The sequence below is a fragment of the Serratia sp. 22264 genome (assembly GCF_052045345.1).
Classification (GTDB): domain Bacteria; phylum Pseudomonadota; class Gammaproteobacteria; order Enterobacterales; family Enterobacteriaceae; genus Serratia; species Serratia plymuthica.
In genome coordinates, this window is record NZ_JBQEOY010000001.1 from 219615 (window position 1) to 276399 (window position 56785).

A 56785-nucleotide genomic window follows, 5' to 3' on the forward strand; every position below is an offset into this window, starting at 1 on the left:
CGCGTGACGGGGTGCAGGATCGCATTCATGGCCTGGAACTGGGGGCCGAGGATTATTTGATCAAACCCTTTTCCTTCACTGAGCTGGTGTTGCGTATCCGCACGCTGCTGCGGCGCGGTACGGTGCGTGAAGCCGATCACTACAGCCTTGCCGATCTGCAACTCGACGTATTGCGCCGCAAGGCGGTGCGGCAGGATGTGGTGATCCCGCTGACCAATAAGGAGTTTATGCTGTTGCACCTGTTGGTGCGGCGCGAAGGAGAGGTGCTGTCGCGCACCCTGATCGCCTCGCAGGTTTGGGACATGAATTTTGACAGCGACACCAACGTGGTGGATGTGGCGATCAAACGCCTGCGCGCCAAGATTGACCGACCGTTCGCTATCAAGCTGATTCATACCGTGCGCGGCATCGGTTATGTCTGCGAGCCGCGCTCATGAACGTGCTGGTCCAACGCTGGCACACCCTGTCGCTGACGATACGCAGCGCCATGCTGTTTGCGCTGGTGGCGGCGCTGGTGGTCAGCGGTGCAGGCTGGTATCTGTATGGCGCGATGCGTCAGGAGATGACCACCCGCAGCGATTTTCAGGTTACCGGCCGGGTGGAGTATTTTCGCCATTTGCTGAGCCAGCGCTTTCCGCTCGACCGGTTGGTGGCCAACACCGGTTTGTTTGAAAACATGCTGGGCAATGAACAGGACGTTTTGATTTTTCAGCAACCGGGGCAAAAACCCTTAATCAACGTTAATCCGGCCAGGTTGACGCTGCCGCCCATAACGCCAACGCCGGTCGACGCGCCTCAGCTTCTGAGTGCGGTGAGCAGTGGGGAAACGGCGCAGGGCGTGCCGCTGCGCGTCGCATCGGCGCTGGTGAGACTGGATGACGGCAACCTGCTGCAGATCTCTGCGGCTCACGTGATGGTCAATGAACAGAAGATGCTGGCGCGCTATCTGTGGCGGATCGTCGCTGCGGTGGCTGTGGCGTTTTTACTGATCGCGCTGCTGGGCTATTGGGTGATGCGCCGTGGGTTACAGCCGCTGTGGCGCATGGCGGCGCAGGCGGCGGTGATCACGCCGAATACGCTGTCGACTCGGCTGAGTGAGCAGGGGGCACCGAAGGAGCTGCGACAACTGACCCGTTCGTTTAACGCCATGCTCGATCGGCTGAATGACGGCTATCAACGCCTGACGCAGTTCTCCGCCGATCTGGCGCATGAAATCCGCACCCCGGTGGGTGCGTTGATGGGCCATTGTCAGGTGGCGCTCTACCAACCGCGCAGCGTGGAAGAGTATGAAACCCTGTTGTCGAACAATATGGACGAACTGGAGCGCATTTCGCGCATGGTGGAAAATATTCTGTTCCTGGCGCGCGCCGGGGAAGCGCAGGCGGTGCTGAACTGTAGCCGAATGGATATAGCGCAGGAGCTTCAGCGGGTGGCGGACTATTTCGAAGGCCTGGCGGAAGAGCGGGGCATCACTTTAGTTTGCCGGGGCGAGGGGCAACTGATGGCGGATGCGATGCTGTTTCAGCGTGCGTTGAGCAATCTGGTCGCCAATGCGGTGCGTTATGCCGACGAAAACAGCCAGATACGGTTGCAGGCGCTCAGTCAGCCGAAGGGAAGGGTAGTGATCCAGGTGGTCAATCAAGGGCGGCCCATTTCACCGGCGCACCTGGACAAGCTGTTCGACCGTTTTTACCGTGCCGATGCTGCCCGCAGCGCCGGCAGCCATGCCAGCGGCCTGGGGTTATCGATCGTGCGCGCCATCATGACGCTGCACGGCGGCGAGGTTCGTGCCGAGTGCATCGCCGGTGAACCCGCGGCGCGCATCACCTTTAGCCTGATATTTCCTCAGGCCGATTAATACTGCGCTGAATGCGGCGCATTGGATCCCGGCTGCATCGATTAGCGCGGCGGAATGGCGAAGCGGAAGCAGGCCCCTTTTTGCGCTTGCTCGACCAGTTGAATGTCGCTGCCGTGCAGTTGCAAAATGCGCCGTACGATCATCAGGCCCAGCCCGCCGGCATGGCGGCGGGCGCCATTCAGGATAGACGGCCGCACAAACAGGTCGGCGCGCAGCGCCTGCGGAATGCCGGGGCCGCTGTCGTTGACCTGCACCAGTATCTTGTTTTCCTGCTGCCACAGTCGCACGCCGATTTCACCGCCCTGCGGCGTATGGCGAATGGCGTTGTCCAGCAGATTGGTCAGCACCCGCTCGATCATGCTCAGATCGGCAAACACCAGCGGCATGCCCGGGGCGATATCGGCGCGTAACCGCTGATGCCGCGCCTCGGCCGCCAGCTCGAACTTCTGGAATACGTCCTGCACCAGCTCGCCGAGCGAGAACGGCTCTTTCTGCGGCTTCACCACGCCGTACTCCAGCCGCGCCAGTTCGAACAGTTCTTGCGCCAGTTTGCCCACCTTGCGGCTTTGCGCCAGCGCGGTCTCCAGGTAGCGTCTGCGATCGTTTTCGCTCAGGCTGGCCGATTTTACCGACAGCGTTTCCAGGTAGCCGTGCAGCGAGGTGAGCGGGGTGCGCAGATCGTGCGAAATATTGGCGATAAACTCGCGCCGCTGCTGGTCCTGCTGCGACAGCGATTGCCACTGTTCGGCAACGCGCTGTGCCATGCTGCGAAACGCCAACTGCAACTGGCTGACCTCATCGCGCCCGAGGCAGGGAACCGGTTGCGCCGCATAGGCCTGAACCGCGGCGATGCCGCCGTTATCCAGCACGCTCACTTGCCGGGTCAACTGGCGGATAGGTCGCGTCACCCAGCGGAAGGCGAAGCCGCCGGCCAGCAGGCCGAACACTACCACCAGTCCCATCGACCACAGCGCCATTTTAACCGCCGAGCTGAACTGAGCGTTGCTGGCCAGCGCGGTATAATCTTCGCCGAGCAACACCACATACAGATAGCCTTCAATCTGGCCGTTGACCTTCAGCGGCGCGACGCTGAATACCTTCTTCCCGTCGGGGCTGCGCGGATCGTCGCCGTACACCGGCATCCGCGCGCCGTCGAGCAGCGCCTGCAGCGGCGACAGATCGACCTTTTGTCGTTTCAGGCGGCCGGCCGGCGCGGCATTGCCGATAATATTGCCCTGTATGTCGAGCAGATAAACCTCGACGCTGGGGTTCACCGCCATCAGCTGATCGAACAGGGTATGTACTGATTGCGGGTTCAAACCGTCCTGGCCCAGCAGCGGGTTGCTGGCGGCGATGTGTTGCGCCAGATTACCGGACAGCCGTTGAATGGTCGCCTGGCTGTACTGGGTGTTGCTACGCACCTGCAACCAGCCGGAGAAGGCACAGCAGAGCAGCAGCAGCAGGGCGAAGATCAGCGTCAGGCGTTGCGTTAAGGTAAGATTTTTCATGTTTTACTCTTGCGGCGGGGCCGCGAATTTATAGCCCATCCCCCACACCGTGAGGATGCGCAGGGGTTCCGCCGGGTTGCTTTCTATCTTGATGCGCAGCCGGTTGATATGGGTATTCACCGTGTGTTCATACCCCTCGTGCTGATAGCCCCACACCTGGTTCAACAGGCTAAGGCGGGAGAACACCTTGCCCGGATGGCGAGCGAAGAAATACAGCAGGTCAAACTCGCGCGGCGTCAGATCTATCGGTTGCCGATTCAGCTGCACTTCGCGGGCTATGGGGTCTATGGTCAAGCCGTCAAAGCTCAGCGTGCCGGCGTCCATACGCAGGTTGCGGCTCATCGCCTCCTGGCGGCGGAACAGCGCTTTGACCCGCGCCACCAGTTCCAGCATCGAGAAGGGTTTGGCCAGGTAATCGTCGGCACCCAGCTCCAGCCCCAGCACGCGGTGCACCTCGCTGGAGCGCGCGCTGATGATGATGATCGGCGTGTAGCGCGTCATGTTGCGCGCCCGGCGGCAGATCTCCAGCCCATCGACGCCCGGCAGCATCAGATCGAGGATCAGCGCGTCCCAGCCGCCCTGTTCCAGCATCGCCATGCCCTGATTGCCGTCGGCGGCGTGGCTAATGTCGTAGCCTTCATCGCGCAGGTGCAACTGCAACAGTTCGGCGATGTCGCCGTCATCCTCAACGATTAAAATTCTCTTTGGTTTTTCCATCTGTACCCACCGCTGATTGCCCGATCCTAGCTGAAAGTCTACACAACCGCCGCGCGTGGAGTTATCACATTTTATTTAACTTTGCGTGAGGTCTCGGGGAACAAATTTGGGGAATACTTCGCTCATCGCCACCTTGGCCGCCAGGAGATAAGCATGAGCATGACTCTCACACCGGAAAAACCATCGCTTGTGCATCCGCTGTGGTTGCGGTTGACCCACTGGCTGAATGCGCTGGCGATGCTGATTATGGTCACCAGCGGCTGGCGCATTTATAACGCATCGCCACTGTTCAATTTCAGCTTTATCAACGAGCTGACGCTCGGCGGTTGGCTGGGGGGCGCGCTGCAGTGGCACTTTGCCGGCATGTGGCTGTTTGGCGTTAACGGGCTGTGTTACCTGTTGATCAACCTGTGCAGCGGCCGTTTCAAACACCGCTTCTGGCCACTCAACTTCAGACAGTTTTGCGCCGATCTGACGGCGGCGCTGCACGGCCGGCTACGGCACGCCGATCCGCGCCATTACAACATGGTGCAGCGCGTGGCCTATGTGTTCGTGATGGCCGACAGCATGCTGATCGCGCTTTCCGGGCTGGTGCTGTGGAAGTCGGTGCAGTTTCCGCTGCTGCGCGAGCTGCTCGGCGGTTACGAGGCGGCGCGTTATATCCACTTTTTCGCCATGTCGGCGCTGGTGGGCTTTGTAGTGATGCACTTGGTGATGGTAGCACTGGTGCCCCGGACCTTGCTGGCCATGCTGCGCGGGCGTTAAGGAGATGACAATGAAAACGGATAAGCCCTCTATCACTGTGAGTGAAGGCCAGGCGATCGTCAAAGAGGCGCAGCGACTGTTGGCATCTTCGTCGCGCCGCCGCTTTCTGCGCAACGGTTTGACGCTGGGCGGCATCGCGATGCTCACCGGCTGTGATCTCAGCAGCAATGCCAACGTCGAGCAGGCGCTGAGCCGCATTTCGCGTTTTAACGATCGGGTGCAGGGTTGGCTGTTCAACGCTGACCATCTGGCACCGGTCTATCCCGAATCCATGATCACCCGGCCGTTTCCGTTCAACGCCTTTTACGGCGAAGAGGAGGCGCCGGACATCAACGGCGACGACTACCGGTTGGAAGTGAGCGGGCTGGTGCTGGACAAAAGCGCCTGGACATTGCCGCAATTGCACCGGATGGCGCAAATCAGCCAGGTGACGCGCCATATTTGCGTCGAAGGCTGGAGCGCCATCGGCAAGTGGGGCGGGGTGCCCTTTGCGACCTTTCTCAAGGCAATTGGCGCGGATTTGAACGCGCGCTATGTCAGCTTTAAATGCGCCGATGATTACTACACCAGCATCGATATGGCCACCGCGCTGCATCCTCAGACTATTATGGCGCTGACCTACGACGGTCAGATTCTGCCGCGCAAATACGGTTATCCGATGAAGCTGCGCATGCCGACCAAGCTCGGCTACAAGAACCCGAAACACATTCAGGTGATTGAGATCACCAATCGCTTCCCCGGCGGCTACTGGGAAGACCAAGGTTATAACTGGTTTGGCGGTAGCTGACGGCGGCCGCGAATCTCCCCGGCGCCTCAGGCGTCTTTGACATGAAAGAAGGACATAGCATGAAAAAGTTATTCGCAGTGATGATGTGCAGCGCGTTGATGTTGGGTGTGGCAGGTGCCAATGCCGCCGACAGTATGAGTAAGGATGCGATGAAGAAGGACGCCATGAGCCAGATGTCGCATGACGGCATGGCTAAAGACGGTATGAAGAAAGATTGCATGGGCAAGGATTGCATGAAGAAAGACGCCATGAAGCATGACGCGATGAAAAAGGACCACATGGCGAAAGACGGTATGAAGAAAGACGCCATGAAAAAGGATGCGATGGGGCAGTAATAAAAAAGGCGCAGTTTAAAAAACTGCGCCTTTTGGCCGTGTCGAACGGATCACATATCCGGGAAGGTCAGGGTATTGCCCGGCGCTTCGCGGTGAATGTGCAGGAAGTTCAGGTGCTTCTCGTACTGATCGAGGATGTCGCCGATCACCTGCTCCTTGCTGTAATCCATCAGATCATTGCCCTGGGTGCCTTCCATCAGGAAGGTTTCCAGCCGGTAATAGTGCGATTTGCCTGAGCGGGCGCGGTAGGTGAAGCCCGGCACCGAATAACGCTGTGGCCAAATTTGATAGATAAAGTTTTGCTCTTCACCCAAATGCACCAGCAGTTCCAGGTGGTTCAAACGCTCATCTTCCGTCGGCGGCACTTCGGTAAATTCCACTTTGGCGCCGCGCAGTTCCAGCTCGCGCGCCACTTCCTGCATTGCCGGTCTGCAACGGGTATCCAGCATTTTTTGCGTGTACTGGGTGCCAGGGTAGTTCATCACCCGCGACAGGCGTTGCTTCCAGTTCAGCACGTCATTGCTCGAAATCGGCATGGGGGCGTTGGTATTCAGGGCGCTGGCCTTGCGATAGTCCTCCACCCGCAGCGATTTATACAACCCGGCCATTACGAAGAAGATCACGAAGCTGAATGGCAGGCCCATGATCACCGTCGTTTTCTGCAACGCAGGCACGCCGTCGGTCATCAGCATGCCGATGGTCAGCAGGCCGATGGCCACCGACCAGAAAATCCGCAGCCAGTTGGGCGCATCGTTATTGATGTCGGCCAGGCGCGAGGTAAAGTTGCCCAGCACCAGTGAGCCCGAATCGGCCGAGGTCACGTAGAACAGCAGGCCGGTGATGGTGGCCACCGAGGCGCTGAAGGTGAAGCCCGGGTATTGCGCCAGCAGGCTGTAGAAGCCGCGTTCCGGGTATTGCATTACTTCCTGCGCAAAGGCGGCATTGCCGTGGATAATCTGGTACAGCGCGCTGTTACCGAAGATCGATAGCCACAGCAGGGTGAACACGAAAGGAATGATCAGCGTGCCGACCACAAACTGACGGATGGTACGCCCGCGCGAAATACGCGCCAGGAACAGGCCGACAAACGGCGACCACGCCACCCACCAGGCCCAGAAGAACAGGGTCCAGTTGTTCATCCATTCCACCGGACGATCGAAGGCGAAGCTGTTGAGCGTCATGCCCATAAAGCGATTGACGTAATCGCCGACGTTGAGCACCAGCGCATTGAGCAGGAACTCGGTATCGCCGCAGAACAGCACGAACAGGATCAGCCCCAGCGCCAGCAACACGTTGAGCTCCGACAAAATACGAATGCCCTTGTTGACGCCGGAGGTCACCGAAATGGTGGCCATAATCACAGAAAGCAGGATCAGTGCGCTTTGAACCGTCAGGTTTTCCGGTACCTGGAACAGCACCTTCAATCCGTAGTTGAGCTGCACCACGCCAATGCCGAGCGTGGTGGCGATGCCGAAAATGGTGCCCAGCACCGCTGCGATATCCACGCTGTGGCCGATCGGGCCGTTAATGCGTTTACCGAAGATCGGGTACAGCGCCGAACGGATGGTCAGCGGCAGGTTATAGCGGTAGCTGAAATAACCGAGGGCAATGCCCATCAGCGCATACATCGACCAGCCGGTCAGCCCATAGTGGAACAGCGTCCACACCATGGCTTGGCGTGCCGCTTCCAGCGTTTGGGCATCGCCTTCCGGCGGCATCATATATTGCGTCACGGGTTCGGCGACCGAGAAGAACATCAGGTCGATGCCGATGCCGGCGGCGAACAGCATCGCCGCCCAGCTCATCAGGCTGAACTCGGGTTTCGACTGTTCCGGCCCGAGCTTGATCGAACCGAAGCGCGAGGCGGCGATAAACACCACGAATACGATGTACAGGGTGGCGGCCAACAGGTAATACCAGCCGAAGGTGGTTGAAACCCAATTCAGGGTGCGGGTGATCCATCGCCCTGAGAAATCGGTAAAAAAGATTGTCATCAGCGAGAAGGCCAGAATCAGCCCTGCCGAGGTAAAGAAAACCACAGGATTAAGGCGATCCTTTTGCGGTTTTGAGGAGGTTTCGCTGGTTGTCATCGTCGTCCTCTGTTTTTTAACAACTGAATAAAATCGTGCCTACCTTTCTGCTCTGAACGACGCGCAGGCGTCGTCCGGAAAAGTGCGGATAAAAAGCGGCACTGCTTGCCGTTTAGCCTGTTAACGAAACGGAAAATCGTTTCGTGGTGGGAACCGCTTACAGACACTGATTTTGGTCAGATTCGTTAAATACCTCACAAAAATCAGCCAGTTCCACAACCGAAAAGTACATTTTTGTAACCAGGCGGCAATAAAATATATGCAATTTTTATTGAACGTTCAATCAAAAAAAAGTTTAATAGTCCGCATGAAGACCAAGTTCAGCAGGCGGAAAGTCGATGAAATTCGCCGTTGAGATGAGGCCGAAGTCGGTTTTGTGAGAGTCGAATTATGCCAAAGGTAGGAATGCAGCCAATCAGAAGGCAGCAGTTGATTGATGCCACGCTGGCCGCGGTAAACGAAGTCGGAATGCATGACGCCACCATTGCGCAGATAGCGCGCAGGGCGGGCGTTTCCAACGGCATCATCAGCCACTATTTCAAGGATAAGAACGGGTTGCTGGAAGCCACGATGCGCTATTTGATCAGCCATTTGGGGGTTGCGGTGAAGCTGCGGCTACAGGCGCTGAACGACCAGAGCCCGGCCGCAAGGCTGCAGGCGATCGTTGCCGGCAACTTCGACGACAGCCAGATCAACAGCGCAGCGATGAAAACCTGGTTGGCCTTTTGGGCCAGCAGCCTGCATCAGCCGCAGCTTAACCGGTTGCAACAGGTGAACGGCCGTCGTCTGTATTCCAACCTGTGCGCCGAGTTCAGCCGCGCATTGCCGCAGGCGCAGGCGCGTTTGGCGGCCAAAGGGCTGGCGGCGTTGATCGACGGTTTGTGGTTGCGCAGCGCACTGCGCGGCGCGGCGTTTAATCAGGCGCAGGCGATCGCGCTCACTACCGATTACATTACGTTTCAACTCCGGGGGCAAACGCCACCCTGAGGACAACCCAAGGAGAACCTATGTCCCGTTTTGGCTTGCAGAAGCTCTATATTCATGGTGCCTATGTAGACAGTACCGAGGGGAAAACCTTCAACGCAGTGAACCCGGCGAATGGCGAAGTGCTTGCCGAGATCCAGTCCGCCAGCGCTGAAGACGTCAACCGTGCGGTTGCCAGCGCAGCCAGCGGGCAGAAGGTGTGGGCGGCGATGACGGCGATGGCGCGTTCGCGCATTCTGCGCCGTGCGGTGGATATTCTGCGCGAGCGTAATGACGAACTGGCGGCACTGGAAACGCTGGATACCGGCAAGGCAATGTCGGAAACCACCGCAGTCGATATCGTCACCGGCGCCGACGTACTGGAATACTACGCAGGGCTGATCCCGGCTATCGAAGGCCAGCAGATCCCGCTGCGCGACACCTCTTTCGTTTATACCCGCCGCGAGCCGCTGGGCGTGGTGGCCGGTATCGGCGCCTGGAACTACCCGATTCAGATCGCATTATGGAAATCCGCGCCGGCCCTGGCGGCGGGCAACGCAATGATCTTCAAACCGAGCGAAGTGACCTCCCTGACTGCGCTGAAACTGGCCGAGATCTACACCGAAGCCGGCGTGCCGGACGGCGTGTTCAACGTGCTCACCGGCAGCGGCGCGGAAGTCGGCCAGTATCTGACCGATCACCCAGGCATTGCCAAGGTGTCCTTCACCGGCGGGGTAAAAACCGGCAAGAAAGTGATGGCCAACGCCTCGGGTTCAACGCTGAAAGAAGTCACTATGGAACTGGGCGGCAAGTCGCCGCTGATTATCTTTGACGACGCCGATCTGGATCGCGCTGCCGACATCGCGATGATGGCCAATTTCTACAGCTCCGGCCAGGTGTGTACCAACGGTACGCGCGTGTTTGTCCCGGCGGCGTTGCAGGCAGAGTTTGAAGCGAAAATCCTCGAACGCGTGAAGCGCATTCGTCTGGGTGATCCTGCCGATCCGCAAACCAACTTTGGGCCGCTGGTCAGCTTTGCGCATATGGAGTCCGTGCTGCGCTTTATCGAGAGCGGCAAGAACAGCGGCGCACGTTTGCTGTGTGGCGGTGAGCGCGTGACCGAAGGCGAATACGCCAAAGGGGCTTATGTGGCGCCGACGGTGTTTACCGATTGCCGTGACGACATGGAAATTGTGCGTGAAGAAATCTTCGGGCCGGTAATGAGCATCCTCACTTATCACAGCGAAGAAGAAGTGGTGCGCCGTGCCAACGACACCACTTTCGGCCTGGCCGCCGGACTGGTGACTAACGATCTGACCCGAGCTCACCGAGTGATTCACCAGCTTGAAGCCGGCATTTGCTGGATCAACACCTGGGGCGAGTCGGCGGCGGAAATGCCGGTTGGCGGCTACAAGCAATCCGGCGTCGGCCGCGAGAATGGCCTGAGCACGCTGGAGCACTACACGCAGATAAAATCGGTGCAGGTCGAGTTGGGCGATTACGCCTCGGTATTTTAACTATCCCCGTCGTCTTTCAAGCTACAGCGTTGTTGGCTGCGAGCGCAGACCCCAGTCACTTACTTGAGTAAGCTCCTGGGGCTCTGCGCCCTTGCCGCCTAGCTGTAACTCGAAATCCATAGGGGATATATCCTTTTTTGCATCCAAAGCTGCCTTGATATATTCAGCATGCGGAATTCAAGCCATTCGCATCATTCAGGCATACGAATATTTAGGAGATAATCGATGGAATACGATTATATCATTATCGGTGCCGGCTCTGCCGGTAACGTATTAGCCACCCGTTTAACCGAAGACGCCGATGTCAGCGTGTTGCTGCTGGAAGCCGGCGGCCCGGATTACCGGATGGATTTCCGTACGCAGATGCCGGCCGCGCTGGCCTTCCCGCTGCAGGGCCGCCGCTACAATTGGGCCTACGAAACCGATCCTGAGCCGCACATGAACAACCGCCGTATGGAATGCGGCCGTGGTAAAGGCCTGGGCGGTTCTTCGCTGATCAACGGCATGTGCTACATCCGCGGCAACGCGATGGATTTCGACAACTGGGCAAAAGCGCCGGGTCTGGAAAACTGGAGCTATCTGGACTGCCTGCCGTATTTCCGCAAGGCGGAAACCCGCGATATCGGCCCGAACGATTATCACGGCGGCGACGGCCCGGTCAGCGTCACTACCCCGAAAGCCGGCAACAACGAACTGTTCCACGCGATGGTGGAAGCCGGCGTGCAGGCGGGCTATCCGCGTACCGAAGATCTGAACGGCTATCAGCAGGAAGGGTTCGGCCCGATGGATCGTACCGTGACGCCGAAAGGCCGCCGCGCCAGCACCGCTCGCGGTTATCTGGATCAGGCGCGTTCACGCCCTAATCTGAAGATTGTCACCCATGCGCTGACCGATCGTATTCGCTTCGACGGCAAACGTGCGGTGGGCGTTGATTACTTGCAGGGCGACGGCAATCAGATCGCCAGCGCAAGCGCGCGGCGCGAAGTGCTGTTGTGCGCCGGGGCGATTGCCTCGCCGCAGATCCTGCAACGCAGCGGCGTCGGCCCTGCGTCGCTGCTGAAAAGTCTGGATATCAAGGTGGTGCACGATCTGCCGGGCGTCGGTGAGAACCTGCAGGATCACCTGGAAATGTATCTGCAGTACGCCTGTAAAAAACCGGTGTCGTTGTATCCGGCATTGCAATGGTTCAACCAGCCGAAGATTGGCGCAGAGTGGCTGTTCAACGGCACCGGCATTGGCGCCAGTAACCAGTTTGAAGCCGGCGGTTTTATCCGTAGCCGCGAGGAGTTCGCCTGGCCGAATATCCAATATCATTTCCTGCCGGTGGCGATTAATTACAACGGCAGCAACGCGGTCAAAGAACACGGGTTCCAGGCTCATGTCGGGTCGATGCGTTCCCCGAGCCGTGGCCGGGTGCAGGTGAAATCGAAAGATCCGCGTCAGCATCCGAGCATCCTGTTCAACTATATGGCGACGGAGCAAGACTGGCAGGAATTCCGCGACGCGATCCGCATTACGCGTGAAATCATGGCGCAACCGGCGCTGGACGAGTACCGCGGTCGCGAAATCAGCCCGGGGCCGGAGGTGCAGACCGACGAGCAACTGGACGCCTTTGTGCGTGAGCATGCTGAAACCGCCTTTCACCCTTCCTGCTCATGCAAAATGGGCGAAGACGAGATGGCCGTGGTCGACGGCCAGGGGCGGGTGCACGGTATGGAAGGGCTGCGGGTGGTGGATGCCTCCATCATGCCGCTGATCATTACCGGTAACCTGAACGCCACCACGATCATGATTGCCGAGAAGATTGCCGACAACATTCGCCAGCGTGCGCCGCTGCCGCGCAGTACCGCTGAGTATTACGTGGCCGGCGACGCCCCGGCGCGCAAGCCGTAACCTATATGCCCTCTCGCCGCTGAGGGGGAGGGCCGCCGTAGCAAGCACCCCCTCTCCAATGCTCTTCCCCGAGGCGAGGGGGCAATACTTTCCCTCTTCTGTTAAACCGGCAGCGAGATCGCCTGATCGAAACTGTTGGGTGTCGCCATGCGCCACATCCGCGCATAAAAATCACTTTGGATCTCTTTTTCCAGCAATGCGCCTGGCTCCAGGTAGTAATAGATGTCCGCGTAGACCTTGATTTCGGTTGAGGTGATGCGGCGTAGCATATGGTGAGACGTCAGTTGCTCCGGGCGGCTGACGCCGGCCGCTGCCAGCATTTCCGCCAGCGCTTTGACCGTATTTTGGTGGAAGTGGTAAACGCGTTCCGCCTTGTTAGGTACCACTAATGCCTTCTGGCGCAGCGGGTCCTGCGTGGCGACGCCGGTCGGGCAGTGGTTGGTGTGGCAGCTTTGCGACTGGATGCAGCCGACGGCAAACATAAAGCCGCGCGCCGAGTTCACCCAGTCGGCCCCCAACACCAGCACGCTGGCGATGTCGAAGGCGCTGATGATTTTGCCGCTGGCACCGACTTTGATCTTGTCGCGCAGCCCGCAGCCCACCAGAGTGTTGTGGACGAACAGCAATCCTTCGCGCAACGGCATACCCATATAGTTGGATAACTCAAGCGGTGCGGCGCCGGTGCCGCCTTCCTTACCGTCTACTACGATAAAGTCCGGCAAAATATGGGTATGCAGCATCGCCTTGGCGATAGCGACAAATTCCCACGGGTGGCCGATGCACAGCTTAAAACCCACAGGTTTACCGCCGGACAGTTCGCGCAGATGCTGGATAAAATGCATCATTTCCACCGGGGTGGTGAAGGCGCTGTGCGAAGCCGGAGAAATGCAGTCTTCCCCCTCGGGCACGCCGCGCGTGGCGGCAATTTCCGCATCCACTTTTTTTGCCGGCAAAATGCCGCCATGGCCCGGTTTGGCGCCCTGGCTGAGTTTGATTTCAATCATTTTTACCTGCGGGCTTTTTGCCTGCTCGGCAAAACGCTGCGGATCGAAATGGCCGTCGGCGGTGCGGCAGCCGAAATAGCCGCTGCCCAGTTCCCACACCAGATCGCCGCCGTGCTCGCGGTGATAGCGGCTGATGCTGCCCTCGCCGGTGTCATGATAGAAATTGCCTTTCGCTGCGCCAAGATTGAGGGCGCGGATGGCGTTGGCCGACAACGCGCCGAAGCTCATGGCGGAGATATTAAAGATTGAGGCGGAATAGGGTTGGCTACAGTCCGGGCCGCCGATCGCCACGCGAAAACTGGTGGGATCGGATGCCGTTACCGGACGCATGGAATGGCCGATGCATTCATAACCCGTTTGATAAACGTCCAGTTGGGTACCGAATGGCTTGTCGCCCATCTCATTTTTGGCGCGGCGATAGACCAGCGTGCGTTGAGTACGTGAGAACGGGATCTGGGCGTTATCTTCTTCCAGTAAATATTGGCGTATTTCCGGGCGGATAAATTCGAAGAAAAAGCGCAGGCGGCCGATGATCGGATAGTTGCGGCAGATGGCGTGGCGTTGCTGAGTCAGATCGTAAATGCCCAGAGCGCTCAGACACCCGAAAAGGAGGGTCGGCAGCCAAAACCAGGGCCGCTGCGGCAACAGCGTCAATGACGCCAACGCAAGCAAGATGCTCAAAACAAAGCAGGTATAACGGCTGAATAAGGATGATTTCATAACATCTCCTGATGTTTTTTATTTAATCCAGACGACAGGGCTCGCGGGACTTTCCCGCGGGCAAATCGTAACCAATGGACAGGAGTGTTATGTGGCTGTTGCTGCTTTATCGCTCATTGTTACATTAATTTAACCTGGCGTGACAAAAGCAGGCCGCCGGGTAGCAGCCTGAAGGGTCATTTACTGGCGACGAAGATGGTGCTCATGCTGCGCAAACGCAGCTTTTTCATCGCGCTGTATTTTTGCGAGAAGATGGTTTTGGGGTGCGTGCCGCGCTTCTGGGCAATATGCAGCAGGCTATCGCCACGCAGCAGGTTGAAGATGACATCGCTTTCCGCCGGGCTGAGTTCGCGGGTTTTCTGCATTTTTATCCCGCCTGATTCTTTGCTTTCCAACAGATTTTGTATTTTTTCCTGCAGCGAATAAAGTGGGATGCGGGTAGAGACCAATTCAACGGAAATACCCAGTATCGACAGCAGTTTCACTACGCGTTCGTCATCATAAAACACCAGGATCCGCGTTTTGGTGTTGTATTGCTGATGCATTGACACCAGGCTTTCAATGACGTTGACACTTTGCTCCAGATTTTGCGAGGTAAAGATCAGCGCGATATCGTGCTTAATTATCTTTTCCGCCTTGGATCCACCCTGCATAAAGTCCGAAAACAGTCTGATATCGTACTTGCCGTAATGTTTTTTCACTAATACCGAAAGGCCGACATAGCTGTACTTACACTCACTAATAACAAGGACATTGTTTTTAGACATAATGGCAGACACCAATAATGAGTTAAAAGTATTCAGCTGTAAGAAGCGAGTTCAAATCCTTGATGTCGGATTCCTTCCACAGCTTTCCCTGCAGTGCGTAATATGGCATTTCATCCAGCCATTTTTTATGGTCGGGAGTTTCAACTCCTTCGATAATTACCTTGTAATGGTTAAGGTAAAAAAATCGCAATAAAGCGCGCATTAAGCCGTCACCGCCAGATTTTCTCATGAAATCCCATAACAAAAATCGGTCGAGCTTAACGAAGCGGAACTGGCTGTTATACAACGCGGAGAAACCGGCGTAGCCAGAACCAAAATCATCGAGCCAAAATGAATAACTTTTCAGTAAGGGATCGCCATGAACGCGATCTTTTACCAGTCGGGTTGAGTTTTCGCTGATTTCAAAGTGAATACAACGAGTGGCGCGAATTCTTTCTGCAAAATGGTCGCTGGCCAGCGATCGTAACGAATGGTCGTCCACATTCAATGTGGCTATAACCTGATTGTCACGAAACCAGTGATTATATTTTTCTATCAGGCTGACTTGTTCTAACAGAATCTCAATCCGGGTTGCGCTATCGGCAGAACGAAAAAACTGTTCAGGGGAAAAATGAGCATGTTCGCTATTGAAAGTGAATCGGGACAAGCATTCAACGGCCAGCAATTGTCCGGATTTTCCGAACATAGGCTGGAAAACATAATTAATCCCGTTATTTTTCGCTCTAAAAGAACCGCTCATTTCTCAATCCCTTGACTGATATGTAACTTCTTGTTTTTTAACGGTAATAAAAGTAAAAAAATGCTTTTTATTGGTAATTATCTTATTTAATTTAACCAGGACGTGCCATGTCGCCTCCAGACCATTAAACGCGCAATTTGTCGTGAAGTCCAAATGATTTCAAAGGTAACAAAATGTAAAATTACAGGATAATATCCTGATAATTATCACTTAAAGCAATATGTTGCACTACCTGGCTTTTCAAAACACAGATTATTCCTATTCGGTTGAATCGTCAACATCGATCGATAGGTATTTGTTGATAGTTTTTTCCTATCAAGAGGGGTGATATGAATGTTATAAACGATTTAACAATAAGAATACGCCTGGTCTATATTTCGCCGGGCAATGGATTCATCGGGGCTTCATTCCTGACAAGGAGTAGCATCGCTGAATGTACTTAATAGTTGTATTAATTCATCGAGAGTCTAAATATGAAAATTTCTAAACTGTCTGCCGTATTGGCATTGGCTGTAAGCGCCGCTACTATTTCTTCTTTTTCTGCACAAGCGACTGACGGTACTATTACTTTCAACGGTAAAGTGACTGACCAGACTTGTACTATCAGCACCCCAGGCGGTAAAGATTTCACCGTTACTCTGCCAACTGTTTCTGCTTCAACTCTGGCAACTCAGAGCGCGACTGCCGGCCGTACTCCATTCGCAATCAACCTGACCAAATGTTCTAAAGGCCAGGTAGCCACTTATTTCGAGCCAGGCGCAACTGTTGATTTCAATACTGGCCGTCTGAACAACCAGGCACAGACTGATGCAGCGACCAACGTGCAAATTCAGCTGCTGGGCAGCAACAACCAGTTCCTGCCAATTCTGGCAGCCGGCACCAACGGCGCGCAGAATAACTCTCAGTGGGTTACCGTTGCTAACGAAGGCGATTCTGCCGACCTGAACTACTACGCTGAATATTACGCGACCAACGCTGCCGGCGCTGGTGATGTGACTTCAAGCGTTCAGTACACCATCATTTATCAATAAGTAATATTCTTATTCGGGCGGGGGAATTACCCCCGCCGTTTTTCCCTACCGTAGTGATAAAATAATGAAAAATTCATTTAAAAAATACAGTGTATTGCTGATTGCCGCGCTATTCAGCAGCAGCGTTTTTTCCAGTGTCATCATTAACGGTACGCGTATTATTTATCCGGGAAAACAACGGGAAGTTACTGTCCAATTATCAAATAATGGAACTTCACCGGCATTGATCCAATCCTGGATTGACGAAGGCGATGCGAAAACCACGCCTGAAAACAGCAAGGCGCCGTTTATCGTTTCCCCGCCAATCAGCCGTGTTGAACCGGCTACCGGCCAGGCGCTGCGTGTTTCACTGACCACGTCAGCATTGGCACAAGACAAAGAATCCCTGTTCTGGTTGAACGTACTGGAGATCCCTCCTGCGCCGACCGGGGCAAGCAGCAGTACGCCTGAAAACTTTTTACAGGTGGCTTTCCGCACCCGCGTCAAACTGCTGTATCGTCCGGCCGGCCTGACTGGCGAAGCGAACGATGCACCTGAAAAACTGCAGTGGCGCTTTAGCGGCGCCGGCGTCAGCGTGAAAAACCCAACGCCGTATTACGTGTCGTTTACCGAAATCAATGCCGTCGTCAACCAGAAGAAAGTGCCGTTGGCACCACACGGCGACATGCTGGCTCCAGGCCAGGAAAAAACGCTGTCGTTTTCCGGTGACAGCTCGCGCATCGCCGACGTTGCATTTACCACCATTAACGATTTTGGCGGACGCGTGTCCCGCACTAAGAATAAGCAAAAGTAACTCTTGGAAGAGAGACTCATACCCCAGAGCGCAAGCTGTCGGTGGGGTGAGCTTAATTTGGTAAAGGAATGCTTTTATATGAAAGAGTTGCCTATCTCTGCGGCCATTAAACTGGCGCTATTTAACTATAAATCGATTCTGTTGTTGACCGGCGGCGCGCTTTGCCTGGCGGCGCCTGGATTTGCCTTGGCGGAAATCGTTACCGACAGCAAAAAGCCCACCGCCCCGGTTGAAGCTTCCTTCAACAGCAGTTTCCTGGTTGGAGAGGCGCAAGGCGTCGATCTTTCGCGTTTCCGCGACGGCAACCCTATTCTTGCCGGCAAATACTCACTCGACGTTTATGTTAACGGCGAGTGGAAAGGCAAGAAGAGTATCGATTTCAAAAACGTGCCGGGTAAAAACAGTGCCGATACCTGTTTTTCTCTGCTGTCGTTGGATGAATTCGGTGTGGATACTGCGGCACTGAGCAGCGATCCTTCGGTGACTACCGATACCTGTAAAAGCCTGCCGCAGTGGGTGCCGGAAGCCTATTATCGCCTGGATACCAGTTCGCTGCGAATGGATATCAGTATCCCGCAGTCGTCGCTGCGCCGCAGTGCGCGCGGTTATGTCGATCCGAAATTCTGGGATCGCGGCATTACCGCCGGCAGCCTTTCGTATAACTTCAATGCCTTTAATACCCACAGTTCCGCCAACGGCAGCAACGCGGATTCAACCAACGCTTATTTGACCCTGAACGCCGGGTTAAACGTGGCCGGTTGGCAGTTGCGCCACGACTCTAACGTCAACTGGCGCTCCAACGAAAGCACCCATTGGCAAAACACCGCCACTTACGCGCAGCGCGCCATCCCGGCCGTGCGTGGCATGCTGACGTTGGGTGATACCTATACCAGCGGCGACTTCTTTGATTCTATCGGTTTTCGCGGTGTACAGGTCGCGACTGATGACCGCATGTTGCCTGACTCTCTCAACGGTTATGCGCCCGTGGTGCGTGGCGTGGCGCAAAGTAACGCGCTGGTGGAGATTCGTCAGAATAACCAGTTGATCTACCAGACCACCGTTGCTCCCGGCGAATTCGTAATTAACGATCTTTACCCAACCGGTTACGGCGGCGACTTGAACGTCACCGTCAACGAGGCCGACGGCAGCAAGCGTCAGTTCAGCGTACCTTACGCTTCGGTAGCGCAGATGTTGCGTCCGGGTATCCAGCGTTATGCCCTGACCGCCGGCCGAGTGCGCGATGATAATTTGAGCAAGGAACCCGATATGTTCCAGGCGACTTATCAGCGCGGGTTCACCAATATCATCACCGGTTACACCGGCGCTATCGCCAGTGACGGTTATAGCGCCGTGCTGTTGGGGAGCGCGGTGGCGACGCCGATCGGCGCCTTTGCTCTGGATGTGACTCAGGCCAATACCCGTCTGAAGCAGGGCGACCAATCCGGCCAGAGCTACAAGCTCAGCTACAGCAAGCTGATGACTGAAACCAATACCAACTTCACCATCGCCGCTTATCGCTATTCCACCTCCGGTTACCTTTCGTTGCGCGACGCCGTTTACTCGCGTGACAACGAACGCAAGAACCTGAGCGCCGACGCCGTTAATCGCCAGCGCAGCGAATACCAGCTGACCCTGAATCAGGGGCTGGGCGATAACTATGGCTCTTTGTATATCACCGGTTCGGTTCGCGATTACTGGAACCGGGGCGGCAGCACCAAGCAATATCAGGTGGGTTATAACAACTATTATGGTCGCGTCACCTACGGCCTGTCCGCCATGCGCACCTCGGACATGTATAACCGTGATGAAACCCGTTATTACCTGACGCTGTCGGTTCCGTTCAGCGTCGGTTCGCAGACCCTGAGCCTGAACAGTTCACTGGGCTATACCGATAACGGCTACGACAGCAGCCGCGTGGGCATTAACGGTTCTACCGGTGAAGACAACAACATCAGCTACAGCGCGGCGCTGGCTAACGATCAATCCGGCGGCACCAACAGCAGCGTAAGCGGCGAATACCGTAGCCGGTTCTCGACGCTGAACGGTTCTTACAGCTACGGCAAAGATTATCGTCAGTCGTCGATCGGGGCATCGGGCAGCGTAGTGGCTCACAGCGGTGGGGTGACCATGACGCCGCAGCGCGGCCAGACCATGGTGCTGGTAGAGGCGCCGGACGCCGCCGGAGCTATCGTGACCAACTCGCCGGGCGTGCGTATCGATGATAACGGCTATGCGGTAGTGCCTTATGTGGCGCCATACCGCATGACCAACGTAACGCTCGATCCGAGCGGCATGTCGCGCGATGTGGAGTTGGAAAGCAGCAGTCAGCAGATTGCGCCTTACGCCGGTGCCATCGCACGGCTGGAGTTCAAAACCACCAAAGGCCAGGCGTTGATCATTCATGCCCTCGGCCCGGACGGCAACGCGTTGCCATTTGGTTCTGAAGTGCTGGATACCCGCAATCAGGTGGTGGGCATCGTCGGCCAGGGCAGCCGCATCTACTTGCGTACTGAAGCGCAAAAAGGGTTGTTACAGGTGAAATGGGGCACGCAGCCTACGCAGCAGTGTTCTGTCAGCTATAGCTACAAGGCGAAAGCGCAGGGCAATACTGACTACGAAATTATTGAAGCGAGTTGCAAATGATGAAATTAACGCGTGTTCTTTCGCTGAACAAAACGGCGGTCCAACAGTTGGCGCTGTTCGGCGTGTTGATGGCCGCCGGTCAGAGCGCTTATGCCAGCTGTACGGTCACCAGCGGTTACAAGGCGCAGGTGATCAATATGAAGCTCGGGCGCGTGCTGGTCACGCCTGGCAGTCAGGTCGGTGATACCCTGGTCACCGGCCAGTTCCCGATTAATGCCGTGAATGGTATTGGTCGTTGCAACAGCAGTGGCGGTAGCGCCATCGGCCAGATATTGCAGGGGAGCCGCTCTACTCTTTCCAACGTCTGGAGCACCAATATTCCGGGGATTGGCATCCGTTTGTATCGTGAAGCAGGATCGATCAGCACCTTTTACCCGCATACCTTACGGCTGGGCGGGAACACGACCGTTAACCTGAACGGCGGTTACTTCAAGATCGATGTGGTGAAAACGGCGGCTCAGACAGGCACCGGCCAACTGACTACCGGGCTATATACCAACTATTATATGGATGGTAGCGGTCCAGGGTTGCCCTTGCTGCAATCGATTGTCGACGCCAACAGCCTGACGATTGTCACCTCGACCTGTAACGTCGACAGTGGCTCAAAGGACAAGGTGGTCAATCTGGACAGCGTCACGGCAGCCTCTTTTGGCGGCGTCGGCTCAACCCAGGGTGAAAAAGCGTTTGATATCAACATTAACTGCGTTGGCGGCGTCGGTGAAGATCTGTTGCCGGGCAATGCCGGGCAGGGGATTGTGAATGTGCGTTTCAATTACGATCAGGATACTTCCAATGCGCCAGGCGTGATCAAATCGCAGCCCGGTGCCAATACGGCCTCCGGCGTTGCCGTGCAGTTGTTGACGGGCACCACGACGCAACCTATCAAGAACGGCGACGCGGTCAATGCCGGCCGTACCGTGCCGAACCAGGCCAACACCCTGACCCTGCCGTTGAAAGCCCGTTACTACCGCACCGGTACCACGATCAAGGGCGGTAATATCAAGTCGACCGCCACCTTTACCATCGAATACAACTGAGTGTCGCGGGCATTAAAAAAGCCAATGGGGTTGCCCATTGGCTTTTTGCTTTTTAGCCGTCTCAGCGCAGGCCCATCCAATGAGTGCAGGCGCCTTCGACGCATTTCCCCGCATACCACAAGTGCGCCCCCGACGGCTCGTGCCGATGCCCGTTCTGCGGCGCGATCGGTTGCGGACGCATCTCTACCACGTCCCAGCGCGTGGTGCGGCGATACACCGCCGGCGTTTTGCCGAACTGTTTTTTAAATGCGCGTGAAAATGACGGTTGGGAATCAAAATGGAACTGCAGGGCGATGTCGAGAATAGGGCGTGGGGTCGAACGCAGCGCCTGCGCGGCCTGTGACAGGCGGCGCTCGCGGATATAGCTGCCCAGCGCATGGCCGGTGGTGCTGCGGAACATCCTTTGCAGGTGCCACTTGGAGTAGCCCGATTTCGCCGCCACGTTATCTAACAGCAGCGGTTGATCCAGATGAGTTTCAATCCAGTTCAGCAAATCGTGAATGATATTGACGCGATCCATTGTTTAAGTTCTCCCGCGGTACGGCATTCAGGTCACAGTAGGTAAGAGTAATTATCCAAGCTAGTTCTTTGATAATAGGCCGCTGAACCGGGTTACGCAAGTGTTAACTGGAGGGCTAAAGGTGGCTAAACGTGCTATTCCAATCGCGGAGAAACAAAAAAGGCCGCACGAGGCGGCCTTGAGGGAAGGGGGAACAAACGACGAATCAGTTAGTTTCCGGCTTCACTTCGATATAGTCCAACTGCAAGACGCTGCTGGTGTAGCCGCGGATCTTGTTGGTCATTTCAATATCGCCGTTCAGTTTGTGGCCATAGGATGGAATGATCTCTTTCAGCTTGCTCTGCCATTCCGGCGTCGCCACTTTATCTTTGAACACTTTTTCCATCAGATGCAGCATGATTGGCGCAGCGGTAGAGGCGCCCGGTGATGCGCCGAGCAGGGCGGCGATGCTGCCGTCCTCGGAGCTGACCACTTCGGTGCCGAACTGCAACACGCCGCCTTTCTCATCATCTTTCTTGATGATCTGCACGCGTTGGCCGGCGGTCCACAGCTTCCAGTCGGCCTGTTTGGCTTCAGGGAAGTACTCTTTCAGCGCAGCGAAACGGTCATCGTCGTTCATCATCAGCTGGCCAACCAGGTATTTCACCAGGTCGAAGTTATCCAGCCCGACGTGGGTCATCGGCATCAGGTTAGACGTGCTCAGCGAGTGCAGCAGATCGAACAGCGAACCGTTTTTCAGGAACTTGCTGGAGAAGGTGGCGAACGGCCCGAACAGTACCACGCGCTTGCCATCCAGCATGCGGGTATCCAGGTGCGGAACCGACATTGGCGGCGAACCTACGCTGGCCAGGCCGTAAACCTTGGCCAGATGCTGATTCGCCACTTCCGGATTGGTGGTGACCAGGAACTGGCCGCCGACCGGGAAACCGCCGTAGCCGTCGGCTTCAGGAATGCCGGATTTCTGCAACAGTGTCAGAGAGGCGCCGCCTGCCCCGATAAACACGAACTTGGCGTTAACGGTGGTTTCTTTACCGTCACGGTTAAGATCGGCCACGGTGACGCGCCAGGTGTTGTCGGCGTTGCGTTTGATATCGCGCACTTCATGGCTCAGGTTCAGCTTGAAGTTAGGATTTTTGGTCAGCGTATCCACCAGTTGATGGGTGATCACGCCAAAGTTGACGTCGGTACCCAGCGGCATGCGGGTCGCGGCAATTTTCTGCGCCGGATCGCGGCCGTTCATTACCAGTGGCGCCCACTGTTTAATCTGGTTGGGGTCTTCGGAGTATTCCATCCCACGGAACAGGGTGCTGTGCTGCAGCGCCGCATAGCGTTTGCGCAGGAAGTTGACGTTATCGTCACCCCAGACAAAGCTCATGTGCGGAACGCTGTTAATAAAGGATTTTGGATCTTTCAGGACGTTATTTTTTACCTGATAAGACCAGAACTGACGAGAAATTTCAAAAGACTCGTTAACCACCACGGCTTTGCTGATATCGATGGTGCCGTCTTCTTTCTCCGGGGTGTAGTTCATTTCGGCGAAAGCGGAGTGGCCGGTACCGGCATTATTCCAGCCGTTGGAGCTTTCTTCCGCAACGCCGTTCATGCGCTCATACATGTCGATGGACCAGTTCGGCTCCAGCTCATGCAGGTAAGTCCCCAGGGTGGCGCTCATGATGCCGCCGCCAATCAGTACCACATCGACGGTCTTATTCTCTTCTGCTGCAGCCTGTTGCGTGACGCCAAACAGATTCAGACAGAAGATCAGGACGAGTAATTTTCTCATTAAATCAAATCTCTTATGTGTAAATTCTACTCATTGCAGGTGAAAGAATTTATCGGGAGTTACCTTGGAAATAAGCCAAAACAGACCGCCCGGCATGAGCCGAATTGCAGTGATAATGTCTTTTTGTTAATAGTTTTCTTTAACGAAAAGTGGATTATTACAGGCTACCTGGAGACGGAGTGTTCAACTCAGGTTACTGAGGGGATATTATTGTTTGCAAGAATGTTAAAAACTACTTTTGTAACTAAAAAAAGAGAAATATAGGCAGGAATAATTCATTTATTATTGCGGGCTAAATATAACCGTTAAATTAGCAGGGTTTAATTGCCGTTGATTTAAACGATATTTCATTATCACACAATATTTAGCGATGAATTGCAAAGGCTAACCGGTAACAAAAAGAAAATGGCCGCCATAGGGCGGCCGGCATCCGATTAGCGCGGTTGCCAAATACCGCGGGTTGCCGTGTTGGCGGCATAGGTGCTGAAATCACGCGCCGGGCGCCCAAGGCTGCGTTGAACGCCGTCGGTCAGTGACGCATTGCGTCCATCCAGTACCGTACTGAATAAATATTCCAGCAAACTGACCATCTCCTCCGGCAACTGCGCTTCGCGCAGATAAGCGACATAATCGGCTATCGGCACCTGCCGATAGAGAATCTCACGTCCGCTGGCGGCGGCAATCTCGTTAATGGCTTGTTCAAACGTCATCAGGCGCGGGCCGGTTAGCTCATATACCCTATTGCTGTGGCCGGGCTGAGTGAGAGCGGCGACCGCGGCGTCGGCGATATCGTCGGCATCAATAAAGGGTTCTGGAATTTCGCCCGGCGGCAAATAAACCGTGCCGTTCAGCAGCTCATCGAGAATAAAGCTTTCGCTGAAGTTTTGCATAAACCAGCTGGCGCGCAATATCGTCCAGTCCGCGCCGCTGCGCTCTACCACTTCCTCCGCCTGCCGGGCTTCGTCTTCTCCGCGCCCGCTGAGCAACACGATCTTTTGCACGCCGCCCATTACCGCCTGTCGGCAAAAACGTTCAATGGTGTCGATGGCGCCCGGCACCGCCAGATCGGGCTGAAAGCTGAGATACACCTTTTTCACATCCTGTAAGGCCGGCTGCCAACTGCCGCTGTCCTCCCAGTCAAAAGGAATGGCGGCGCCACGGTGGCCGGGGCGTACGGCCACGCCATGTTGTTGCAAACGCGCTGCTACACGGCTGCCGGTTTTTCCGGTGGCGCCTAAAACCAGTATCGGTGCGGTCTTATCGCTGTTATCCATCGTTCATCTCCAAAATGTGAGTGTTACTCATGTTTTGTAAATATGATAAACCCTCGTATTATTGTCAAGGCAGTTTTTGGTTCAAAGGACGATGCTGATGAATGACAAGCAAAAAAATCCGCCCGCGTTGCGGCGTAAACCCAGCCAGACGCGGAGCCGCGAGAAGGTGGAGCTGATCCTCGATTGCGCCACCGCGCTGATAGCCCGGCAGGGCAGCGATGCGATGCGCATGAGCGAAGTGGCGCTCAGTGCCGGTATTTCCATTGGGGCGTTGTACCAGTACTTCCCGGATAAGACCGCTATCGTGCGCGTGTTGGCACAGCGTTATAACCAGGAAGCGCGCGAATGCATTGAGCAATGTTTAACTCGGGTGCAGGATTTTCCGCAACTGATCGAGGCTTTTAGCTGCCTGATTGACGAATATTACGCCTTGTTTATGGCCGAGCCCGTCATGCGGGATATCTGGGCGGCGACGCAGGCCAACAAAACGCTGCGCGAAGAAGAGGTGGCGGAAAGCCGATTGAACGGTGCATTGCTGGCGGCGGCGATACGGCGTTTGCGGCCACAGGCGGATCCTGTTGCGGTTGAAAATGCCGCTTTTCTGCTGATGCATCTGGGAGAGGCGACGATGCGCCTGGCGCTCAGTACCGGCCCCGATGAGGGCCGAGAACTGGTGGAGAGCTATAAGCAAATGGCGGCGAAGGTGCTGGCAGATGCCTAGAGCGCGCTACGGCAGCCTGCGCTGCCATTCTTCGTTCAACAAGGCGTAAATAAACTCGTCGCCCCATTCGCCGTTGAAACGATCGTTTTGCCGCAGGTGCGCCTCTTTGCGCATGCCCAGCCGCTCGACCACGCCGATCGAGCCCCGGTTGGCGGCGTCGAGCCGGGCAAAGATGCGGTGGCAGCCCACTTCGCTGAAGCCACGCTCCAGCACCGCGCGCACCGCTTCTGCGGCATAGCCTTTACCGGCGTAGGCCGGGTTGAAGATATAGCCGATCTCTGCTTGCAATGCCGCGCGGTTGGCCAGTTTCAGCAGCACTTCACCGATCAATTCCCCGCTGTCTTGCAGGGTGACCGCACAATAAAAGATATCCCCATCCTCACTGAAACGCGAAGCCACCGCCTGGGAAAGCTGTTCTTCCAACTGCGTGTCGTTCGGCGTGGGGGCGTACAGATAACGATAAACCGCCGGCAGACGGTGATAAGCCGCGTAGGCGTTGAGATCGGCAGGGGTAAAGCGGCGTAGCCGCAGGCGTTCGGTGGTCAATGGCAGACTAATCAACTGCAAGGGTTCATCCTTTCATCTGGGCGCTTTGGCGCGAAGTGAAGACGCAAAGGGGAATATAGCCGTTAATCGATCATTTTTAACCTGTTAAAGCCGCTTCTCCCCCTGATATTCAGGAGGAGAAGGGATAGAGCAAGCTACCCGGCAACCAACTTACTTGATCGCCATAGCGTCACGCATGGTGTAGAACAGGTCGGTCTGATCGGTCAGGCCCACGACGTTAGCCGCATGCGGGCCGTAGGCGGCAACGCGCAACTGGGTGCCGGTGTGTCCCTGAGAGCCTTCCTCCGAGTTACCGTAGCTGATGGTCATTGGCGCGCCATCTTTGGTGGTCAGCGTTTGCGTCAGGCCTGGAGCCTTGGCATCGACGGCAATAATCTGGCTGGAGTGGGCGTGGTCGGCGGTGACGATCACCAGGGTGTTGCCGTCGGCGCGGGCGAAGGCCAGCGCTTTCTGTACCGCTTCATCCAGATCGACCGTCTCGCCGAACTGGCCGCAAGGGTTGGCTTCATGGTCCTGCTTGTCGATCGATGCGCCTTCCACCTGCAAGAAGAAACCGTTCTGCTGGTTTTTCAACAGATCTATCGCTTTTTCGGTCATTGCCGCCAGCGTTGGGATATCGGCAGTACGTGCCGGGTTGTTCTCGCAGGTGACCGCCGGTTGGTCGATATTACCGTGATGCGAAGCTTTCGGGCCCTGCCAGCGCACCGGCATATTGCCGGCGGCAAACAATCCCAGCAGCGGTTTTTGCTGATTGGCTACGCTGATGGCATTCAGGCCGTCGAGGTTTTCCACCCACTGATAACCCAGCGCAGTTGCCTGGTCTTTCAATGATTTTCCCTGCCATTCGCCGCTTTTCGCCAGCTGATTAAAGGATTTCGCTCCACCGCCCAGCGAGACGTCGGCACGGGTTTTGAGCAATTGCTCGGTGATCGAGCCGCGGCCGCCATTCTCCAGCGCGTTGGTGGCGCATTTTTCGCTGGTTTCTTCCGGGCCGTAACATTTGCGCGAGGTAACATGCGAGACCTGCGCGGCCGGTGTGGCGTCCTGCAGCTCGGCGGTGGAGACGTTACCGGTGGCTTTGCCCGCCGCCTTGGCGATCTCCAGCAGCGTCGGCTGGTCCTTGCCGTTGACGTCAACCCCCAGCGCGCCGTTATAGGTTTTTACGCCGGTGGACCATGCGGTCGCCGAAGCGGCGGAATCCGTCACGTAATCCGGTTTGTGGGTTTTCTTATCCAGCGAGTAATGGGTGTACTGGCCGGTCAGCGGCAGGGCATCAATGCCTTTAAAATAGCCGCCCGCGCCTTCTGCGTAGTTGCGCGCCGAGGTGATTTCAGAATCGCCCATGCCGTCGCCGATCAATAAAATCACGTTTTTGACCGTTTTGTCAGACAGCGAGGCTTTCAGCGCGGCGGTTTGATCGCCGCTCAGACGGCGTGCGCCGCCCGGTTCCACGATGTTACCGCGTGCCGCTCGCTCGGAAAGACCCGCGGTATTGGCCGGCGTTTCATCGGCGAGGGCGGTGGAACAAAGCAGGGCGGATAACACGGCGCCGGCGATCAAAGAAACGGGCTGCAGCATGGGAAAACTCCTTGTCGTAATAATAAAACACAAATAGCATCAGTTTGTTACGCAGGGAGAGTAGTGCAGAGGTGTGACACTTTTATGACGATGCGGGGGGGCGAAAATGGGATAGCCGGCGGCTATCCCAGGCAATAAATTATTCGTTGCGGGCGGGAATATTCAGGCCGCGTTGTACTGCCGGGCGCGCCAAACCGCGCTCCAGCCATTGCCCCACCCGAGGGAAACTATCGAACTCCACCAGTTCGCGCGCCTCGTAGAAACCGATCAGGTTACGCACCCAGCCCAGCAGTGAAATATCGGCGATGGTGTAATCTTCGCCCATGATCCAGTCGCGGCCTTCGAGGCGGCTTTCCAGCACGCCGAGCAGGCGTTTGGATTCATTTTTATAACGCTCCAGCGGGCGTTTATCTTCGTATTCACGCCCGGCAAATCGGTGGAAGAAGCCGAGCTGGCCGAACATCGGGCCGACCGCAGCCATCTGGAAAAATACCCATTGGATGGTTTCGTAGCGCTGCGCGGGATCCTGTGGCAGGAATTGACCGCTTTTCTCTGCCAGATACAAAAGGATGGCACCGGATTCAAACAGCGGCAGCGGCTTACCGCCCGGGCCATCGGGATCGATAATCGAGGGGATTTTACCGTTCGGGTTCAGCGACAAAAACTCCGGCGTCCAGGTTTCATTCTTGCCGATATCGATCAGATGCGCTTCATAAGGCAGGCCGATCTCTTCGAGCATGATGGAGACTTTTACGCCGTTAGGCGTCGGCAGCGAGTAAAGCTGCAGCCGTTCCGGATGCTGCGCCGGCCACAGTTTGGTGATGGGGAATTGGGTTTGATCGAGCATGAGGAGTCCTCGGGTTGACGTTGTGCCTATTGAGTATTGCACCAAAGCTAACGCGCTGTGGGGCTAAAGCGTGAGGTCAAAATGTGCTTTCAGAGCATTCTTGCCGGTGGCGGTGAGTTGCAGCTCGCGGCTATCGAGCCGGCGCCTTATCCAGCCGCGTTCGATAAAAGCGTTAAGCATTGCTGCGCCAAGTGCGCCACCGAGGTGAGCCTTGCGTTCGCTCCAGTCCAGACAGCCGCAGGCGAAGCGCCGCCGTGAAGGCGCGGGCGTGCAGTCGACACCCAACCGCGTCAGGGCAGCCCGCCCCGCGTCGCTCAGCCGGTAGTCTTCCTCGCCCACCAGCCAGGTCAACCGATGCAAACGGTCATGCAGCTTTACCGCCACTTCACCGGCCATATGATCGTAGCAGGTGCGGGCGAATTGCAGCGAGGTGGGGGTAGTGCTTTTCACCGCCGGCCGTTCGACGCCGGCCAGCGCCATCAGCGTTTCCAGCACATCGGCCACCGGCTGCCCCGCCAGGCGGAAATAGCGATAGCGCCCCTGTTTGACGCAGGCGATCAACCGTTGTTCCTGCAAGCGCGCCAAATGCCCGCTGGCGGTAGAGGCGGCGACGTCCACGGCGGCGCTGAGCTCGGTGGCCGTATAGGCGCGGCCGTCCATCAGCAGGCACAACATGCGCGCACGGGTGCGGTCGGCGATAGCGGCAGTCAGTGCCGCCAGGCGATCTTCAATATCGATGTCATTCATACTTCGAGATTAGGCGAAGTATGGCTGTAGGTCTAGCCTTAGGATAGGGTTAATCTTCCTGACAGGAACTCTCTATGATTGCCGTTATTTTTGAATTGCAGGCCACCGACGGGCAGCGTGAAACCTACCTTAAACTGGCGGCAGAGCTAAAGCCGCTGTTGGCGGAGATTGACGGATTTATCTCCATCGAGCGCTTTCAAAGCCTGGCCGATCCGCAGCGGTTACTGTCGCTGTCCTTCTGGCGGGATGAAGAGGCGGTAAAACAGTGGCGCAATCTCGAGCAGCACCGGGCTGCGCAGGCGCGTGGCCGCCATGATGTGCTGGCGCAGTATCGCCTGCGGGTGGCGGAGGTGGTGCGCGACTATGGTTTGGATCAGCGGGATCAAGCGCCGCAGGACAGCTGCGGCTATCACGCAGGTTAATGCAAGGCTGGTTTTATCGTTGACAGCCCTCCCGGTTTTATTCTATTGATAGTGGATGAATAAAAACCGACTTGTATTCGCGCAGATTATTATCACCATTCTCAGAGTGGTGGGATAGCGCGTCTCTTTCAAGCCAAAACCCGCCAGTAAGGCGGGGCAATCTCTCCTCCTGCTGGCCATCACCCAGGAGGACGTCATGGAAAATCACCCCCAGGTTGTTTTACATCTGATGTGCGGCAAAGCCGGTTCAGGCAAGTCGACGTTGGCAAACCGCTTGTCGCAGCAGCCACAAACGCTGTTGATTGTTGAGGACAGCTGGCTGGCGACGCTGTATGAACAACAGATGGCCGGGTTGCAGGATTACGTCCGCTATTCGGCCCGGCTACGGCAGGCATTGAGCGAACATGTTGTACAGCTGCTGCGTCATGGGCTGTCGGTGGTGCTCGATTTTCCGATGAACACGCCGGATCGTCGTCTTTGGGCCAGACAACTGGCGGACGTCGCCGGCGTTAGCCATTGTCTGCATTTTCTGGACGTCAGCGATACGCAATGCAAAAGCCGGATCAAACTGAGAAATGAACGGGGCGATCATCCTTTTGTGCTCAGCGAAGAAACCTTCGATCTGCTTACCCACTACTTTGTTTCCCCTTCAGAGGAAGAGCGGCTGACTGTGGTCAGATACGGCGATCAGGCCTGAGTCAGCCCGTTTGAGGGGCGTGGTTTCAAACGCGGTATCGACAGCGACCTCGCTCTGCGGTGCAGAGCGGGTGTTATCTCTTGCGTTAACGGAAAGCTATGCCAGTACATTCCAACGCTGTATAAGCCCCAGCAGATGAACCAGACCTATGCAGAGACATATCAATGAGCTTATGACGATAAATCTGTGACTGCGGCCGGTATTGCGCAACGCAACGGGGCCGGCGATACCACGCAACAAATAGATAAACGTGATGAAGCACAGCGCGGGGCGCAGCAATGGCAGCGGCGCAATAATGCCGGCGCCGGCCAAAGCGTACAGCGCCCAGATAAACAGCACCAGGGCGATACCCGCGGTCGCGATGGCCGGAAATGTCTTGCCGGCTTCGGCGGCGCGGATAAAGCGATCGCCGGCGCCGCACAGGCGATATCCGCGCGGCCCCGCCTTGATCACCCAAACATGCACCAGGGCCGCCATGGCGCTCAGCCCTGCGCCTGTCAGTAATGCCAAATTATAAGGGGTATCCATACTTCTCTTCGCTCCTGGGACAGAACCATTGCGTCAGTTTTTGTGCCGCTCCTTGAACACTGTAGTGGCAATCAGGCTGATAGTCAGCATGCCGGTAACATACCAGGCCGGCGCCATAGGATTGCCGCTGATATCCAGCAACCAGGTGACGATGAGCTGCGCCGACCCACCAAACAGCGTAACGCCGAAGGCATAAATCATTGAGGTGCCGGTAGCGCGGACATGGCGCGGTAACGCAGAGACGATCAGCATGGTGCTCGACAGCATATTGATCCCTAAAGCGCCGATCAGCAAGATGCGAAAGAGGATTGCCAGCCACAGGTAGTGTGTGAAGCCCAGGAACCAGAACGTGGGATAAATCAGTATCAGGGCGGCAAAGATAGAGAAAAGCAGCGGCCTTTTGTAGTTTTGTATCCGATCGACATAACGGCCGGCGAAATAAACGGCGACGATTTGCACCACGGAAGCAATGCAGCTGAAGAGATAGGCGGTTGGCGCGGCAATGTGATAGGTCTGCATCATATAGGTCGGCATATACAGCAGCACAATATAAACCATTACGGTGCCGGACATAATGATCAGCATCCCCAGCAGCAGGTCTTTAAAGTGATTGCGCAGCACATCCCAGACCGGGTTAACCGGTGGGCGTTCTTGATCCGCAACCTCGCCGCTATAGGTTTCTTCCAGGTGTTTACGGATATATACGCCGACGGGAATAATCAGCAGGCCGATGATGAAAGGCACGCGCCAGCCCCAGGAATAGAGGGCTTCTTCCGGCAGAAAATAGGTCAACAGCAGCCCGAAAGAGGCGCCGAGCAAGGCGCTGATGCCTTGGCTGATCGCCTGCCAACTGACAAAGAATCCCCGCTGGTTGGCCCCGGCCGACTCCAGCAGAAGGGTGGTCGCAGACCCCACTTCACCGCCGGCGGCAAAGCCCTGAATCAATCGGCCGGCCACGATCAGCATCGGTGCGAAGATGCCAATCTGCGCATGAGTGGGGGCGAAGGCGATCAGTGCCGTGCCGACGCCCATCAGAACAATAGTCATTAACATGGCGGCTTTACGCCCGACCCGATCGGCGTAGGCCCCCAATACCATGCTGCCCAGCGGCCGCATAATAAAGCCGACGCCAAAAACGGCCACCGACATTAATAAAGAACCGTAGGCCGTATCGCTGGGGAAATACAGCTTTCCGATAATGGCGGCAAAGAAGCTGTAAACGGTGAAATCGAAGATCTCCAGCCCGTTACCGAGGCTGGCGCCAAATATGATTTTATAATTTATCGTTTTCTTGTCGATCGTCCGATTCTCGGATAACTCGCTTTCAACCCTGTTCATCATTATCTCTATCTCTCGCGATGGGTGGCATGTTTTATTGTTAATGTTTCACCAGTAATACCTAATGGTGCTGCTTTATTGCGCTCACACTATTGCAACCTCTTGTTTACATATACTTGTATGTACAACTATATGCAATACGGGTTATTTTCGGTGTGAAAATGGAAGTTGATTGGTTTAACTTGTTGTTTATTTAGTGGCTTATTCCTGTTCTGATAAGGGTGTCAACCCTGCCGGGTTGACGATTTAGTGACCTGCCACACACAAAGGATCCGATTCCTTGTGGGTTTTAAGAGGTGAATCACAATTTTAATCGTAGAGAGAAATATGCGGTGGTGTGGTTCTGCCGTAGCAATAAAAATTGCTATTCGGCCCGAAGAGGAGGGTAAAGGAAAAGCATTTACTTAATCCAAGGGGATAATGGTTTATCACCTGTAGGCTAAGGTTATTTTTTTGTTGGGGTGTTTAACGTAAACATTGGTTCTCTCTATCGCTCAGGTGATAAGTCTGATGATTTTTTTAGGCCTGCCTGGGAGTGATTAATATTCTTAGTGAATTTAATTTATTGGAATAATTGTTTTTGTGAATGCAAATGTGTTTTCTCGAACGCAGGCAGGAATACGAGTAATCCAGGATATTGAGACCTCTCGAACAAGGCACCCTATGCCCTGATGCGCCAGTAGTGCAAAATGTGGGGCTATTGAATGTCGTGGCCAAGCCCCGCTGATTTTTTCTTAAACTTCTGTTTTTTGCATTTGCAGGCAAGGTTCCTGTTGCCATCTCAGTGTCAGGAAATCGATTAACGCCCGCGCTGCCGGCCCCACCGGCCCCGGCGGGTAAACGGAATAAACCCCGGTTTCTCTCCCTGTCCATTGCGGCAGCAGTTGCACCAATTCCCCCAAACGTATCGATTCGGCCATCGTCACGGCGGAATGAAATGCGATGCCTTGGCCGTCTATACAAAATTGTTTGACCGCATCGCCATTATCCGCTCGCATTCGGCCCTTGGGCTGAAACACCGTCTCCCCCGCGGGCCCGAACAGGCGCCAGTTCTCGCCGTCGTGGCTCGCCGTCGAAACCAGGCACTGGTGCTGCCGCAGTTCCTCAAGCGTTGTCGGTGTGCCGTGCTGTTGCAGATAATGAGGCGAGGCGACCAGGATCCGCCGGTTGTTGAGCAGCTTGCGCGCCACCAGGCTTGAATCCGGTAGCCGGCCAATGCGGATAGCGACCGCCACGCGTTCCGCGACAATGTCGACATAACGATCGGTCATCAGCAGGTCTATTCGCAGTTGGGGATACTGCGCCATAAAAGCCGCCAGATGCGGCGCGACGTGCAGGCGGCCAAACGACAGCGAAGTGCTGACACGCAACGTTCCCTGCGGCTGGCTTTGCTCATCGCGCATTCGCTCATAGGCCATTCTCAATTGTTCCAGCGCGGCGCTGCAGTCTGTGAAGTAGCGCTGGCCGGCTTTGGTCAGCGACATCGCCCGGGTTGTGCGGTTGATAAGCAGCATATCAACCTGTTGCTCAAGCTTTTTGACCAGGCGACTGACGGCAGAAGGCGTCATATTCAGCGCTTGCGCCGCTCTGGCGAAGCTCTGATGTTCAGCCACGGCGACAAAGGCTTTTACCAGTTGCAGGGAAGGTTCTTCCATTCGTTCTCCCGGGGAATGAATGTCTGAAATTTACGGCTATTATCATCCAAATTGATGATGGTTAGAATGCGTTTTTTATCGGGAGAACCTTATGGACACTCACAATAATGCCGCCGTTTTTGCCAATCTGCACCGTCAGCCACACCCATTACGCCTGCCCAATGCCTGGGACGCCGGCAGCGCATTGTTGATTGAAAGCCTCGGTGCCGCCGCGATCGCCACTACCAGTGCCGGTGTCGCATGGTCGTTGGGCTATCGCGATGGCGACAGGTTACCGTTAGCCCCGCATCTGGCGAGCATTGCGGCGATCGCGCGCGTCATTAAAGTGCCGCTCAGCGTGGATATCGAAAGTGGTTACCCGGATGAAGAAGGCAGCCTGGAAAGCCGGGTGGCGCGCTTTATTGACGCCGGTGCGGTGGGCATCAATATTCAGGATGGGGCGGATTCGCCGCAGATCTTGTGCGAGAAAATCACCCAGGTGCGTAATGTCGCGGAGCGCATGGGGATTAAACTTTATATCAATGCGCGCACGGACGTTTATGCGCGCAGCCTGGTCCCTGCCGCCAGGCGAGTCAGTGAAACGCTGAGTCGAGCCAAGAGTTACCACGAGGCGGGGGCTGATGGGTTGTTTGTTTTGGGCGTGACGGACCCGGAACAGATCCGTGAAATTGCCGGCCAAACCGATCTGCTGCTTAATGTGATCGCCTGGCCTGGTCTTTTGCCGGCGGAGCAACTCGCCGCGCTTGGCGTACGCCGGGTGAGCGTCGGCTCATGGATCCCGCAAAGCCTGTGGACGCACACCGCCAGATTGGCGGCAGGTTTTCTGGCCGATGGCAGCTCCGAACCGCTGTTCGGTGATGCAGCGCCTTACTCGCACATCAACGGCCGTTTTCCCGATTAACGAGTCAGGATGCCGGATGGGGGATTACCGCATTCGGCATGTTTGGGGGGCGGGGCGGTTTCAAAAAAATGGTTGAAGAAAAGTAAGGTTATGGTTGATGCTCGTATAATAAGAGTATATGAATCAAGCTATTTTATAAGTTTTAATGATTCATTTTATTAATGTGGCTATAAGTTTTCTATTTGCAATGATTTTATTTATGTGGTTAGGTTGGCATAAGGTAAATGATTTGTGAATGGGGTGGGCTTTATGAAAAGGATTTTTATAGTTACTACTTTGTTTTTTACTTCGTTATGTTCTCTCTATGGCTACGCAAATGAAAATTATTATAAAACTATAGAAAGTAACTTATCCCAGGTTGGTTATTTTTCCTTAGGTATGAATGGCTTTGCTGGCAAGATTAGTGAAGGGGAAGTTGCTGTAATAGATATTCTTAAAAGCAAGAACGCAACTGATATTTTCCTGAGAATAGCCAATAATCCCAAGGCAACGCCAGAAAGTAAACTCTATGCAGCTTGTGGATTGAAGCAACTAGGTAAACTAAATAATAACGACGGCAAATCCATTTTTGAAAAAGAGTGGAATGATGATGTTTCGATATTGAAAGCAGATATTCTAAGAAAAGAAAAATTTAAACATTTATATTTTGGTATTTTAAATCATGGATGCATGTGAGTAAATTTACTGAATTACTCTATTTCTTGGGGAAGTGGCTCATGACAACCTTCAAGTGGTAATAGCTTCACCGGTATCCCTCCGTCAACGGGCGGGCTTGCATTACGCCGAGCCACGGGGCCGGCATGTCGGGTTAAGCGCATGATCCTCTGCCGCCGCACCTTTGCTCAAATTGTCACCGAAACTTCCCGCGATCTCTTATCCTCGTTATGGCATAATGCGCGCCAAATCACATTCCCAATGATATGAAGAGCGAGCGCTGTGTTAAGCACTAACAACATCACTATGCAGTTTGGCAGTAAGCCGTTGTTTGAAAACATCTCCGTCAAGTTTGGCGGCGGTAACCGCTACGGTTTGATCGGGGCCAACGGCTGCGGCAAATCCACCTTTATGAAAATTCTGGGTGGCGATCTGGTGCCGAGCGGCGGCAACGTGTTCCTCGATCCGAACGAACGCCTGGGCAAACTGCGTCAGGATCAGTTCGCTTTCGAACAATACAGCGTGCTGGACACCGTCATCATGGGCCATCACGAGCTGTGGGCGGTGAAGGAAGAGCGTGACCGCATTTACGGTCTGGCCGAAATGAGCGAAGAAGACGGCTATAAAGTGGCCGATCTGGAAGTGGCTTACGGCGAGATGGACGGTTACACCGCCGAAGCGCGCGCCGGCGAACTGCTGCTTGGCGTAGGCATCCCGGTTGAACAGCATTACGGCCCGATGAGCGAGATCGCGCCGGGCTTCAAACTGCGCGTATTGCTGGCGCAGGCGCTGTTCTCCGATCCGGAAATCCTGCTGCTCGACGAACCGACAAACAACCTGGACATCGATACCATTCGCTGGCTGGAGCAGGTGCTGAACGATCGTAACAGCACCATGGTCATCATTTCGCACGACCGTCACTTCCTGAACATGGTCTGTACTCACATGGCGGATCTGGACTACGGCGAGCTGCGCGTTTATCCGGGCAACTACGACGAATACATGACTGCGGCCACTCAGGCGCGCGAGCGTCTGGTTGCGGACAACGCCAAGAAGAAGGCACAGATTAACGAACTGCAATCGTTCGTGAGCCGCTTCAGCGCCAACGCCTCCAAATCCAAGCAGGCGACTTCTCGCGCCCGCCAGATCGACAAGATCCAACTGGAAGAAGTGAAGGCCTCAAGCCGTCAGAACCCGTTCATCCGTTTTGATCAGGACAAGAAACTGTTCCGTAACGCGCTGGAAGTGGAAGCGCTGACCAAAGGCTTCGATAACGGCCCGCTGTTCAGCAAGTTCAATCTGATGGTTGAAGTGGGCGAGAAAGTGGCGGTACTGGGCCCGAACGGTATCGGTAAATCCACGCTGCTGAAAACGCTGGTGGGCGACGCCCTGCCGGACAGCGGCAGCGTGAAGTGGTCCGAAAACGCCAAGATCGGCTACTACGCTCAGGATCACGAATACGAGTTCGATGACACCCTGACGGTATTCGACTGGATGAGCCAGTGGAAGCAGGAAAAAGACGACGAGCAAGCGGTGCGCAGTGTGCTGGGCCGTTTACTGTTCAGCCAGGATGACATCAAGAAGAAAGTTAAGGTGCTGTCCGGTGGTGAAAAGGGCCGTATGTTGTTCGGCAAGCTGATGATGCAGCGCCCTAATATCCTGGTTATGGATGAACCAACCAACCACCTGGATATGGAATCCATCGAATCGCTGAACATGGCGCTGGAAATGTACGAAGGTACGTTGATCTTCGTCTCCCACGACCGTGAGTTCGTCAGCTCGCTGGCGACGCGCGTGCTGGAAATGACGCCGACCAAGGTTATCGACTTTACCGGCAACTACGAAGACTATCTGCGTAGCCAGGGTATCGTTTAACTCTGCTTAGGCAGTCAAAAGGCGGGAGCATTCCCGCCTTTTTTGTCTCCGTTATAGTGCAGAGTAAAATGTTCTGTTGAAATTCTGACATACACTCCTCAAATATCGTTCACTATCTGCATTTTTCCCCGTAAGCATAAAATCTGGAATGCATGTCTTTTATTTATCGGAAAGCGAGTGTAGAAGCTTAATTTTATTATTTTAAGCTGCCCGTATATTTACCTGGTTCGTTAATGCCATTAATTAACCTTGCCATAAAATTCGTTAAAAATCGGTTATGCGAATGACTTATATATTGAAGTAGTTGCTGGTTTTAGTCTGTTTACCTTGATTTTAATAAGGATGAAAATATCTTGATATTTTCTCGCGTAAACGTTAGTAATAATCGTTATCACACATGACGAGAGGCTTTTTTCAGTATTTTAGGGGTGATTAATGCAGTCTTTTAGAACTAATGGCATATTTTTTCGGAAATGGATGCGCTGCTCTACATACCTTTTTATGATATTCACCGCTGTGAATTATATTGGTAACAGTATTCATGGTGGAGATTTATATTTCTTTTTATTGATTGTTTTTTTATGTCTTTTGGGCGGCTTTGCCTTTGTTTTTTTCAACATTATCAATGTAAAGGATGACGAAAAATGAAAGAGCTTGGTTTGCGTGAAATTGCTCAGATATCGGGTGCTTCAGTAATTGGCTGGGCAAGGTTTCAAACAGATGTTTGGGGTGGATAGTATCGATCGGGTTCAGAAGATTATTGGGTCAGGAATAATATAGGGCGATGGTTCGCCCTATATATTATTCATCAGAATGGGGGCCCTGCGGTCTGGCATGGTTACCCGTTTGGCCAATGCTTACTATTCCCCGCCGCACACTTCGCACTGCGGGTTTTTCGGCAATTTCATCTCGCGGAACTGCATCGTCATGGCGTCGAACATCAACAGCTTTCCGGTGAGGGGCTGGCCGTAATGCGTCAACAGCTTAATCGCTTCCAGAGCTTGTAGCGTGCCGATAGTGCCCACCAGCGGCGCCATAACCCCAGCCTCGACGCAGGTCAGGGCGTTTTCGCCGAATAACCGGCTCAGGCAGCGGTAGCAGGGCTCGTCCGGCTGGTAGGTGAATACGCTGAGCTGCCCCTCCATGCGGATCGCCGCGCCGGAAACCAGCGGTTTGCGTTGCGCATGGCACTGGCGGTTGAGCAGATCGCGTGTCGCTACGTTGTCGGTGCAGTCCAGCACCAGATCGCAGGCGGCAATGTGCGCCGCCATCTGTTCGTCGTTCAACTGCCCGTCCACGGCATCAATACGGATATGCGGATTGATGGCGCTCAACTCGAGGCGAGCCGATTCGACCTTCGTCATGCCAAGGCGTGCATCGCGATGCAGGATCTGGCGTTGCAGGTTGGAGAGGGCGACGGTGTCGAAATCAACCAGCGTCAAGTGGCCGACGCCCGCCGCGGCCAGGTATGGCGCAGCAGCGCAACCCAGCCCGCCCAGGCCGATAATCAGCACTCGAGCGGCCTTCAGTTTTTCCTGGCCGTCGAAGTCAAAGCCGCGCAGGATAATCTGACGGTTATAGCGCAGCGTTTCGGCGTCGGTTAATTCCGGCAGCATGTTCAGCTCCTCAACAAGGTGTTGAATGGCTCGATTTCCACCGTTTCGCCAACTGCCACGGAACCGCGTTCGCGCTCCAGCACGATGAAACAGTTACCCTGGCTGAATGAACTGAATACGTGCGAGCCCTGGTGGCCGGTGGTGCTCACTTCCAACTCGCCCTGGGCATTGCTGGCAAACACGCCGCGCTGGAAATCAAGACGACCCGGCGCCTTCTTCAGCGGCGTCAATGCGCGTGCACGCAGGCGCGGTGGCAGGTGCCACTCGCTGTGGCCGGCCAGTTTTGCCAGCAACGGCTGCACCAACTGGTAGAAGGTCAGGGCGGCGGAAACCGGGTTGCCCGGCAGGCCGCAGAACCAGGCGTGCTTCAGCTTGCCAAACGCAAAGGGTTTGCCGGGTTTGATCGCCAGTTTCCAAAAACTGACCTTGCCCAACTCATCGAGCATTTGTTTGGTGTAGTCGGCTTCACCCACCGACACGCCGCCGCTGCTGATCACTACGTCAGCCTGGCTGTCCGCCTGCTCGAAGGCGGCGCGCAGCGCGTTCTGGTCATCACGGATAATGCCCAAATCGAGCGTCTCGCAGCCCAATTGTTCGAGCATCAGACGTACCGCAAAGCGGTTGGTGTCATAGATTTGCCCGGTCTCTAGCGGCTGGCCTACCGGTTGCAACTCGTCGCCGGTGGAGAACACCGCGACCTTCAACTTGCGGATCACCAGCACCTCGGCGACGCCGAGCGAGGCCAGCAACGGCAACTGCGCAGCGCCCAGTTTGACGCCGGCAGGCAACACGCCGGCGCCCTGTCGGATATCTTCTCCCGCCAAACGGATGTTTTGTCCGGCACGCACGGCGGCATTGAAGCGAACGCCGGCATCGCTCACCTCGGCCTGCTCTTGCATGATCACCGCTTCGGCGCCGGTTGGGACCGGCGCGCCGGTCATGATGCGCACGCAGGTGCCGGCCGGCCAGTCACCGTCGAACGGCGCCCCGGCAAAGGCTTTGCCTGCGACCGGTAGCGGGGCGTTGGCATGCAGGTCCGCGATACGCACCGCATAACCGTCCATGGCCGAATTGGCGAACGGCGGCACGTCGATCGGTGAAATCACCGGCGCGGCGGTAATGCGGCCGGCGGCGGCGTTCAGGGGGATGGATTCGGTCTGCTGCAGGGGAGAGAGTTGGCTGAGCATCTTCTCCAGCGCCTGCTCAAGGGAAATGAGATCGGAAGTATGGCAATGATCCATAAAGGGAACTCCGTAATCAGGGTGCGCGAAAAATAGCGGCAAAGTGGGAGTATTATGGCAGATAACGCCGAAGGGGAGAACGGGTTACACTGAGTTTAACAAGGGAGAGACGTTATGCATAAACAGGTCATAGACTTCTGGTTCGAGGAGATCGATCCGGTGATGTGGTTCAAGAAAGACGATGATTTCGACAGCCGGTTGCAGGTACGTTTTGGCGAGTTGTGGCACGCGGCGGCGGCGGGTGAATTGGCGCACTGGCGGGAAACTATCGAAGGGCGGCTGGCGGAGGTGATCGTGCTCGATCAGTTCAGCCGTAATTTGTTTCGCGGCACGCCCCGTGCGTTTTCCAGCGACTGCATGGCGCTGGTGCTGGCGCAAGAGGCGATCCGCTCCGGGCAATGCGAACAGCTCAGCCGCGAACAGCGCGGTTTTCTCTATTTACCCTTTATGCATTCGGAATCGGCGGTGATTCATCAGCAGGCACTGGCGCTGTATACCGAACTGAATAATGGCGATCAGTTGGAATTTGAATTACGGCATAAGGCGATCATTGATCGTTTTGGCCGTTACCCGCACCGTAATGCGATATTAGGCCGGATCAGCACGCCGGAAGAAGAGGCATTTCTGCTGTTGCCAGGATCGGGTTTCTGAATATCGATTATCTGCTTTCAACCTGCGAAAAAACCGCAGGTTGAGCGCTTCACGGCTATTTATCCAGAGCTATCGGTTATTTTTTCGGAAAATGACTGTCCATCAAGTAGGGCGCTTGCCAAAAATACCAGACAGGACTTTTTGCGTGAATGCTTTGATCTAACACCCTGTTTTTATTCCACTAAGTTATTTCAAGGTGCAAAATGGTCTAAGAGGGCTACGCTAAATGCTGAACGGCGACTTTATGCTTTACTTCGATTGCCGGGCTAAATATAGTCGAAAAAAGTCTGAATAATAATTACACCCGTCGTATTTCAAGCATACCTGGCGGCTCCCGAGCTGGCCGCCTGGTTGCAACTTGAAATCCATAGGGGATAGGCGTCTTGGAAAAGGGCTGGAATTAACACAGGGTGTCAGGCAAATGAGCAAACCAGTGATTGCCATTCATGGCGGTGCGGGCGCAATTACCCGTGCGGCGCTGAGTGCAGAAAAGGAACAGGAATATATTCAGGTGCTGTCCGGCATTGTCGCCGCAGGCCAGAATATTTTGGCCCAGGGCGGTAGCGCGCTGGATGCGGTCACCGAGGCGGTGAGGTTGCTGGAAGAGTGCCCGCTGTTCAACGCGGGCTTGGGCTCGGTGTTCACTCATCAGGGCACCCACGAACTGGATGCCTGCGTGATGGACGGCCGCACCTGCGATGCCGGCGCCGTGACGGGCGTTAACCGGATACGCAATCCGGTGCTGGCCGCGCGTGCGGTGCTGGAAAACAGCCAACATGTGCTGTTCGCCGGTGAAGGCGCAGAAAAATTCGCCGCGGTCCACGGCCTGGAAATGGTCGCCCCCGATTTCTTCTTTACCCAGGAACGTTTTGATCAACTGCACCGCGCTCAGGCGGAGCAGGGCCGGGTGCTGCTCGATCACGACGGCGCGGCGCAGGCCGGCGATCCGATAGACCCCGATCGCAAATTCGGCACCGTCGGTGCGGTAGCGCTGGACGCATTAGGCAATCTGGCGGCCGCCACCTCAACCGGCGGTATGACCAATAAACAGGCCGGCCGGATAGGCGACACGCCGATCATCGGCGCCGGCTGCTATGCCAACAACGCCACGGTGGCGGTCTCCAGTACCGGCACCGGTGAAATCTTCATGCGCGGCGTCGCGGCTTACGACGTTTCTGCCTTGATCGAGTACGCCGGTCTGAGCCTGCAGCAGGCCAGCGACCGGGTGGTGATGGAAAAACTGCCGGCCATGGGCGGCAGCGGCGGGCTGATCGCCATCGACCGCCACGGCAACGTGGCCCTGCCTTTCAACAGCGAAGGGATGTACCGCGGCTTCGGTTATGTCGGCGATGCGCCGTCCATAGGGATTTATCGCTAACCGATCACCAGGAGGGTGCATGACCGATACTTCAATGCCGCCTGCGGCGGACTCCGGGTTATTTCTGCCGCCGCAGCGCGTACTGTCGGTACGCGATCTTGGCATCCGTTTTAACCAACAGGGCGACACCGTCGAGGCGGTGCGCCACCTGTCATTTGACATCGATCGCGGTGAAACGCTGGCGATCGTCGGCGAGTCCGGCTCGGGCAAATCGGTGACCTCTCTCGCGTTGATGCGGTTGGTTGAGCAGGGTGGCGGCGCTATCGTCAGCGGCGCTATGCCGTTTCGCCGGCGCAACGGCGAGGTGCTGGATCTGGCGCGAGCGCGTCAGAGCACCTTGCGAACCCTGCGCGGCGCCGATATGGCGATGATTTTTCAGGAGCCGATGACGTCGCTGAATCCGGTGTTTCCGGTAGGCGAGCAGATCGCCGAGTCTTTGCGGCTGCATCAGGCGATGGGCGGTCGCGCCGCGAAACAAGAAGCCTTGCGCATGCTCGATCTGGTGCGCATTCCCGAAGCCAAAGAGGTACTTAACCGTTATCCGCACCAGCTTTCCGGCGGCATGCGCCAGCGGGTGATGATCGCCATGGCGTTATCTTGCAAACCCGCGCTGCTGATTGCCGACGAGCCGACCACCGCGCTGGACGTCACCATTCAGGCGCAGATCCTGCAACTGATTCGCGTGTTGCAGCAGGAAATGCAGATGGGGGTGATTTTCATCACCCACGATATGGGCGTAGTGGCGGAGATTGCCGACCGGGTGCTGGTGATGCATCAGGGCGAACAAGTGGAGCAAGGGCCGGTGCGCGAGTTGTTCGCCGCGCCGCAACAGCCTTACACCCAAGCGTTGCTGGCGGCAGTGCCGAAGCTGGGTTCGATGGCGGATAAAGACTTCCCGGCCAAATTTCCTCTGCCCAACGGCGAAGACAATGGGCTGCCGCAGGATACCGTGCCGCCGGGCGCAGCGCCGATCCTGCGCGTGGAAAACCTGGTCACGCGCTTTGACCTGCGCAGCGGTCTTTTCAACCGGGTCACCCGTCGGGTACACGCGGTGGAAAACGTCAGTTTTGATCTCTATCCCGGCGAAACGCTGGGGCTGGTGGGGGAGTCCGGCTGCGGCAAATCCACTACCGGCCGTTCGCTGCTAAAGCTGGTGGACAGCCAGCACGGCACCATCACCTTTGACGGCCGTCAGATAAACCAACTGAAAGGCTCGGCGTTGCAGCACCTGCGGCGCGATATTCAGTTTATCTTCCAGGATCCTTACGCTTCGCTGGACCCGCGGCTGACCGTCGGCTTTTCGATTATGGAGCCGCTACTGGTGCATAACGTGGCGCGTGGCAAGGCGGCGGAGGCGCGTGTGGCCTGGTTGCTGGAGCGCGTGGGGCTGAAACCTGAGCATGCGCGGCGTTACCCGCATGAGTTTTCCGGTGGCCAGCGGCAGCGTATCTGTATTGCGCGTGCGCTGGCATTGAACCCGAAGGTGGTGATTGCCGACGAATCGGTGTCGGCGCTTGACGTGTCGATTCAGGCGCAAATCGTCAATCTGCTGCTCGATCTGCAGCGTGAGCTCGGCATCGCATTCTTGTTTATCTCGCACGATATGGCGGTGGTGGAACGCATTAGCCATCGCGTGGCGGTCATGTACCTCGGCCAGATCGTCGAAATTGGCCCGCGCCGGGCGGTATTCGACAACCCGCAGCACGCATACACCCGCAAACTGATGGCGGCGGTGCCGGTGGCCGATCCGGCACATGTCCATAAACGCCAACCGTTGTTGGTGGATGAAATTCCCAGCCCGATCCGCGCGTTGGGCGATGAACCCGTTACCGCACCGCTGGTACAGGTTGGGCCGGGGCACTTTGTTGCCCGCCACCCTATCGCCGGTGCTTATTAAAGACCTCAGGAGAGACAAGCGACATGAAGCACACATTCAAACGTAATGCGTTGGTGGCCGCCGTGCTGCTGGCGGCGGTGGGCGCCGGCCCGGCCTGGGCGGCGAAGGATGCGGTGATTGCCGTGGCTTCCAACTTCACCACGTTGGACCCGTACGACGCCAACGACACGCTGTCTCAGGCGGTGGCCAAGTCTTTCTATCAGGGGCTGTTCGGCTTCGATAAAGACATGAAGCTGGTTAACGTGCTGGCGGACGGCTACGAGGTGAGTAAAGACGGCCTGACTTATACCCTCAAGCTGCATCCAGGGGTGAAATTCCACGACGGCACCGAGTTCAACGCCGAGGCGGTGAAGGTGAACCTGGATCGCGCCAGCAACCCGGACAGCCATCTTAAGCGCTACAACCTGTTCAAGATGATCGACAAAACCGAAGTGGTGGACGCCAACACGGTGAAAATTGTGTTGAAGGCACCGTTCTCGGCCTTTATCAACAATCTGGCGCACCCGGCGGCGGCGATCATTTCCCCGGCGGCGCTGAAGCAGTATGGCAAAGACATTGGCTTCCATCCGGTGGGCACCGGGCCGTATCAGTTCGTGACCTGGAACCAGACCGACTTCGTCAAGGTGAAGAAGTTCGACGGTTATTGGAAGCCGGGGTTGCCGAAGCTCGACAGCATCACCTGGCGCCCGGTGGTGGACAACAACACCCGTGCGGCGATGCTGCAAACCGGCGAAGCGACCTTTGCCTTCCCGATCCCTTACGAGCAGGCCAAGGTGCTGGAAGGCAATGCCAAGCTCGACGTGGTGGCGGCTCCGTCGATCCTGCAACGTTATATCAGTCTGAACGTCACCCAGAAGCCGTTTGACAATCCGAAAGTGCGCCAGGCGTTGAACTACGCCATCAACAAGGATGCGCTGATCAAAGTGGCGTTCTCCGGCTACGCGGTACCGGCGGAAGGCCCAGTACCGCCGGCGATCGACTTCGCTACCCGCTACAAGCCGTGGCCGTACGATCCGGCCAAGGCGCGCGAACTGCTGAAAGAGGCCGGTTACCCGAACGGTTTCACCACCACGTTGTGGTCTTCGCATAATCACAGCACCGCGCAGAAAGTGCTGCAGTTTGCCCAGCAGCAGCTGGCGCAGGTTGGGGTGAAAGTGACGGTGACCGCGATGGATGCCGGCCAGCGTGCCGCGCAGGTGGAAAGCGTCGGGGTGAAAGACACCGGCGTGCGCATGTTCTATACCGGCTGGTCGGCGTCGACCGGCGAGGCGGATTGGGCGTTGTCGCCGCTGTTCTCCACCCAGGCTGCGCCACCCAAGCAGTTCAACACCGCGTTTTACAGCAACCCGCAGGTGGACAAGGATCTGACCGGCGCGCTGGCGACCACCGATCGCGCCGAGAAGCAAAAACTCTACAAGGATGCGCAGGACCGGATCTGGGCCGACGCGCCGTGGATCTTCCTGGCGACCGAGCGCCTGCTGTCGGCCAACAACAAACAGCTGAGCGGTTTCTATGTGATGCCGGATACCTCGTTCAACTTTGATAATGCCGATCTCAAATAAGGCGCCAATCCCCGCCCTCTATTCGGGGGCGGGGTGAGGGGATTAACCCGACATGCTTAATTATTTTCTGAAACGACTGCTGGGTCTGATCCCGACGCTGCTGATTGTCGCGGTGCTGGTGTTTCTGTTCGTTCACCTGCTGCCCGGCGATCCGGCGCGGCTGGCTGCGGGGCCGGATGCCGACGAAGCGGTGGTGCAACTGGTGCGCAAGGATCTGGGGCTGGATAAGCCGTTGCCTCAGCAGTTCGTCCATTTTTTTGTCAATGCGTTACAGGGCGATTTCGGCACCTCGATGGTGTCCAAGCGCTCGGTGAGCGAGGAGATCGGCTCGCGCTTTTTGCCAACGCTGTGGCTGACTCTCACCAGCATGCTGTGGGCGGTGATCTTCGGCATGGCCATTGGCATGGTGTCCGCCGTGTGGCGAAACCGCTGGCCGGATCGCCTGGGCATGACGCTGGCGGTCTCGGGCATTTCATTCCCCGCCTTTGCGCTGGGCATGTTGCTGATGCAGGTATTTTCCGTCAACCTCGGCTGGTTGCCGACGGTGGGCGCCGACAGCTGGCGGCACTATATTCTGCCCTCGATTACGTTGGGCGCGGCGGTGGCGGCGGTGATGGCGCGCTTTACCCGCGCTTCATTCGTTGAGGTGATGCAAGAAGACTATATGCGCACCGCGCGCGCCAAGGGCGTGCGAGAAACCATGGTGGTGGTGAAACACGGGCTGCGTAACGCGATGATCCCGGTGGTGACCATGATGGGATTGCAGTTCGGCTTTCTGCTTGGCGGTTCTATCGTGGTGGAGAAAGTCTTTAACTGGCCGGGGCTGGGCAGGCTGCTGGTCGATTCCGTCGAGATGCGCGATTACCCGGTGATCCAGGCCGAGGTGCTGTTGTTTTCTCTGGAGTTCATTCTGATTAACCTGTTGGTGGACATGCTGTATGCGGCAATCAACCCGGCGATACGCTACAAATGAGGGCGCTGCATGATTAAGCATTGGCGACGTAACGCTGCATTGAAGGCGATGCCGACGATCAACCCTAACGCGGTGCGTACGCCGTGGCATGAGTTTTGGCGGCGTTTCCGCCGACAGCATGTGGCGTTGGTCGCGGGACTGTTTGTGTTGCTGTTGGTGGCGGCAGCGCTGTTTGCACCGTACCTGACCCCCTTTGATGCGGAAAACTATTTTGATTATGACCGCCTGAACGAAGGCCCTTCGCTGGTGCATTGGCTGGGCGTGGATTCGCTGGGGCGGGATATTTTTAGCCGTATTCTGATGGGTACGCGCATTTCGCTGGCCGCCGGGGTGTTCTCGGTGCTGGCCGGCGGATTGATTGGCACGTTGCTGGGCCTGTTGGCGGGCTATTATGAGGGCTGGTGGGATCGGATCACCATGCGCATTTGCGACGTGTTGTTCGCGTTTCCCGGCATCCTGCTGGCGATTGGCGTGGTGGCGATCATGGGCAGCGGCATGGCCAATGTGATTATCGCGGTGGCCATTTTCAGCATTCCGGCGTTTGCCCGGTTGGTGCGGGGCAACACCCTGGTGCTGAAGCACCTGACCTATATCGAGTCGGCACGCAGCATCGGCGCTTCGGATTGGACCATCATCGTGCGGCATATTTTACCGGGCACTCTTTCGTCGATTGTGGTGTATTTCACCATGCGTATCGGCACTTCCATCATTACCGCCGCCAGCCTGTCGTTCCTTGGCCTGGGCGCGCAGCCGCCGACGCCGGAGTGGGGCGCGATGCTCAACGAGGCGCGAGCCGATATGGTGATTGCGCCGCACGTGGCGATTTTCCCCAGTTTGGCGATTTTCCTCACCGTGCTGGCGTTCAACCTGTTGGGCGACGGGCTGCGCGATGCGCTGGATCCGAAACTGAAGGGGTAACTGACCCATGAGATGGCAAGTATTCCCGTTCGTATCATGGGCGCTGAATTTTGCGATGCATCCCAATACCGAACCCAGGTGAAAGCCGCAATAGATTTTCTTTTCGACGGTATCTGATGAAATCCGGGCGGTTAAACCGCCCGGATTTTTTTATCAGCGGAACAGGTGTTCGGCGTGGAAGCGCAGGTGGTCTTCGATAAAGGTGGCGATGGTGAAGTAGCTGTGATCGTAGCCTGGCTGAATCCGCAGCGTCAGCGGCCAGTCGCGCTGGCGTGCCAGCTCGGCCAGTTTCGCCGGTTGCAGTTGATCCGCCAGGAACTGATCGCCGTCGCCCTGATCCACCAGCACCGGCATTTTTTCCGCCCCGTTAGCCAGCAGGTGGCAACTGTCGTATTGCAGCCACTGGCTTTCGTCGTTCCCCAGATAGGCGGTGAAGGCTTTTCGCCCCCAGGGCACCTGGCAAGGGTTGACGATCGGCGCGAACGCCGATACCGAACGAAAGCGCTGCGGATTGCGAAACGCCAGCATCAGCGCACCATGGCCGCCCATGGAGTGGCCAAAGATCGACTGGCGATCGCTGACGCTGAAATGCTGATTGATCAGCGCCGGCAGCTCATCGCTGAGGTAATCGTACATGCGAAAATGCTTGTCCCACGGCGCCTGCGTGGCGTTCAAATAGAACCCGGCGCCCTGGCCCAGATCGTAGCCTTCATCGTTCGGCACATCGTCGCCGCGCGGGCTGGTATCGGCCATCACCAGTACCAGACCCAGTTCGGCGGCGATGCGTTGCGCACCGGCCTTCAACGTGAAGTTTTCATCATTGCAGGTCAGCCCCGACAGCCAGTACAACACCGGCGGCGGGTTATCATCACGCGGCGGCGGCAGATAGATGCTGAAAGTCATGTTGCAATTCAGGCTCTGCGCTGCATGGCGGTAACGCTGTTGCCAGCCACCGAACATGCGGTGCTCTTCGAGAAGTTCTAATGACGAGTTCATCTCTGCCTCCTGGCTTATTTTTTGTCGAAGTGAATAACCGAGCGGATTGATTTGCCTTCGTGCATCAAATCGAACGCTTCGTTAATCTGATCGAGCCCCATGGTGTGGGTGATAAAGTCATTCAGCGCGAACTCGCCGTCCAGATAACGCTGGACGATGCCCGGCAACTGCGAACGGCCCTTGACGCCACCGAAGGCGGAACCGCGCCAGACGCGGCCGGTGACCAACTGGAACGGGCGGGTAGAGATCTCCTGGCCGGCGCCGGCTACGCCGATAATCACCGATTCGCCCCAGCCTTTATGACAACATTCCAGTGCGGAGCGCATCACGTTGACGTTGCCAATGCACTCGAAGGAGAAATCGACGCCGCCGTCGGTCAGCTCAACGATCACGTCCTGAATGGGTTTATCGTAGTCTTTCGGGTTGATCAGATCGGTAGCACCCAGTTTGCGCGCCAGATCGAACTTGCTGGTGTTGATATCGATGCCGATGATGCGGCCTGCGCCGGCCATCTGTGCGCCGATAATCGCCGACAGGCCAATGCCGCCGAGGCCGAAGATGGCCACGGTGTCGCCTTTTTGCACTTTGGCGGTGTTGATCACCGCGCCCATGCCGGTGGTGACGCCGCAACCCAGCAGGCAGACTTCTTCCAGCGGCGCTTCTTTGCTGATTTTCGCCAGAGAGATTTCCGGTACTACGGTGTATTCGGAGAAGGTCGAGGTGCCCATGTAGTGGAAGATTGGCTGGCCGTCTTTATAGAAGCGGGTCGTGCCGTCCGGCATCAGACCTTTACCCTGGGTGGCGCGGATCGCCTGACACAGGTTGGTTTTGCCGGATTTACAGAATTTGCACTCGCCGCATTCCGGGGTGTACAGCGGGATCACGTGATCGCCGACCGCCACGCTGGTGACGCCTTCGCCCACCGCCTCTACCACGCCGCCGCCTTCATGGCCGAGGATCGCCGGGAACACGCCTTCCGGATCGGCCCCTGACAGGGTGTAAGCGTCGGTGTGGCAGACGCCGGTGGCGACGATCCGCACCAGCACTTCGCCTTTTTGCGGTGGCATCAGGTCGACTTCTTCGATTTTCAGCGGCTGGTTCGGGCCCCAGGCAACGGCGGCACGGGTTTTGATCATTTCCATCATAGTCTCCAGTGGTCTATTTTTTAAATCAGGCTATGTCGATAGCGTCTGATGAAACGAGGTTGGTGTTGTCAACAGCGGCGGTTTCCGCCTGTTCAATAATCAGTTCTTTCAGCGCCCGCACGTTCGGGCTGAACGCATCGCGCCGCCACAACAACCAGGTGGCGGTTTGGGCGATATCATCCGGCAGGGCATGCACTTTCACCCGTTCATGGCCTGGCAACAGGCTGAGCACCGAATGCGGGATCATCGCCAGCCCGGCGCCGCTGGCAACGCAGGCCAACATCGCGTGATAGGACTGGATTTCCATAATCTGGCCTGGCAACACGCCTTCGCGCTTGAACCAGGACTCCAGCCGCAGGCGGTAAGAACAGCTTGCCCGAAAGGCAAACAGCGTTTCGCCTTTGGCGTCTTTAGCGTTATGAATCGGCAGGTGGTCAAGGCAGGAGATCACCACCATGTGTTCGGGGAAGGCGATACAACCGTTGAGTTCGTCATACTGAACCGGCCTATCGACCAGCGCCGCCGCCAACGTACCGGCGCGTACCCGTTCGGTGATTTCGCCCGAGGTGCCGGTGATCAACGACAGCGACACCTGCGAAAAACGCTGGTGATAGGCGGCCAGCAGAGTAGGCAGGCGGGTAGCGGCCGTGCTTTCCATCGAGCCGATAGCGAAGTTACCCGCCGGCTCACCGGCATGGGTGATGCTCATGGCCTCTTCGCTGAGCGCCAGAATGCGGTTGGCGTAGCAGAGAAAGTTGTGACCCATCGGCGAAAGACGCAGGCGCTGTTTTTCGCGGATGAAAAGATCGGTGCCCAGTTCTTGCTCAAGCTGACGCAGGCGCGTGGTCAGGTTCGACGGCACGCGGTGCAGTTGCTCGGCGGCACGGGCGACGGAGCCGGTTTCGGCGACGCTGCAGAACATGCGAAGCTGGGTCAGATCCATGGTCTTCTCTTTTCGTGATGAACTTGATGAGTATTATTCATTTTTTGTGAGTTTAATACTGCGGCATGATGCTGGCAACTCTCTTTTAACAGTCTGGATAACTCTACATGGCCTTAAGAATTGCCCTGAGCGGTTTTATTGCGTTGATCGTCGCGATGGGGATTGGGCGCTTCGCCTTTACCCCGCAGGTGCCGCTGATGATTGCCGAGCACCAGTTTACCCTGACCGGGGCCGGGCTGGTGGCGGCAATCAACTACCTTGGGTATCTGTGCGGCGCTTACGACGCCATGCGCGCCAGCCGCCACGTTGAGCGCCGGCTGTGGCTGGGCGTGTGGGGTGCGGTGGCCTTGACGCTGCTTTCCGCCGTGGTGCAGGGCGAGTGGTGGCATGGTGCGGTGCGATTTATCATCGGCTGGGCCAGCGGCTGGTCGATGGTATTGGTGGCGGCCTGGACCAACGAGCGGTTGGCGCATTATGGCCGGCCGGCGCTGAGCGCGGCGGTATTCGCCGGCCCGGGTGCCGGAATTTTTATCAGCGGCATGTTGGCGGTGGGCATTCATAGCCTGGCCCTGACGGCGTCGCAGGCCTGGATGGTGTACGGCGTATTGGCGCTGGTACTGATTGGCGCCATCAGCATCAACCTGCCGCGTGCCGGCGAGTTGCATCGCCCCAACGTGGCAGCGGAGCCGCTGCAACTGACCCCGGCGTTGAAACGCCTGGTATGGAGCTACAGTCTGGCGGGGTTTGGCTATATTCTGCCGGCGACCTTTCTGTCGCAGATGGCGGCGGCGCGTTTCCCCGACAGCGTGTTCGCTCAATTCGTTTGGCCGATCTTCGGTGGTGCGGCGGTGTTGGGGATCGTCCTCGGCATTCTGACCCGCCACCGGCTGACCACTCAGTCACGTCTGGCTATTACCCTGTGGGTGCAGGCGCTGGGGGTATTGTGTGCGGAAGTGGTACCGGGTGTGGCCGGGTTGGCGCTGGGAGCGCTGCTTACCGGCGGCGGTTTCCTCAGCGTGGTGCAGCTTTCCATCCAGCATGGCCGGGAGTTGGCGCCCAACCATGCGCGCTATATGGCGGGATTGTTGACCACCGGTTATGCGCTGGGGCAACTGGTTGGCCCTACGTTGTCGGCGCTGTCGACGGCATTGACCCACAGGCTGGAACCGGCGCTGTATGTGGCGGTTGTGGGTCTGATCGTGGCCGGTCTGCTGGTGGTGAATACGCCGGCGCGTGAATTGGCGCGAAAACCGACGCCGCCGTGATTAAATTCCGTACAAAAAACGCGGGATACCCGCAGCAGGCCTGATTGTGCTAAATGCGAATATTTCACCTGCGGTTGAAGTACAATCACTGGATAATCCCTTCACTCTCCTCTAGAGTGGAGGCAAAATCTTGACCGAGTTCACGTTATCAACTACGGAAACTTCTGCCGTCAGGAGAGTATGCAATTCACCCGTCTGCCCGGTAAAGCCGCCGGATGGGTGAGTTCAAGTCCGTTGGAGAGAATAAATGACATCATTAAGTAAAGAAGCTGCCCTGGTTCACGCAGCGCTCGAAGAGCGTGGTCTGGAAACCCCGTTGCGCGGTGAAGTGCTGGATCGTGAAACGCGCAAACGTCGTATTAAAGAGCACATGACGGAAATCATGCAGCTGCTTAATCTCGATCTGTCCGACGACAGCCTGGCGGAAACCCCGCACCGCATTGCCAAAATGTATGTCGATGAGATTTTCTCCGGTTTGGACTACGCCAACTTCCCAAAAATCACCGTCATCGAAAACAAGATGAAGGTAGATGAAATGGTGACGGTGCGCGATATCACGCTGACCAGCACCTGCGAGCATCACTTCGTGACCATCGACGGCAAAGCGACCGTGGCCTACATTCCGAAAGATGCGGTCATTGGCCTGTCGAAAATCAACCGTATCGTGCAGTTCTTCTCCCAGCGCCCTCAGGTGCAGGAGCGTTTGACTCAGCAGATCCTGGTGGCATTGCAAACCTTGCTCGGTACCAATAACGTGGCGGTATCGATCGATGCGGTCCATTATTGTGTCAAGGCACGCGGCATCCGTGACGCGACCAGCGCCACCACCACCACCTCTCTGGGCGGGCTGTTCAAGTCCAGCCAGAACACGCGCCAGGAGTTTTTGCGCGCGGTGCGTCATCACCAGGGGTGATGGCGGGCCATTTCTACCCTAGATAATTGAGTTGCATCAAGGCGGCAAGGGCGCTTATCCCGATGAGCTTACTCAGGTAAGTGATTCGGGTAAGTGCACGCAGTCAACACAGAGGCAGCTTCAAGTATAACAGGCGCCTGCGGGCGCCTTTTTAATGAGCGGCATACAGCGGTAAAATAATGAACACTAGCTCCACGGCCCCCTTGCCACGCATCGCCACGCTGGACTGCGTGCGAGGTATCGCCATTCTCGGCATTCTTCTGCTGAATATCAGCGCCTTTGGCCTGCCAAAGGCGGCCTACCTTAACCCGGCCTATCTGGGGCTGCCGACTTCTCGCGATGCCTGGACCTGGGCGCTGCTGGATATTTTCGCGCAGGCCAAGTTCCTGGCGATGTTCGCCCTGTTATTCGGCGCGGGTCTGCAAATGCTGCTGCGCCGCGGCAAAGGCTGGATACGCGCCCGGTTGTCGTGGTTGGTGCTGTTTGGTCTGGGGCATGCCATTTTTCTCTGGGACGGCGATATCCTGCTGGCCTATGGGCTGATCGGGCTGGTGTGTTGGCGGATGATCCGCGACGCGAAAGAAACGTATCAACTGCTGAAAACCGGCGTGGTGTTGTATCTGATTGGCGTTGGGGTGTTGCTGCTGCTGGGGTTCGTTTCACAGGGGGAGCCGGGCGGTTTCTGGTTGCCAGGTGTGGCTGAGTTGCAGTATGAGAAGTTCTGGAAATTGCAGGGGGGCATGGAGGCATGGCGCAGCCGTGTTGACCTGCTGTCTTCCAGCCTGCTGGCGATTGGCGCTCAATACGGCTGGGAACTGGCGGGCCTGATGTTGTTCGGCGCGGGGTTGATGCGCAGCGGTTGGCTGCGCGGTACCTATTCGCCGGGCTACTATCGCCGGCAGGCGGCCTGGCTGATACCGCTTTCATTGCTGATCCAAGTGCCGGCGGTGGCGTTGCAATGGCATCTGCACTGGGACTACCGCTGGAGCGGGTTTTTATTGCAGGTGCCGCGTGAGTTGGGCTCGCCGCTGCAGGCGATGGGCTATCTGGCGCTGTGTTACGGTTTCTGGCCTACGCTGTCGCGCTTGCGCATCGGCCATTGGCTGACGCAGGTCGGGCGTATGGCGCTGAGCAACTATCTGCTGCAAACGCTGATTTGCACCACGCTGTTCTATCGCTTTGGCCTGTATCAGCAGTTTGACCGCCTGCAACTGTTGGCGTTTGTGCCGTTGGTCTGGCTGGCTAACCTGTTGTTTTCCAACCTATGGCTGAGGCACTTCCCGCAGGGGCCGGTAGAGTGGCTGTGGCGCAAATTGACTCATCTGGCCGCCGGCCAAGCGGAACCCAAGGCGCTGAACTGAGATCTGGCGCAGGCAGGTTAAAAAAATGTATGTAAACGTTTTCTTTCCTGTGACGTAATTCACGCAGAGGAGGATGACAAACGGGGTAGGATAGCGCCACTGTCAACTACCCCGACCTCAGGATCTTTCATGGCCTCTGTTCACCCAATCACCATTCGCGACGTGGCGAAACGCGCGGGCGTGTCCGTGGCGACCGTCTCCCGCGTGCTGAACAACAGCGCCCTGACCAGCAAACAGACGCGTGAAGGGGTGCTTCAGGCGGTAGCGGAGCTGGGCTACCGGCCCAATGCCAATGCGCAGGCGTTGGCCACCCAAAGCAGCGATACCCTCGGCGTGGTGGTGATGGACGTTTCCGATCCCTTCTTTGGCGCGTTGGTGAAAGCGGTAGACACTGTGGCGCAGAAAAATCACAAATACCTGCTGATAGGCAACAGTTACCATCAGGCGGAAAAAGAGCGTCATGCCATCGAAGTATTGATTCGGCAGCGATGCAATGCCTTGATTGTTCATGCAAAGGCCTTGTGTGACGCCGAGTTGATCGCCTTTCTCGAACAGGTGCCGGGCATGGTGCTGATTAACCGAATCATCGCCGGCTACGAACACCGCTGCGTTGGCCTGGATAACGTCAGCGGCGCGGAGATGGCGATGCGCCTGCTGCTGTCGCAGGGCCATCAACGTATTGGCTATCTGGGCTCCAATCACCCGATCGAAGACGGACCGCTGCGTCAGCAGGGCTATGAACAGGCGATGAGCGTGGCGGGGCTGGCGACGCCGGACAGCTGGCGCGCTTACGGCTCGCCGGATCTGCAGGGCGGGGAGGCCGCGATGGTCGAGCTGCTTGGCCGTAATCTGCATCTGAGCGCCGTGTTCGCTTACAATGACGCGATGGCCGCCGGTGCCATGGCGGTGCTGAAAGAAAACGGTATCATTGTGCCGCAAAATTTCTCGATAGTGGGGTTCGATGATATCCCCATTGCACGCTATACCAGCCCTAAACTGACCACGGTACGCTATCCCATTGTTACCATGGCGACTCTTGCCACCGAATTGGCCCTGCGGGGCGCGGCTGGCGGGCTGGAGCTACAGGCGCGCCACCTGTTTATGCCCACTCTGGTACGTCGCCATTCCGATGCCCCCTGGCAAAGTGAGGCGGCGGTCACTCTCTGAAGATTTAATCTTGTGTAACCGTTTTCAATCTGTGAGAAAATTCACAGATTATTAACATCACCCCGTCTATGCTCTAGGCGTTTTCCGGCGCAAAGGCACTTGCCGCTGCCGTTTTTATCTCGCGCTGACACAGCACTTTTCAGGAATAACATGATTCACGGATGACAGGGAACCTGCCAGACCCGGTCGTGCACCCACCGCCGGTTACCTTTGGCTCAATACCGAGTACGACCTACATAAACCGGAGACAGACAATGAATAAGAAGGTTTTCACCCTGGCCGCGACGGCCGCAGCCATGATGTTTGGTGCTGCAGCTCATGCAGATACCCGTATTGGCGTCACCATTTATAAATACGACGACAACTTTATGTCGGTAGTGCGCAAGGCGATCGAGAAAGACGCCAAGGCCTCTCCGGATATCACTCTGCTGATGAATGACTCGCAGAACGATCAGTCCAAGCAAAACGACCAGATCGATGTGCTGATCGCCAAAGGCGTGAAAGCGCTGGCGATTAACCTGGTTGACCCTGCCGCCGCTCCGGTGGTTATCGATAAGGCACGCGCAAACGATATCCCTGTCGTGTTTTACAACAAAGAGCCTTCCCGCAAAGCGCTGGACAGCTACGACAAGGCGTTTTATGTCGGGACCGACTCCAAGGAGTCCGGCGTGATCCAGGGCCAGCTGATCGCCAAGCACTGGAAAGCCAATCCGAACTGGGATCTGAACAAAGACGGTCAGATTCAGTATGTATTGCTGAAAGGCGAACCGGGCCACCCGGATGCCGAAGCGCGTACCACCTATGTGGTGAAGACGTTGAACGAAGGCGGTCTTAAAACTCAGCAACTGCAGATGGACACCGCCATGTGGGACACCGCTCAGGCGAAAGACAAAATGGACGCCTGGTTGTCCGGCCCGAACGCCAACAAAATTGAAGTGGTTATCGCCAACAACGATGCAATGGCAATGGGCGCGGTAGAAGCGCTGAAGGCACACAACAAATCCAGCATTCCGGTATTCGGCGTGGATGCGTTGCCGGAAGCTCTGGCGATGGTCAAATCCGGCGCGATGGCGGGGACGGTGCTGAACGATGCCGACAACCAGGCTAAAGCCACCTTCGAATTGGCGAAAAACCTGGCTGCGGGCAAACCGGCCGCCGACGGCACCCAATATAAAATCGAAAATAAAGTGGTGCGCATTCCTTACGTTGGCGTAGATAAAGACAATCTGTCTCAGTTTGTTAAGTAAGTTCTGAGATAAGCCGTAATGACCCCGCCTGGGGTGCGCTCAGCGCCAACACCAGGAAAGCCGCAGGCGGGGGAATTTTTTATTAAAATGACAGCCTATACCCGACGGATTTCACGGTGCAGCGGACAACGCTGCGGTTTGAAAGACGAGGGGTACAATAATAGCCAGGTGTATTTATGGCCGACAGCCCACGCGAATTCCTCCTGGAAATGACCGATATCAGTAAGTCATTCCCCGG

At 56.4% G+C, this 56785-nt stretch carries 51 protein-coding genes and 1 pseudogene (2 of these 52 only partly in view); 31 read left to right on the forward strand and 21 right to left on the reverse strand.

Translation table 11 applies throughout. The features are described 5' to 3' along the window. Both ACTJJ1_RS01140 and ACTJJ1_RS01145 read left to right on the forward strand, forming a co-directional pair. Positions 1-437, forward strand: partial view of a heavy metal response regulator transcription factor gene (locus ACTJJ1_RS01140; protein ID WP_004942258.1) — the 3' portion only. 235 nt of this gene lie to the left of the window's left edge; the window shows 437 of its 672 coding nt (coding positions 236-672); its start codon lies beyond the left edge, outside the window; it ends in the stop codon at positions 435-437. After that, the gene (locus ACTJJ1_RS01145) at positions 434-1858 is read left to right on the forward strand and encodes a heavy metal sensor histidine kinase (protein ID WP_004942261.1); all 1425 of its coding nucleotides are present in this window, start codon (positions 434-436) and stop codon (positions 1856-1858) included. Before ACTJJ1_RS01140 ends, ACTJJ1_RS01145 begins: the two co-directional genes overlap by 4 nt. Before the next feature lie 41 nt (positions 1859-1899). On the opposite strand, the gene ACTJJ1_RS01150 is transcribed toward ACTJJ1_RS01145, so the two are convergent. Next, positions 1900-3366 (reverse strand): ATP-binding protein, encoded by a 1467-nt coding sequence (locus tag ACTJJ1_RS01150; protein WP_440832053.1) that lies wholly within the window; start codon positions 3364-3366, stop codon positions 1900-1902. A 3-nt stretch (positions 3367-3369) separates the two neighbouring features. Next, a complete protein-coding gene (locus tag ACTJJ1_RS01155; RefSeq protein WP_004942264.1) occupies positions 3370-4083 on the reverse strand; it encodes a response regulator transcription factor in 714 nt (237 codons plus the stop codon). Positions 4084-4236: 153 nt separating this feature from the next. Here ACTJJ1_RS01155 and ACTJJ1_RS01160 point away from each other — a divergent pair, with 153 nt between their 5' ends. The 3 genes from ACTJJ1_RS01160 to ACTJJ1_RS01170 are packed head-to-tail and all read left to right on the forward strand — an operon-like array spanning position 4237 to position 5970. After that, complete coding sequence (locus ACTJJ1_RS01160) at positions 4237-4848, forward strand: cytochrome b/b6 domain-containing protein (RefSeq protein ID WP_073440554.1); 612 nt, start codon at positions 4237-4239, stop codon at positions 4846-4848. A gap of 10 nt (positions 4849-4858) precedes the next feature. After that, positions 4859-5635 carry a molybdopterin-dependent oxidoreductase gene (locus tag ACTJJ1_RS01165; RefSeq protein ID WP_004942268.1) on the forward strand — a complete coding sequence of 259 codons (777 nt, stop codon included), beginning with the start codon at positions 4859-4861 and terminating at the stop codon, positions 5633-5635. A gap of 59 nt (positions 5636-5694) precedes the next feature. Next, positions 5695-5970, forward strand: a complete 276-nt coding sequence (locus ACTJJ1_RS01170) for a pentapeptide MXKDX repeat protein (protein WP_440832056.1) — start codon at positions 5695-5697, stop codon at positions 5968-5970. A gap of 50 nt (positions 5971-6020) precedes the next feature. Here ACTJJ1_RS01170 and ACTJJ1_RS01175 read toward each other — a convergent pair whose 3' ends face one another. Beyond that, entirely contained in the window at positions 6021-8060 is a 2040-nt protein-coding gene (locus ACTJJ1_RS01175) for a choline transporter (RefSeq protein ID WP_004942272.1), read from the reverse strand. 390 nt (positions 8061-8450) lie between these two features. Between ACTJJ1_RS01175 and betI the strand changes: the two genes are divergently transcribed. From betI to betA, 3 genes are all read left to right on the forward strand, one after another. Next, on the forward strand, positions 8451-9047 hold the full coding sequence (gene betI, locus ACTJJ1_RS01180) for a transcriptional regulator BetI (protein ID WP_004942274.1): 597 nt from the start codon (positions 8451-8453) through the stop codon (positions 9045-9047). A 20-nt stretch (positions 9048-9067) separates the two neighbouring features. Next, the gene (gene betB / locus ACTJJ1_RS01185) at positions 9068-10540 is read left to right on the forward strand and encodes a betaine-aldehyde dehydrogenase (RefSeq protein WP_004942277.1); all 1473 of its coding nucleotides are present in this window, start codon (positions 9068-9070) and stop codon (positions 10538-10540) included. 225 nt (positions 10541-10765) lie between these two features. After that, positions 10766-12433 (forward strand): choline dehydrogenase, encoded by a 1668-nt coding sequence (gene betA / locus ACTJJ1_RS01190; protein WP_004942278.1) that lies wholly within the window; start codon positions 10766-10768, stop codon positions 12431-12433. 101 nt (positions 12434-12534) lie between these two features. Here the strand turns inward: betA and ACTJJ1_RS01195 are convergent, their stop codons facing one another. The 3 genes from ACTJJ1_RS01195 to ACTJJ1_RS01205 form a co-directional block, all read right to left on the reverse strand. After that, the gene (locus ACTJJ1_RS01195; RefSeq protein WP_440832059.1) at positions 12535-14157 is read right to left on the reverse strand and encodes an FMN-binding glutamate synthase family protein; all 1623 of its coding nucleotides are present in this window, start codon (positions 14155-14157) and stop codon (positions 12535-12537) included. Positions 14158-14333: 176 nt separating this feature from the next. Further along, a complete protein-coding gene (locus ACTJJ1_RS01200) occupies positions 14334-14924 on the reverse strand; it encodes a hypothetical protein (protein ID WP_004942281.1) in 591 nt (196 codons plus the stop codon). A 22-nt stretch (positions 14925-14946) separates the two neighbouring features. Beyond that, entirely contained in the window at positions 14947-15663 is a 717-nt protein-coding gene (locus ACTJJ1_RS01205; RefSeq protein WP_004942283.1) for an EAL domain-containing protein, read from the reverse strand. 473 nt (positions 15664-16136) lie between these two features. Between ACTJJ1_RS01205 and ACTJJ1_RS01210 the strand changes: the two genes are divergently transcribed. From ACTJJ1_RS01210 to ACTJJ1_RS01225, 4 genes are all read left to right on the forward strand, one after another. Continuing rightward, entirely contained in the window at positions 16137-16694 is a 558-nt protein-coding gene (locus tag ACTJJ1_RS01210; protein WP_004942285.1) for a fimbrial protein, read from the forward strand. Between the two features lie 64 nt (positions 16695-16758). Next, on the forward strand, positions 16759-17487 hold the full coding sequence (locus tag ACTJJ1_RS01215; RefSeq protein ID WP_004942286.1) for a fimbrial biogenesis chaperone: 729 nt from the start codon (positions 16759-16761) through the stop codon (positions 17485-17487). A 78-nt stretch (positions 17488-17565) separates the two neighbouring features. Further along, positions 17566-20130 (forward strand): fimbria/pilus outer membrane usher protein, encoded by a 2565-nt coding sequence (locus ACTJJ1_RS01220; protein WP_440832062.1) that lies wholly within the window; start codon positions 17566-17568, stop codon positions 20128-20130. Continuing rightward, entirely contained in the window at positions 20127-21167 is a 1041-nt protein-coding gene (locus tag ACTJJ1_RS01225; RefSeq protein WP_440832064.1) for a fimbrial protein, read from the forward strand. The genes ACTJJ1_RS01220 and ACTJJ1_RS01225 overlap by 4 nt, the downstream gene beginning before the upstream one ends. Positions 21168-21228: 61 nt before the next feature. Here ACTJJ1_RS01225 and ACTJJ1_RS01230 read toward each other — a convergent pair whose 3' ends face one another. The 3 genes from ACTJJ1_RS01230 to ACTJJ1_RS01240 form a co-directional block, all read right to left on the reverse strand. Further along, positions 21229-21687: a helix-turn-helix domain-containing protein gene (locus ACTJJ1_RS01230; RefSeq protein ID WP_440832066.1), complete on the reverse strand. Its 459-nt coding sequence runs from the start codon at positions 21685-21687 to the stop codon at positions 21229-21231. A gap of 205 nt (positions 21688-21892) precedes the next feature. Beyond that, positions 21893-23470 carry a malate:quinone oxidoreductase gene (locus tag ACTJJ1_RS01235; protein ID WP_004942294.1) on the reverse strand — a complete coding sequence of 526 codons (1578 nt, stop codon included), beginning with the start codon at positions 23468-23470 and terminating at the stop codon, positions 21893-21895. Between the two features lie 434 nt (positions 23471-23904). Continuing rightward, positions 23905-24744, reverse strand: a complete 840-nt coding sequence (locus ACTJJ1_RS01240) for an NmrA family NAD(P)-binding protein (RefSeq protein ID WP_440832068.1) — start codon at positions 24742-24744, stop codon at positions 23905-23907. Between the two features lie 97 nt (positions 24745-24841). Here ACTJJ1_RS01240 and ACTJJ1_RS01245 point away from each other — a divergent pair, with 97 nt between their 5' ends. Further along, positions 24842-25465, forward strand: coding sequence for a TetR/AcrR family transcriptional regulator (locus ACTJJ1_RS01245; RefSeq protein WP_440832070.1), 624 nt, complete (start codon positions 24842-24844; stop codon positions 25463-25465). A gap of 6 nt (positions 25466-25471) precedes the next feature. On the opposite strand, the gene ACTJJ1_RS01250 is transcribed toward ACTJJ1_RS01245, so the two are convergent. From ACTJJ1_RS01250 to ACTJJ1_RS01265, 4 genes are all read right to left on the reverse strand, one after another. Then, positions 25472-26032, reverse strand: a complete 561-nt coding sequence (locus ACTJJ1_RS01250; RefSeq protein WP_004942300.1) for a GNAT family N-acetyltransferase — start codon at positions 26030-26032, stop codon at positions 25472-25474. Positions 26033-26182: 150 nt separating this feature from the next. Then, positions 26183-27610 carry an alkaline phosphatase gene (gene phoA / locus ACTJJ1_RS01255; RefSeq protein WP_004942302.1) on the reverse strand — a complete coding sequence of 476 codons (1428 nt, stop codon included), beginning with the start codon at positions 27608-27610 and terminating at the stop codon, positions 26183-26185. 139 nt (positions 27611-27749) lie between these two features. Continuing rightward, positions 27750-28457: a glutathione S-transferase N-terminal domain-containing protein gene (locus tag ACTJJ1_RS01260; protein ID WP_004942304.1), complete on the reverse strand. Its 708-nt coding sequence runs from the start codon at positions 28455-28457 to the stop codon at positions 27750-27752. 63 nt (positions 28458-28520) lie between these two features. Then, positions 28521-29204, reverse strand: a complete 684-nt coding sequence (locus ACTJJ1_RS01265) for an ArsR/SmtB family transcription factor (RefSeq protein WP_004942306.1) — start codon at positions 29202-29204, stop codon at positions 28521-28523. A gap of 74 nt (positions 29205-29278) precedes the next feature. On the opposite strand from ACTJJ1_RS01265, the gene ACTJJ1_RS01270 reads away from it, so the two are divergent. Continuing rightward, positions 29279-29626, forward strand: a complete 348-nt coding sequence (locus ACTJJ1_RS01270; RefSeq protein WP_122289721.1) for an antibiotic biosynthesis monooxygenase family protein — start codon at positions 29279-29281, stop codon at positions 29624-29626. Positions 29627-29822: 196 nt separating this feature from the next. Further along, entirely contained in the window at positions 29823-30323 is a 501-nt protein-coding gene (locus ACTJJ1_RS01275; protein ID WP_006324370.1) for an AAA family ATPase, read from the forward strand. A 96-nt stretch (positions 30324-30419) separates the two neighbouring features. Here the strand turns inward: ACTJJ1_RS01275 and ACTJJ1_RS01280 are convergent, their stop codons facing one another. From ACTJJ1_RS01280 to ACTJJ1_RS01290, 3 genes are all read right to left on the reverse strand, one after another. After that, positions 30420-30851 carry a hypothetical protein gene (locus ACTJJ1_RS01280; RefSeq protein WP_062791384.1) on the reverse strand — a complete coding sequence of 144 codons (432 nt, stop codon included), beginning with the start codon at positions 30849-30851 and terminating at the stop codon, positions 30420-30422. 33 nt (positions 30852-30884) lie between these two features. Then, positions 30885-32192: an MFS transporter gene (locus ACTJJ1_RS01285; RefSeq protein ID WP_440832075.1), complete on the reverse strand. Its 1308-nt coding sequence runs from the start codon at positions 32190-32192 to the stop codon at positions 30885-30887. A gap of 731 nt (positions 32193-32923) precedes the next feature. Beyond that, positions 32924-33844 carry a LysR family transcriptional regulator gene (locus ACTJJ1_RS01290; protein ID WP_440832077.1) on the reverse strand — a complete coding sequence of 307 codons (921 nt, stop codon included), beginning with the start codon at positions 33842-33844 and terminating at the stop codon, positions 32924-32926. A 91-nt stretch (positions 33845-33935) separates the two neighbouring features. On the opposite strand from ACTJJ1_RS01290, the gene ACTJJ1_RS01295 reads away from it, so the two are divergent. From ACTJJ1_RS01295 to ACTJJ1_RS01305, 3 genes are all read left to right on the forward strand, one after another. Then, a complete protein-coding gene (locus tag ACTJJ1_RS01295; RefSeq protein WP_409443376.1) occupies positions 33936-34745 on the forward strand; it encodes an isocitrate lyase/PEP mutase family protein in 810 nt (269 codons plus the stop codon). A gap of 249 nt (positions 34746-34994) precedes the next feature. Further along, a complete protein-coding gene (gene mchS3 / locus ACTJJ1_RS01300) occupies positions 34995-35420 on the forward strand; it encodes an MchS3 family protein (RefSeq protein WP_409443377.1) in 426 nt (141 codons plus the stop codon). A 261-nt stretch (positions 35421-35681) separates the two neighbouring features. After that, positions 35682-37274: an ABC-F family ATPase gene (locus ACTJJ1_RS01305; protein WP_004942319.1), complete on the forward strand. Its 1593-nt coding sequence runs from the start codon at positions 35682-35684 to the stop codon at positions 37272-37274. A gap of 860 nt (positions 37275-38134) precedes the next feature. Here the strand turns inward: ACTJJ1_RS01305 and moeB are convergent. Next, entirely contained in the window at positions 38135-38890 is a 756-nt protein-coding gene (moeB, locus tag ACTJJ1_RS01310; protein WP_004942322.1) for a molybdopterin-synthase adenylyltransferase MoeB, read from the reverse strand. Between the two features lie 2 nt (positions 38891-38892). Next, complete coding sequence (gene moeA / locus ACTJJ1_RS01315; protein WP_440832080.1) at positions 38893-40131, reverse strand: molybdopterin molybdotransferase MoeA; 1239 nt, start codon at positions 40129-40131, stop codon at positions 38893-38895. A 114-nt stretch (positions 40132-40245) separates the two neighbouring features. Here moeA and ACTJJ1_RS01320 point away from each other — a divergent pair, with 114 nt between their 5' ends. From ACTJJ1_RS01320 to ACTJJ1_RS01350, 7 genes and pseudogenes are all read left to right on the forward strand, one after another. After that, on the forward strand, positions 40246-40782 hold the full coding sequence (locus tag ACTJJ1_RS01320; protein WP_122289583.1) for a DUF924 family protein: 537 nt from the start codon (positions 40246-40248) through the stop codon (positions 40780-40782). Between the two features lie 421 nt (positions 40783-41203). After that, complete coding sequence (locus tag ACTJJ1_RS01325) at positions 41204-42160, forward strand: isoaspartyl peptidase/L-asparaginase family protein (RefSeq protein ID WP_440832082.1); 957 nt, start codon at positions 41204-41206, stop codon at positions 42158-42160. A gap of 19 nt (positions 42161-42179) precedes the next feature. Next, positions 42180-44057, forward strand: coding sequence for a dipeptide ABC transporter ATP-binding protein (locus ACTJJ1_RS01330; RefSeq protein WP_122289582.1), 1878 nt, complete (start codon positions 42180-42182; stop codon positions 44055-44057). Positions 44058-44080: 23 nt separating this feature from the next. After that, positions 44081-45619 (forward strand): glutathione ABC transporter substrate-binding protein GsiB, encoded by a 1539-nt coding sequence (gene gsiB / locus ACTJJ1_RS01335; protein ID WP_004942332.1) that lies wholly within the window; start codon positions 44081-44083, stop codon positions 45617-45619. Positions 45620-45671: 52 nt separating this feature from the next. Then, complete coding sequence (gene gsiC / locus ACTJJ1_RS01340) at positions 45672-46592, forward strand: glutathione ABC transporter permease GsiC (RefSeq protein WP_440832084.1); 921 nt, start codon at positions 45672-45674, stop codon at positions 46590-46592. 9 nt (positions 46593-46601) lie between these two features. Then, positions 46602-47510 carry a glutathione ABC transporter permease GsiD gene (gsiD, locus tag ACTJJ1_RS01345; protein WP_004942335.1) on the forward strand — a complete coding sequence of 303 codons (909 nt, stop codon included), beginning with the start codon at positions 46602-46604 and terminating at the stop codon, positions 47508-47510. Further along, positions 47511-47627, forward strand: a pseudogene (locus tag ACTJJ1_RS01350) (CcdB family protein); the annotation flags it as partial. 36 nt (positions 47628-47663) lie between these two features. Here the strand turns inward: ACTJJ1_RS01350 and fghA are convergent. Genes fghA through ptrR form a run of 3 tightly spaced genes read right to left on the reverse strand, consistent with a single transcriptional unit; the run spans position 47664 to position 50594 of the window. Further along, positions 47664-48506 carry an S-formylglutathione hydrolase gene (fghA, locus tag ACTJJ1_RS01355; protein WP_004942338.1) on the reverse strand — a complete coding sequence of 281 codons (843 nt, stop codon included), beginning with the start codon at positions 48504-48506 and terminating at the stop codon, positions 47664-47666. Positions 48507-48520: 14 nt separating this feature from the next. Beyond that, positions 48521-49648 (reverse strand): S-(hydroxymethyl)glutathione dehydrogenase/class III alcohol dehydrogenase, encoded by a 1128-nt coding sequence (locus ACTJJ1_RS01360; protein WP_004942340.1) that lies wholly within the window; start codon positions 49646-49648, stop codon positions 48521-48523. A 28-nt stretch (positions 49649-49676) separates the two neighbouring features. Next, a complete protein-coding gene (gene ptrR / locus ACTJJ1_RS01365) occupies positions 49677-50594 on the reverse strand; it encodes a putrescine utilization regulator PtrR (RefSeq protein WP_004942342.1) in 918 nt (305 codons plus the stop codon). 107 nt (positions 50595-50701) lie between these two features. Between ptrR and ACTJJ1_RS01370 the strand changes: the two genes are divergently transcribed. The 6 genes from ACTJJ1_RS01370 to mglA all read left to right on the forward strand — a co-directional run. Next, positions 50702-51859 carry a YbfB/YjiJ family MFS transporter gene (locus tag ACTJJ1_RS01370; protein ID WP_004942344.1) on the forward strand — a complete coding sequence of 386 codons (1158 nt, stop codon included), beginning with the start codon at positions 50702-50704 and terminating at the stop codon, positions 51857-51859. 247 nt (positions 51860-52106) lie between these two features. Further along, entirely contained in the window at positions 52107-52772 is a 666-nt protein-coding gene (folE, locus tag ACTJJ1_RS01375) for a GTP cyclohydrolase I FolE (RefSeq protein ID WP_004942347.1), read from the forward strand. A 179-nt stretch (positions 52773-52951) separates the two neighbouring features. After that, a complete protein-coding gene (gene yeiB, locus ACTJJ1_RS01380) occupies positions 52952-54133 on the forward strand; it encodes a DUF418 domain-containing protein YeiB (protein ID WP_110605881.1) in 1182 nt (393 codons plus the stop codon). Between the two features lie 129 nt (positions 54134-54262). After that, the gene (gene galS / locus ACTJJ1_RS01385; protein WP_122289581.1) at positions 54263-55300 is read left to right on the forward strand and encodes an HTH-type transcriptional regulator GalS; all 1038 of its coding nucleotides are present in this window, start codon (positions 54263-54265) and stop codon (positions 55298-55300) included. 254 nt (positions 55301-55554) lie between these two features. Continuing rightward, positions 55555-56547, forward strand: a complete 993-nt coding sequence (gene mglB, locus ACTJJ1_RS01390; protein ID WP_004942352.1) for a galactose/glucose ABC transporter substrate-binding protein MglB — start codon at positions 55555-55557, stop codon at positions 56545-56547. A gap of 176 nt (positions 56548-56723) precedes the next feature. Then, positions 56724-56785: the start of a galactose/methyl galactoside ABC transporter ATP-binding protein MglA gene (gene mglA / locus ACTJJ1_RS01395; RefSeq protein ID WP_202290356.1), read on the forward strand. 1447 nt of this gene lie beyond the right edge of the window; the window shows 62 of its 1509 coding nt (coding positions 1-62); it begins with the start codon at positions 56724-56726; its stop codon lies beyond the right edge, outside the window.

What these genes read in the sequence shown, in the direction of transcription:
- ACTJJ1_RS01145 (WP_004942261.1), top strand. Translation starts at nt 434, where the DNA reads ATGAACGTGCTGGTCCAACGCTGGCACACCCTGTCGCTGACGATACGC.
- ACTJJ1_RS01150 (WP_440832053.1), bottom strand. Translation starts at nt 3,366, where the DNA reads ATGAAAAATCTTACCTTAACGCAACGCCTGACGCTGATCTTCGCCCTG.
- ACTJJ1_RS01155 (WP_004942264.1), bottom strand. Translation starts at nt 4,083, where the DNA reads ATGGAAAAACCAAAGAGAATTTTAATCGTTGAGGATGACGGCGACATC.
- ACTJJ1_RS01160 (WP_073440554.1), top strand. Translation starts at nt 4,237, where the DNA reads ATGAGCATGACTCTCACACCGGAAAAACCATCGCTTGTGCATCCGCTG.
- ACTJJ1_RS01165 (WP_004942268.1), top strand. Translation starts at nt 4,859, where the DNA reads ATGAAAACGGATAAGCCCTCTATCACTGTGAGTGAAGGCCAGGCGATC.
- ACTJJ1_RS01170 (WP_440832056.1), top strand. Translation starts at nt 5,695, where the DNA reads ATGAAAAAGTTATTCGCAGTGATGATGTGCAGCGCGTTGATGTTGGGT.
- ACTJJ1_RS01175 (WP_004942272.1), bottom strand. Translation starts at nt 8,060, where the DNA reads ATGACAACCAGCGAAACCTCCTCAAAACCGCAAAAGGATCGCCTTAAT.
- betI (WP_004942274.1), top strand. Translation starts at nt 8,451, where the DNA reads ATGCCAAAGGTAGGAATGCAGCCAATCAGAAGGCAGCAGTTGATTGAT.
- betB (WP_004942277.1), top strand. Translation starts at nt 9,068, where the DNA reads ATGTCCCGTTTTGGCTTGCAGAAGCTCTATATTCATGGTGCCTATGTA.
- betA (WP_004942278.1), top strand. Translation starts at nt 10,766, where the DNA reads ATGGAATACGATTATATCATTATCGGTGCCGGCTCTGCCGGTAACGTA.
- ACTJJ1_RS01195 (WP_440832059.1), bottom strand. Translation starts at nt 14,157, where the DNA reads ATGAAATCATCCTTATTCAGCCGTTATACCTGCTTTGTTTTGAGCATC.
- ACTJJ1_RS01200 (WP_004942281.1), bottom strand. Translation starts at nt 14,924, where the DNA reads ATGTCTAAAAACAATGTCCTTGTTATTAGTGAGTGTAAGTACAGCTAT.
- ACTJJ1_RS01205 (WP_004942283.1), bottom strand. Translation starts at nt 15,663, where the DNA reads ATGAGCGGTTCTTTTAGAGCGAAAAATAACGGGATTAATTATGTTTTC.
- ACTJJ1_RS01210 (WP_004942285.1), top strand. Translation starts at nt 16,137, where the DNA reads ATGAAAATTTCTAAACTGTCTGCCGTATTGGCATTGGCTGTAAGCGCC.
- ACTJJ1_RS01215 (WP_004942286.1), top strand. Translation starts at nt 16,759, where the DNA reads ATGAAAAATTCATTTAAAAAATACAGTGTATTGCTGATTGCCGCGCTA.
- ACTJJ1_RS01220 (WP_440832062.1), top strand. Translation starts at nt 17,566, where the DNA reads ATGAAAGAGTTGCCTATCTCTGCGGCCATTAAACTGGCGCTATTTAAC.
- ACTJJ1_RS01225 (WP_440832064.1), top strand. Translation starts at nt 20,127, where the DNA reads ATGATGAAATTAACGCGTGTTCTTTCGCTGAACAAAACGGCGGTCCAA.
- ACTJJ1_RS01230 (WP_440832066.1), bottom strand. Translation starts at nt 21,687, where the DNA reads ATGGATCGCGTCAATATCATTCACGATTTGCTGAACTGGATTGAAACT.
- ACTJJ1_RS01235 (WP_004942294.1), bottom strand. Translation starts at nt 23,470, where the DNA reads ATGAGAAAATTACTCGTCCTGATCTTCTGTCTGAATCTGTTTGGCGTC.
- ACTJJ1_RS01240 (WP_440832068.1), bottom strand. Translation starts at nt 24,744, where the DNA reads ATGGATAACAGCGATAAGACCGCACCGATACTGGTTTTAGGCGCCACC.
- ACTJJ1_RS01245 (WP_440832070.1), top strand. Translation starts at nt 24,842, where the DNA reads ATGAATGACAAGCAAAAAAATCCGCCCGCGTTGCGGCGTAAACCCAGC.
- phoA (WP_004942302.1), bottom strand. Translation starts at nt 27,610, where the DNA reads ATGCTGCAGCCCGTTTCTTTGATCGCCGGCGCCGTGTTATCCGCCCTG.
- ACTJJ1_RS01260 (WP_004942304.1), bottom strand. Translation starts at nt 28,457, where the DNA reads ATGCTCGATCAAACCCAATTCCCCATCACCAAACTGTGGCCGGCGCAG.
- ACTJJ1_RS01265 (WP_004942306.1), bottom strand. Translation starts at nt 29,204, where the DNA reads ATGAATGACATCGATATTGAAGATCGCCTGGCGGCACTGACTGCCGCT.
- ACTJJ1_RS01270 (WP_122289721.1), top strand. Translation starts at nt 29,279, where the DNA reads ATGATTGCCGTTATTTTTGAATTGCAGGCCACCGACGGGCAGCGTGAA.
- ACTJJ1_RS01275 (WP_006324370.1), top strand. Translation starts at nt 29,823, where the DNA reads ATGGAAAATCACCCCCAGGTTGTTTTACATCTGATGTGCGGCAAAGCC.
- ACTJJ1_RS01280 (WP_062791384.1), bottom strand. Translation starts at nt 30,851, where the DNA reads ATGGATACCCCTTATAATTTGGCATTACTGACAGGCGCAGGGCTGAGC.
- ACTJJ1_RS01285 (WP_440832075.1), bottom strand. Translation starts at nt 32,192, where the DNA reads ATGATGAACAGGGTTGAAAGCGAGTTATCCGAGAATCGGACGATCGAC.
- ACTJJ1_RS01290 (WP_440832077.1), bottom strand. Translation starts at nt 33,844, where the DNA reads ATGGAAGAACCTTCCCTGCAACTGGTAAAAGCCTTTGTCGCCGTGGCT.
- ACTJJ1_RS01295 (WP_409443376.1), top strand. Translation starts at nt 33,936, where the DNA reads ATGGACACTCACAATAATGCCGCCGTTTTTGCCAATCTGCACCGTCAG.
- mchS3 (WP_409443377.1), top strand. Translation starts at nt 34,995, where the DNA reads ATGAAAAGGATTTTTATAGTTACTACTTTGTTTTTTACTTCGTTATGT.
- moeB (WP_004942322.1), bottom strand. Translation starts at nt 38,890, where the DNA reads ATGCTGCCGGAATTAACCGACGCCGAAACGCTGCGCTATAACCGTCAG.
- moeA (WP_440832080.1), bottom strand. Translation starts at nt 40,131, where the DNA reads ATGGATCATTGCCATACTTCCGATCTCATTTCCCTTGAGCAGGCGCTG.
- ACTJJ1_RS01320 (WP_122289583.1), top strand. Translation starts at nt 40,246, where the DNA reads ATGCATAAACAGGTCATAGACTTCTGGTTCGAGGAGATCGATCCGGTG.
- ACTJJ1_RS01325 (WP_440832082.1), top strand. Translation starts at nt 41,204, where the DNA reads ATGAGCAAACCAGTGATTGCCATTCATGGCGGTGCGGGCGCAATTACC.
- ACTJJ1_RS01330 (WP_122289582.1), top strand. Translation starts at nt 42,180, where the DNA reads ATGACCGATACTTCAATGCCGCCTGCGGCGGACTCCGGGTTATTTCTG.
- gsiB (WP_004942332.1), top strand. Translation starts at nt 44,081, where the DNA reads ATGAAGCACACATTCAAACGTAATGCGTTGGTGGCCGCCGTGCTGCTG.
- gsiC (WP_440832084.1), top strand. Translation starts at nt 45,672, where the DNA reads ATGCTTAATTATTTTCTGAAACGACTGCTGGGTCTGATCCCGACGCTG.
- gsiD (WP_004942335.1), top strand. Translation starts at nt 46,602, where the DNA reads ATGATTAAGCATTGGCGACGTAACGCTGCATTGAAGGCGATGCCGACG.
- fghA (WP_004942338.1), bottom strand. Translation starts at nt 48,506, where the DNA reads ATGAACTCGTCATTAGAACTTCTCGAAGAGCACCGCATGTTCGGTGGC.
- ACTJJ1_RS01360 (WP_004942340.1), bottom strand. Translation starts at nt 49,648, where the DNA reads ATGGAAATGATCAAAACCCGTGCCGCCGTTGCCTGGGGCCCGAACCAG.
- ptrR (WP_004942342.1), bottom strand. Translation starts at nt 50,594, where the DNA reads ATGGATCTGACCCAGCTTCGCATGTTCTGCAGCGTCGCCGAAACCGGC.
- ACTJJ1_RS01370 (WP_004942344.1), top strand. Translation starts at nt 50,702, where the DNA reads ATGGCCTTAAGAATTGCCCTGAGCGGTTTTATTGCGTTGATCGTCGCG.
- folE (WP_004942347.1), top strand. Translation starts at nt 52,107, where the DNA reads ATGACATCATTAAGTAAAGAAGCTGCCCTGGTTCACGCAGCGCTCGAA.
- yeiB (WP_110605881.1), top strand. Translation starts at nt 52,952, where the DNA reads ATGAACACTAGCTCCACGGCCCCCTTGCCACGCATCGCCACGCTGGAC.
- galS (WP_122289581.1), top strand. Translation starts at nt 54,263, where the DNA reads ATGGCCTCTGTTCACCCAATCACCATTCGCGACGTGGCGAAACGCGCG.
- mglB (WP_004942352.1), top strand. Translation starts at nt 55,555, where the DNA reads ATGAATAAGAAGGTTTTCACCCTGGCCGCGACGGCCGCAGCCATGATG.